Raw genomic sequence first — 48192 nt, forward strand, 5'->3', positions numbered from 1 at the left:
GATTAAGCCGGGCGACTACTTCGCGCTCAACGCGTTCTTGCCTTTCGACGGCGAAGGACGCCGCGAAGCGCTTGAGGTTATTCGCCACGGTGTCGCCGACAAGCTCGGCGTCGTAAGCTGCCTCGAGATTGGCCCTCGCTACCTGCATTCCACGGGCCAGCTGCAAAAAGGCGGCACCAACAACGGCGTATTCCTCATGGTTTCCGCCGACGAATTGAAAGACATCCCGCTGCGCCACGTTGAGCCCGAAAGCCTGGGAATGCTCGCACGCACGCAGGCCGCCGCCGACCTCTCGATTCTTATTGAGCGCGGCCGCCGCTGCATGCACCTGCACCTACCCGACAATTCCGGCGTGACAATTCGTGCCTTGGGCGATGCCGTCATGAAGGTTCTCGACGAAATCGAGCGAGAGCGCGCGGCCGAATAGGCGCACCCCACGAAACGAAACGAGCCCGCAGCTCAATTGAACTGCGGGCTCTTCTTTTTGGGAGGATTATGAGCCAGGCCCCTCTTACGCCTCGGGGAAGAACACTTCGCGCATCTCGGCGTCTGCGGCCGCGTCGGCGGCATTTGCGCGACGATTGCCGACCCATGAGCCAATCACCATGCACAGAAGCGACACGGTGATGCCAATCACGATTTGGTGCAGGCCGAACAGCTTGAAGCCAAGCGACATGCACAGGCAATAGACAGCCGTGCCGCCCACCATCGACGCAATCGCGCCCACCTTGTTCGCTCGCTTGAAGAAGAGCGCACCCACAAGAACCCAGCAAAATGCCGTTTCAAGACCGCCGAACGCGAACATGTTGATCTTCCAAATAACGCTCGGCGGAACCACGGCAAGCACGAATACGATAACGCCCACGCCCAGGGTAATAATCTGGCTCGAGCGCGCCATGACGGCATCGCTTACCTGCTGGCCCCTATCGTCTGCATAATGCAGCCACAAGTCTTTGATAATGGCCGAGGACGAGGCGATGAGCAGCGAAGACACGGTAGAAATCGATGCGGCAACAGGGCCGACAATCGCAACGCCGGCAAGCCATGGCGGCAGGGTTTCCACAATGGTGCGCGGAATAATATTGTCAACGCTTCCACCATACGAGGCCAAGTCCCCCGTAAGCACGCCCGCGGAAAGCACGCCAAGCGTGGTAACGCCAATCATCATGGCGCCGATAATAATGGTGCCGCCAATCATCGCGCCGCGCAGGCTCTTCGTATCTTTGTAGCCCATGCAGCGCACCACCGATTGGGGCAGCGCGAACGTGAAAATGCCGACGAGCAGCCACTGCGTGAAGTACAACGACACGGGCATGGTGCCGCCCGAAAGGGGCTCGAGCATCTGCGGATGGTTCGTGCGAATGGTGCCCATGATGTTTTCCCAGCCGCCGCCCGCAATAAGAATGCCGGCCGCAAGCACCACGATGCCCACGAGCATAGCGATGCCGCACAACGCGTCGGTTACGGCTACGCCGCGGAAACCGCCCACGGTCGTGAAAATAATCACAGCAACGCCGAAAATGGCCAAGCCAACAAAATACGAATACCCCGTCACGGCTTCAAACAGCTTCGCGCCGCCCACGAACTGGGCAACCATAGTTGCCGCAAAGAACAGTACGATAATCAGAGCCGCAGCATTCGCCAACGCATTGCTGCGGAAGCGGGCACGAATCACATCGATCACCGTGACCGCCCCAAGCTTACGCGAAACAAGCGCCATCTTCTTGCCCATAATGCCGTAGAGCAAAAACAGCGTCGTTACCTGCACGGCCGCCATGTACACCCAACCAAAGCCGGTTTGCCACGCCTGGCCGGGGCCGCCCACAAACGAGCTCACCGAGCCATAGGTGGCAATGGTAGTCATGGCCAGTACAAAACCGCCAAGCGTGCGGTTGCCGATGAAGTATTCCTTCACGAATCCGCCTTCGCCCGCAGCACGCGAGCGGCGACGCGCCGCAATCGCGAGCCCGAGAGCAAGTACGAGGAAAATGAGCACGGGAAGCAGGCCCGCAATACTAGTTGTTTGCATCGCGCTCCTCCTCATTCAAATCGAAATCGGCGAATACCCGGCGGCCCAGTACCACAGCCGCCACGATGGCGGCGATCCATGTGCCAAGCGTTCCGCCGAACACCCAAATAGGCGTTCCGAATACTTCCACATCGAACGCGGAAAGGCCGAAGCCTGCCGCTATCCACACCACCACAACAATCACGAGCGCGACCACGGTCGCCTTCGCCTCGCGATTGGCTTGCGCCATTTTCTCGCGATAGGTCCACTGCTTCTTTTCCGGCAGCACAAATAACTCCTCTCCTTCGGGCGCACACGCGCCGCGAACGATAACGCGCATATTGTACGCGCCGCCGACCTGCATAAACGATTTTTCCTTATCCATCGGCATTATGCGGGGGTAAGCGGGGTATTCCAAACGAGCGGCAAGGCTATACTTACACTCAGGAGGTGTGCTATGCACTTGAAGAAAACGAAGCGCGGCGAGCGCGTATACCTTTCGGTTGTGCAGAACTACCGAGAAGGCGGGAAAACGAAGACAAAGACCATCGAGTCGATCGGCTACGTCGACCAATTCACAAGCCAATACGCCGACCCTATCGCCCACTTCCAAGCCTACGTCGCCGAGCTCAACGAACGGGCGAAAAGCGAAAACCCGCCCATCGCTTTCACATTTCCGCGCGACGCGACCATCGATGACACCCATATTGCCCAAGCTCGCTGGGGAAGCGCCATCGCGCTCGCATACCTCGATGCGCTAGGCGTTCGGCGCTTCTTCGAAAATCGCGCGGGACATGTCGGCTTTCCCGCGCATGCGGGCCGCATTTTTGAGATGCTCGCATCCGAACGCATGATTCACGTGGCCCCCAAGCGCGAGACGTGGCAACGCCGCGCCTCATTCCCGCGCACATGCGATTTCACCTTGGCCGATACGTACGCCGCCTTCCAGTGTTTCGCACGCAACGAGCGAGCGTTGGTGGCGCATCTCTCGAAAACCTACCAGGCAATTCGTGAGCCCTACCAGGTCAATTCGGTACTGCTGGTTCTTGCTTCGTTCACCCTGGCCGACACAGGCGATGTGAACGCGACAAACGCTCGACCGGCGGGCGGAATTGATCGCGACGAAGGGCTGTCGATGGGCATTGGCATGCTGCTCGACCGCACGGGCATTCCCATGACCTACCATGTTACAAGTGCCACGCCGAGCGCCGATGAGGTATCGGGGCTCGTCGCGAGCGCGAAAGGCAATTTCGGCGCAAAACGCGTCATCGTGGTTGCGGGCCGCACTCCCCACGCGCGAGAAATCGCCGAGACGCTCGCCGAAAGCGGCGACGGGTTCGTCTTTTTCCGGCCACTCGAAACCGCCGCTTTCGACCTTCAGGCATGGGTCGCCGATGCCTCCGATTACATCACCACGCAATCGGGCAGCTACAAGGTCAAATCGCGCACCGACGAGACGGCGGGCATTCGCGTCAAAGACACGGTGCTCTGGGGCCGCGACTACGCGAAAATCGCCCGCAAACAAGGCCGCGCCGAAGATGAGGCGCGAGATTTGGCCCTCGATGGCTATATTTGCATATCGTCAAGCGAAACGAAGCTCACCGCCGGCACGCTGTTCCATATCTATCGCGAGCTGTGGCGCCTCACCGAGCCATTCCAGCTGCTTGAATCCGATTTCTCGCCTTCGCCCTATCCCGTGGCCCACGCCATACACATGCGCGCGCATTTTCTGATGTGCTACGCCGCATTCTTCGCCTTGCGCCTGCTTCGCAGCGATATGGGATGGAGCAGAAACGCCGCCCAAGTTGCCGATGCGCTTTTGCGCATGGAAGGCAGCCACCTGGCCGAAAATTGGTTTTTGTTCAGCTACCGAAGTCCCATAACCGACGAAATAGAGCGGGCCGCGGGCGTTGATGTGGCGCGCAGGCTGCGAACGGCCGCCGACATTAAGCGCGACATTGCAAAAGCCCGTAAGCATATCGAGCGACAAGAAGGATAGCGCATATGAAAAAAGGCTCGCCAAGGCGAGCCTTTCGAAGTTCATTTTTGCTGCACTCTACAGCCCCAACGCCTTTTTCAGCGAGGAAACGCGGCGGCGAGAAACAGGGATTTTCTCGTCGGTTGCATTCAGCGACAAAAGCAGCGTACCGCCGGGAACGGGCTCGACCTCTTCGACATGCGAAAGGTTCACCAAGTAGCCGCGATGCACACGGAAGAAACCGTGGCCATCGAGGCGCTTTTCGAGCTGAGCGAGCGACACGGTGGAGAAGTAGCGGTCGTTGTCGGTTTGCAGGTACGCGTAATCGTCGCGCGCCATGACGAAACGAATGCTGTCGATGGGGATGAGAATCTTCTTGCCGCCCTTTTCGACAGGAATGCGCTCCGACTGGCTGGCCTTCACATGCAGCGTAATGTACTCGCTCGCGCGATTCACGGCCTGCTGCAGGCGATCGGTTTCGACCGGCTTCACCAAATAATCGACGGCATTCACTTTGAAGCCTTCGAGTGCATGCTCGCTATAGGCGGTAACGAAAATGACCGCCGGAGGATTCTTCAAACGCTGCAGGGCCTCGGCGAACTGAATGCCATTGACCTCAGGCATGCTCACATCGAGGAACAGCACATCCACGGGGTAGCTCTGCATTTTCTCAATAGCCTCGCGCACGCTTGCGGCTTCGGCGAGCACTTCGACCCCACCGACTTCGCCCAGCAAGTAACGCAGCTCGGAACGAGCAGGAGCTTCGTCGTCAACGATAATCGCGTTCAGCACAGCATCCCCCAATAACTGGAAAGTTCGTATAAGGAAGGCGGACTCAAGCGCCCCATGCCAACGGCGTAAAACCGTCGGCGAGCGATGCCCGTATACGAATAGTAGCCCAAATTCGCGATGTTTAAAAGCATGGAAACCCTAGAATGGCACACCTTTAGCCCCACTTCACGCAAGCTATAGATATCGCCAATGAATAATGCCGTTCATCAGGAAATTCATACCTTTCGCCAGCTCAGGAAAACCAGTCGCCGACAAAACGCCATAACGCTAGTCTTCCACCAAGCCGTCTTTCATGAACATGGTCACACGGGTGCCATTGCCTGGCGTCGAATCAACCTCCATGCGCGACTCAGTACCGAAATAACCGCGCAAGCGCTCGTTGATGTTCTTCATTGCGATGCCCAAGCCCTTCGAGGCTTCGGGACGCAAAAGCTTGCGGCGCTGCTCGGCATCCATGCCCACGCCGTTGTCGGAGACGGTGATATACAAGTCATCGCCTTCGCTGTACGCCAAAATATGAATCTCAAGCTTTCCTTCTTGCGGCATGGCGTGGCGCACGGCGTTTTCCACAAGCGGCTGCACCATGAACGCGGGCACCATCACGCTTTCAAGGCCCGGCTCGATATCGATGTCCATGGCAAGGCGGTCTTCGCCGAATCGCGCCACTTCGAACGTAAAGTAGCGCATCGTCTGCTCGACCTCCCGCGACAGCTCAAGCAAATCGTCGGAGTTCTCAAGCGTACGACGGTAAAACACAGCGAACTCGCGCAGCAGCATGCGTGCGCGATCGGGGTCGGTGCGCACGAGCGACGCAATGGTGTTGATGGTATTGAACAGGAAGTGCGGGTTGATTTGACTCTGGAGCGCCTTGAGCTCCATGGTGGTCGCAAGCTTGGTTTGTTGTTCCAGCTCAACGGCGGCAATCTGCGTCGAAAGCAGCTGCCCCAAGCCCTCCGCGAGCGCCACCTGCGTTTCGGTGATGTCGCGCGAACGGCGATAGTAAAACTTCAGCGTGCCAATAATGGCGTCGCCTCGCGTAAGCGGCACGATAATGCCGGCTCGCAGGCCTTTGATGCTATCGGGGAATCCAATCTCTTGCGGTGTGCCCAGCACACGCAGCTTGCCGTCTTCAAGCGTGGCATGCGTAGCCTTTGTGCGAATGGGCGCGCCGCCTGGGCTGATTTCTTCGTCGTCTCCAGCATAACCCAAAATCGATTCACGATCGGTAATCGCCACAGCCTGCGCCCCAATGGCGGGCAGCAGCAAATGGCACACCTTCTGCGCCGTGGGAATGTCGAAACCCTCTTGGAAGCACGCAAGCGTTTGCGACGCGATTTTAAGAATCGTATCGGACTGACGAGCACGCACCGTATCGGGATTAAGGCGCGAATAGATGAGCAGTGCCACGGAAATGGTGAACGAAATACCCGCGACCACGTTCAAATTGCCCACCGTTTCGGGCCAGGCCATCGCGCACGCAAGCACCGCGGCCGAGAGCACGCATATCGCCGCAAGCACGACATCGAGCACGCGCGCATATATGTTTCGAGGTGGTTTGGACATGAGGTTCCTTTCATACGTTGGGCAGCGCCGCCCGCTGGGCGGAATTTCAAGAACGTCTCTTGAAGAAGGAGATCGATCCGAGCCGCCATGCACCACATTCACACGACGCGTCGGCGCGATCGCCTTCCCCTAAATCACGCTTGCTTCATTCACGACCAAAAGCACGGCCATCAGCAGCAAAAATAGCGCAAAGGCAAAACGCAACGCACGCTCGGGCACACGCTTCACCAAGTTGGCGCCGACAATCGCGCCAGGAATAGAACCGATCATCATCGCAACGCCGACCATGTAGTCGATATTGCCCAAAACAGCCTGCTCAATAACGCCGGGAATCGCCAGAATACACACCGCGGTAAGCGACGTGCCCGACGCCAAGCGCATGGGAATTCCGAGCATGCTCACGAATAGCGGCACCATAATGAAACCGCCGCCCACGCCCACATATCCGCTCATGAAGCCGGCAACAACGCCGATGAGCGCCACCTTCGCCACGTATTTGGGGATGAGCTTGATTGCCGGCGCCTCGAGAGGAGCGGCCTGTGCCCCTGCGGCACTCGAGCCGCCCGCCGCCACAGGTACCGTCGCCGTAAGGCTTGCCGCTGTCGCATCGCCCGTCGCTACAGCAGCGCCCACCGCCGCCGTGTCGCTCGTCGTCGACTTCTTCTCGCACGCCTTGCGACTTCCCTTCGCTGCGCCACCCTTTGGCGCTGCCAGCGCCTTTTTCAGCATAGTGAACGACGAGTACATCACGACAACCGCAGCTGCGCCCATAATCGCCCAACCCGGCGACACGTTTGCGGCCCACACGCCAACGGGCGAGAGGCACGCGCCCGTCAGGCCGCACACAATTCCCACCCGCGGCAGGGACGTCTTGTTTTTAGCATGCTTCCACATACCCGAAATCGACGTTGGCACAATGGTGAACAGCGAAGTCGCCGTAGCGGCAATGGGCTCCATGCCAAAAGCCAGGCGGAACAGGGGCACCATAACGGTGCCGCCACCAATACCCAAAAGCCCTGAAAGCACGCCGACGCCCACGCCAACGAGCGCGGCGATGAAGAACGAAACCATGAATGAACTTCCCGTAAACCCTATTCTGCGTTGCCTATATTAAGGCGAATCTCCGTCGTTGCGCCAGGGTCGATTCCGCCGGCGGCTCCCCATGCCGCGCGCTGGGCGCGTTGTGCCTCGGCTTGCCGCACATCGCGGTTCGACGAGCTCAAAAGCACGCTTTGGAGAATCGCGTCGTTCGCCATGCGCTTCATGACCGCAGGCCATATCGACTGGAAGCCGAAATACTTCGAACAGTGGGCTTCGGCATATCGAGATGCCTCGCCCGTGGCCGCTCTTGCCGCGCGACGATACCCGGCGCCATCGGGGCGCCCGAAGCTACGCAGCCACGCCGTGCGCTTAATGCGGCGCGTGATGCCCGGCTCCAAGAAAGGCCCTGGGTACGGCAGCAACGATTGCGGCTTGATCTGCAGCAGGTCGATTTGGGTTCGCCCGTATTCCACCTTGCGATACTCGTAGAGCCAACGGAAGATGTCTTGGCGGAAGCGAAGACCTTCACGCTTGGTTTCGGGCGGAAGGTGATGCATGTACCACGTGTTGTCGAACCAGATATCGCTGCCGTACATGCGCAAATCGAGCATGTAATCCAAATCTTCTCCGCGGGCGATCCACGGGTCGAACGACACGCGACGAAATGCCTCGCGATGAAGCGCCAAACAACCACCGCACACATGGTTCGAGCGAGACAGGCGCGGGCCCTTCATGGCTTTGGAAATCCACTTGTTGAATGCGGTGGCCTGGTCCCAATAGCGGTTGTACCATTTCGTGGATCGGCTCGAGAGGTATTCGCCTTCTTTGTTCAGATAAAAGCCCGACTTCGCAAGAATAGGCACGCCGCTTCGCGTAAGCTTGCCCAGGCCATACATCGCCTTTTCCAGAAACGCGGGATCGTCGATCACCACATCATCGTCGACGAATACCACCGAATCGAAATCGAGTGCGCCCGCAAGAAGAAGCCCCAGGTTGCGCATTGCGCCATAGCCTGCAAGACCCACTTCGTTGCGCAGTCCAATGTTGAGCTGCTCCATGCGCTGGCGCACAAGCGCCATCTCGGGAGCGCCCACCACGGCGATATTCAAATCGGGAAATTGCTCGGCAACGGCGCGAATTTTGCTCGCGGCCTTATTCTCGATAGCGGGTTCGGCAATCACGAGCACAATGATATGCCCAAGCCCGCGCACGCACCGAAGCGATTCGAGGCAACGGGGCAACTCGCCCGAGGCCGACATCGATGTCGTATGGTCATATGTCGTGGTAACAGGACCCGATTCAACGCGCCCACGCGCGGACACGAACGTGGGAATAATCACAACTGGGTTCATGGGCACTCTTTTCCATCGCTCGAGGCAAGGTGCGTGTCCTCGCCTCGGCGAAGCCGTATTTCAGTTACGGTTATTCTACCCCTTTGTTCCGCCCCGCCCCAACGCAACGTATAATGCCCTGGTATTACTTGCGATGCAGCCCATGCGGCCAAGCACGCTCCAACCAAGGAGAACCCATGAAAACCCACCGTCCCTACCCTATGGCATTCATCACGCCCAAAGGCGAACGCGCATGCCGCGCCGGCCACCCTTGGGTCTACGATGCGGAAGTCGAGCGCATCGTAGAAGCGGGCGACCCCAAAGAAGCGGCTCGCACGTGGAAAGAATCGATCGAGTCGGGTGGAATCACCCCGGAAAACGGCGCCCTCGTCGACGTGCTCTCACGCAAAGGCGCATACCTTGGCACAGGTATCTTCTCGCAGCAAAGCAAGATTCGCATTCGCCTGCTTTCAACCAACGCGAACGACGCGTTCGATTCGGCGTTTTGGGAACGCAAGATTCGTTGGGCTTGGAACCATCGTCGCGCCGTGATGGGCGACGACGTTTCCGCCTGCCGCATGATTTTCTCCGAGGCCGATGGCTTTTGCGGCCTTGTTGTCGATCGATTCAACGACGTGCTCGTAACCCAAACGCTCGCCTACGGCATGGAACGCCTGAAGCCCGTCGTGTTCCCCCTGCTTGTGAAGGTGCTCGCTGAAGATGGCGTCGTCATTCGCGGCATCTACGAGCGCAATGACGTGTCGACGCGCAAACTCGAAGGCCTTCAGGAAAGCTGCGGCTGGTTCCCCCTGGAAAACGATTTTGGTGGCTTAGGGGCTCAGCCCGCGCTTTCGGCGGTGCCCGCGCCTCTCGCGCCAAGCGACGAAGCCGCAGCGGCATTCGGCCCCACCACGACCGAAATCATCGAAAACGGCGTGCGCTACCATGTCGATTTCGAAAACGGCCAGAAAACCGGTTTCTTCCTCGACCAGAAATACAACCGCCGCGCCGTGGCCAATATCGCCCGCGGGCGTCGCGTGCTCGACTGCTTTACGCACACGGGTTCGTTCGCCCTAAACGCTGCCGCTGGCGGAGCCGAGCACGTGCATGCCGTCGACATCTCTCAACTCGCGGTCGACATGGCGGAATCGAATGCCCGTCTGAACGGCTTCGAAAATCGCATGAGCTTCCAGGCCGTCAACGTGTTCGATTTGCTGCCCGAAATCGAGGCCCAGAAAAAAGCACCATACGACTTCATCATTCTTGACCCGCCGGCGTTCACGAAGAGCCGCAAGACCATCGATTCGGCTACACGTGGCTACCACGAGATCAACTACCGCGCCATGAAAGCCCTGCCGCGCGGCGGATACTTGGCCACTTGCAGCTGCTCGCACTTCATGGATACCGACCGCTTCCGCAAAATGCTCGTGAGCGCGGCGCACGATGCCGGCGTTCAGCTGCGCCAAATCGAGGAACGCCAGCAATCGCCCGACCATCCCATCGTATGGGGCGTGCCCGAAACCGACTACCTCAAATTCTTCTTGTTCCAGGTTGTGTAAAGGCGGAGCAAGAAGGGACAAACGCGCCCGTTCGCTCATTTGTTCGTTCGTTTTGAAACGATCTGCTCGTCTCGCAACGAGGCTTGAAGCTTCCCCGCAAAGCCTTCAGCCTGCCACTCAGCGCGGCACGCCCCATCGGAGCCGCACATAAAAAGCCCGCTCGATTGAGCGGGCTTTCTGCTATTCAGATTTCTTTTCGCCTTCGGACGTCTCTTCAGGCTTTGCCTTGCGAATGAAGGAATGGCCGAAGCGCTTCTTTTCCGCCTTCGCGGCCTCACGTTCAGCCTCCTTAGCGGCATCGATCTTGTTCTTCGCTGCCGTGGTGGGATGCTTCTTGGCCTCTTTGGGGTGCTTCTTGAGCATCTCCATTTGGTACTCGCGGCGAACCTTGCGCACCTTGGCGAAGTCAAACCACAAAGCGCCGATAATCAACGCGTATGCGGGAATCAGGAAGCACCACGTCATAGTCGGGTTATCGGGCCACCAGGAGCCAGCGCCCATGGCGACCAACGTGCAGACGATAGCGCCGCCGAGCATGCCCCACCAAATGCGCTTGTACTTTTTGTACTGAGCCGTAGGCGGATTGTAATACTTGCGGTCGAGCTCTGCCTGCTTTTGGCGAGCGGCCTTTTGCGCAGCTTTCTTTTCCTGAGGAGTCTTCTGCGTGGACTTCACGTACACGCTCGACGCGGCTTTGGACTTCGGCTTGAGCGACGAGGCAGATTTCTTGGTCTGGCCCTTCGGTCCGTCGGTCTGATAGCGGTCGTTCATCGGGTTTCGTGTGCTCATATGGATACTTTTCTTCTCGAAAACACTTGGTAAATCCAAAGCATAAATAATAAAGAAAGGCCCCATCAAAGGCAAACCTCCAATGGGACCTTTTGGCGTTTCATTGAAAAACGTCGCATTAACGCCAAAATTGGCAGGTGGCTTTATCGCATAAAGGGAGCAAAGAAGACGCGGGCGCACCTCGAGGCATTCCCCATGCGCAGCCTACATGCGCTATCGCACAACTCGTCATGCCAGCAATGTGGCGCATTCAAAATCGTGAAACGGGTGCCATCTAGAAGTTGAACGTGCGGCCCGAAAGCTTCTCGTATGCCTGGATGTACTTCTCGGTGGTCTTCTCGATAACGTCGGCCGGCAAATGCGGCGGATTGCCCTGACGGTCCCAATTGGCGTTGAGCCAGTTGCGCACGAACTGCTTGTCGAAGCTTGCCTGCTCACGGCCCACTTCGTAATCGTCGGCGCTCCAGAAGCGAGAGCTGTCGGGAGTGAGCACCTCGTCACCGAGAATCGTGCGGCCGTCAAGCACGCCGAATTCGAACTTCGTGTCGGCGATGATGATGCCCTGCTTGCGTGCATGCTCCGCAGCGGTCTCGTACACCTTCAGCGACAGGTCGCGAATGTCGGTCGCGGCCTTCTCGCCCACGATTTCAACCGCGCGCTCGAAGCTGATATTCTCGTCGTGGTCGCCGATCTCGGCCTTCGTGGAAGGCGTGAACAGCGTCTGGGGAAGCTTGGCGGAATTCTGCAGGCCGGAAGGAAGCTCGATGCCGCATACGCTGCCCGTTTTCTGGTAATCCTTGAAGCCAGAACCAGTCAGATAGCCGCGTACGATGCACTCGATAGGAATCATCTGAGCTTTCTTCACGATCATGAAGCGGCCGTTGAGGTAGTCGCTCCACTCTTTGAACTGTTCGGGCAAATCGTTTACGTCAGAAGAGACCAGGTGGTTTTCGACAACGCCCTCGAGCAGTTCGAACCAGAAGCAGCTGATCTGGGTAAGAACCTGGCCCTTATGGGGAATTTCGTCTTCCAGAATGTAGTCAAACGCCGAAATGCGGTCGGTCGCGACGAACAGCAGCGTGTCGCCAAGATCGTAAATGTCGCGTACCTTGCCCTGCGCGTCGGGCTTGATGGTAATGGGGTTCACAGCCTAGTTCCTTCCCTTTCGTTTTGCCGCCTGCGCTTTTGCGCCGCGTTCTTTCGAATTGGCCTTTTCCTTTTGCGCCTTGATGCGCTCTTCGTCATAAAGCGGAACGTGGATGGTAAAGCAGGCGCCTTCGCCCTTCTTGCCTTCCACCTGCACCCAACCGCCATGACGGTCGACGATTTCTTTCACAACGGCCAAGCCTACACCCAAACCGCCGCTTTGACGCTGACGGCTTTCCTCGGCACGCCAAAAACGCTTGAACACCATGCGGCGCTCCTCGGGGGAAAGGCCGATGCCCGTATCGCGAACGGCAATCGCGGCCATAACATCGCCGCGCTTTACCGAAACGGTAATCTTGCCCGGCGCCGGCGTATAGCGAACCGCGTTAGAGATGAGGTTCGCGGTCGCCTGGCGCAGCATGTCGCGATCACCGTAAACAATAACGTCGGGCTCTGCGTCATACTCGAGCATAAGACCGGCGTCGTTGACGAACGCCTCATGCGACATAACGAGCGGGCGAATAAGGTCGCCCACGTCGACGACCTCCTCATTCATGGGAGTCGAACGGCTCTCGAGGCGCGAGAGCTTCAAAATGGCGTCGACCAAGCGGGAAAGGCGCTGCACCTCGGCGTCAATCGTGTTCAGGCGCTCTTCATCGGCCTCGAACACGCCATCCATAATGGCCTCGACCGTCGATTGAATCGCCATGAGGGGCGTGCGCAGCTCATGCGCCACGTCAGTGGTAAGGCGGCGCTCAAGTTCCTGGTTGCTCTCAACGCTTTCGGCCATGGCGTCAAACGTTTTAGCAAGCTCGGCAATTTCATCTTTACCATCGAGGTTCACGCGAGCCGAAAGGTTGCCTTCCTTGATTTCCTGCGCCGTTTTCGTGATGCGATTAATAGGGCCCACCAGGCCACGGGCAAACAGGATGCCGATAAGCGACGCAAGCGCGACAGATAGCACAGCGGCAAGGCACATGCCCTGGTAGCTTTGCATGCGGAATTCTTGATCGGCCTTCGAAAGCAGCAAGTCGCTGCCATAGACCCAAATTTGAACGGTGCCGACAACCTGGCCATCGCCAAGCGTGATGGCCGCGGAAGCCATCCTGCCATCGGATGGTGCAAACGAGCCCGTTTCGTCAATGCTGTTCGAAGAGGAATACGAAGAGCCGTTGGGGCGCGACGAGTCGTACACGACGGTTTCGGTCGAAGAGGAAATTACCTGAATGCCCATGCCCGGCTGCAGCATATGCACCGATTCGGCCGGCTCCGCATCGTTAATGGAAAGCGACGGATAGCTCATTTTGTTGCCCTCGCCAATAGCGTCAAGCGTTGCAGAATTGCTTCGCTCGTAGCGGTTCGCAATGTTGGCGGCGGTGGTATCGGCGAGCTGTTGACCATTCTCGCGGGTATAGGCCTGGAAATGCTCTTCCCACACATAGGAAAGAACGCCCATTGCCACCACGACGGTCATGATGGCAACGAGCGAAAAAGTTACGGTTACGCGAGTGGTATACGAGAAGCCAAAGAACCAATCATAAATGCGCTGGCGCGCGGTTCGTTCATCGGTTCGCTGCTTCTTGCCACTTGCTTGCTTAGGTTCTGACGCCATGATTGCTGCGATCTCGCCCTCGTGTTTCTCAATGCCGGCAAGCCGGCGCAAACCGACTTACTGCTTGGTGGGGTCTTCGAAACGATAGCCCACGCCATGCACGGTGTGCAGCCACTTGGGATTACGCGGATTGTCGCCGATTTTGGCGCGCAGGTTCTTCACATGGGAGTCGATGGTGCGCTCATAGCCCTCGAAGTCGTAGCCGAGGACCTTCTCGACGAGTTCCATACGCGAATACACGCGGCCAGGATAGCGGGAAAGCGTGGTGAGCAGCTTGAACTCGCTGGCGGTAAGATCGACTTCCTTGCCTTTGACGAGCACCTTGTGGCCCGAAACGTCAATCGTGAGCTCGCCGAACTCGAGCACCTCGCGCTGAGGCTCGGAATCGGCATGCACGCGGCGAAGCAAGGCGCGAACGCGGGCGACGAGCTCGCGGGGGCTGAAGGGTTTCACCAGATAGTCGTCGGCACCGAGCTCGAGGCCGATGATGCGGTCTTCAACCTCACCCTTCGCGGTGAGCATGATGATAGGCACATCGGAATTGTCGCGAATGGCACGGCACACGCGCTCGCCCGGCACGCGGGGAAGCATGAGGTCGAGCACGACCAGGTCGAAATGATGCTTGGAAAATTCTTCGAGGGCTTCCTGGCCGTCGCCAACGGCAGTCACCCAGTAATTCTCACGTTCGAGATAGGCGGCTACGGCATCGCGGATTGCCTTCTCGTCTTCGACGAGGAGAATGCGTCGCGTTTCGTTGCTCATGATGAATGCTCCCCTGCTGTATTGATTTTGAGGCCGACACGCGACCCCAGCGTACGGCCGCATGCCGCGCGCAATTTTCGATTTGGGTTTATTGTAACGATTCAGGCGCAACCGTGGGCCATTTGCTGGCAAAACGACATAATAAGCCCCTATGGCCCAAAGAAACCAAACACCTCGACATTCCGCACGCGGCGCTTCGCAGCGCAGCAGGCGTCCGCATGCCCAAAATACGCGCACAACCCGCACGTCGCGCGGCGCAACAGCACGTCCGTCGGCGCGCAACCAAGCAACAAGGGCACCTCGCCATGGCATCTCGACGGTTCGCGGCAAAGCGGGACGCAGTGCGCACGGCACCGTGAAGCAGAGCCTCAGCTCTGCGACCTTTACGCCTGGCCCCAATGCGGGCATTGGCACAGGGCGCCCTACCGCAGCGTCCCAAGCGCCTGACGCACGAATCAACATCTCCCTGCCGGCAGGCGAAAGCCTCTCCATTACACGGCGCCAATTGCTCATTGGAGCCCTTGGCATTGGCGCTGTGGTGGTCGCTGGAGCCGCCGCCTCAGCCGTAAGCAACGAAAAGAAGGCCGACAGCGAAGTCGACGCGCTTGCCGTGAATAAGGAATCGGTATTCTCGATTTCCGATTGCACCGTGCTCGATTCCGCTCCGCTCTCGCTCGCCGGCGAGTTCAAAATGCCCTACGGCACGTTGGTGTGGGCAAACAGCGAAACCTATGCGGCATGCCTTCTGCCCACCGAAAACTCAAGCCCGCTCACGCAGGTCGCCGTTCTCTCGCTTTCCAGCGGACAATATACCGTCGTGCTTGACGGCCCGCACAGCAGCGAGCGCGGCTTCGACATTTACGACGTGCGTTGCAACGACCAGGGCATCGTGTGGATTGAATCCAATTGCTATACGGGCGAGTGGCGCGTTTTCCAGGCCACGCTTTCACGCGGCGTTGCGGGCGACGCCAAACAAGTCGACTCAGGCAATGGCGACTGGGACGTGCCATCGATCACCGTTGCGAAGTCGCGAGCGTTTTGGCAGGTAATGCCCTCAACAAGTGGAAACGCCACCTCTGAGCCGTCCGCGCTGAAATCGGCGGCCTTCGGGTCGAGCGACGTGCGCGTCGATTGGCAGAGCAATGGCCGCATGAGCACGTCGCCCTATTCCACGGGCGACGCCATTTGCATTTCGCCGCGCTCGCAAGCCTCCAGCTCGTATTCGCAACTCACGCTCATCGACGCGGAATCAGGAGCCATGCGCGAATCGCTCACGCTGCCCGCTTCAATGCGCCCGCTCGAAGCCGCCTATGTGAATGGACGGTTCTCGTTCACATTCGACTCTATTTACACCTACGGCGAAGGCCTCGCGAGCCTTGGCACGTATGCTCCCGTAAGCAACGACACGGGCGGCCAGTGGTTCTGTTTCGACCGCAACCCGCTATGCGCCCCCGCATGGTGCGGCGGAAACCTCGTCGTGAAATCGACCCGCACGGTCGCAGGCGTGAATTTAAGCACGCGCGAGATGTTCTCGCTCGACTGCCCCGACGATTGCGACAACTACGGCGATTTCCTCGCCAGCCAAGGTGACGTCAACTCCCTCGTCACGTATCTGGGAATGAGCACTAACGAAGACGACGCTTACACCCTCGTGCGCGTGTGGACCGCATAAGACGCGCCCAACCAAACGAGCCAATACCAGCCTAAGGGCGACGCTTCAAGCGCCGCCTTTTTTTCGTGCAATGTTGGCCGTCAAAAACTTAGCAGCAGTCGCATCAATGCGCGGAAGGCGCCGGGGTGGCCGACCGGAAACGCTCGGTTTCTCATTTCCTCTTAAAACGGGGAACCGGAGCTCGGCGCATAGGCCACGAAGCGGCCGGTAGCCGAGCGGGCATTTCCGAGCGGCCGCCCCGGCGCCTTCCGCACGCGAGCTACGATAAGTCTTCCGCGCGGGACAAGACGCCTTCTCCGCATACTGAAAAGGAGCGCCCGGCAGGTCGCCGAACGCTCCTTAGCGATAATCGAACAGGCTTAGAATTCCAGGCCTTCAAGCTTTTTGAAGGCTTCATCCTTGTGCTGCAAGAACGCCCACGGATTGAAAATCTCGTCGAGGGTTTCCTTGGAAAGCTTTGCCTCGGGGTCGGCTTCCAAACGCTCGCGATAAGTGGGGCCGGCAACCGCATTCTGGATGTCGTGCCACACGGCCATGGCATTGCGCTGCACGATGACATAGGCATCTTCGCGCGTAATACCCGTGTTCACCAGGGCAAGCAGCACCTTCGAGGAGAAGATCAGGCCACGCGTGCGGTGAAGGTTGTGCTCCATCTTGTCAGGATACGTCTGCAGGCCATCGAGCATCCACTGCATTTTGCCGAACATATAGTCAAGCGCAATGAAGCTATCGGCCAGAGCAACGCGCTCAGCGCCCGAGTGCGAGATGTCGCGCTCGAACCACAGCGCCACGTCGTCGAGGCCGACCTGGGCGTTCGCCTTCACGATACGAGCCAGGCCGCACACGCGTTCCGCCGTGATGGGGTTGCGCTTGTGAGGCATGGCCGAAGAGCCCTTCTGGCCAGCCTTGAACGGCTCTTCCGCCTCAATGACGTCGCTTTCCTGCATGAGGCGCACCTGCAAAGCGATGCTCTCAAGCGTAGAGGCGCACACAGCAAGCGCACACATGACCTGCGCGTGGCGATCGCGAGCAAGCACCTGCGTAGACAGCGGATCGGGAGTCAGGCCCATTTTCTCGCAGACGTACTGCTCGACGAACGGGTCGATGCTCGAATAGGTGCCCACTGCACCAGAAATGGCGCCCGTTGCGGCAACCTCGCGAGCCTGCTGCAGGCGGGTCTCGGCGCGCTTGAGGGCCCAAGCCCAGCTGCCGAATTTCATGCCGAACACCATGGGCTCAGCATGAATGCCATGGGTACGACCCACGCACAGGGTGTTCTGGAATTCAAACGCACGGCGCTTGCAGGTTTCGCCGAGCTGCTTCACGTCGGCCAAAATAATGTCGAGCGCCTGCGTGATCTGGTACGACAGCGCGGTGTCACCCAGGTCGGAAGAAGTCATGCCATAGTGCACCCAACGGCTGGGCTTTTCTTCGCCTTCGGGAATATCGGCATCGATATATTCAGCCATGTTCGTGAGGAACGCAATAACGTCGTGGTTCGTCACGGCCTCAATCTCGGAAACGCGATCGACGGTAAAGTTCGCATGGTCGCGAATCCACTTTGCGTCTTCCTTGGTGATGCCGCACTGCCCCAGCTCGGCCTGGGCCTCGCATGCGAGCAGCTCGATTTCCTTCCAAATGTTGAACTTGTTCTCAAGCTCCCAAATGGCGCCCATGGCCGGGCGCGTGTAGCGAGAAATCATACTGGTCCTTTCAGGCGAATTGACCAGGCTATTATACGGCCAATGGTACAGCGGGGGCGTAAACTCGCGGAATCGCGATAAAGTCGAAGGGCGAATGCCTTAAGGGCGGGAAAGACAACCGCTCGCGCGCAGAAGGCGCAGGGGCGGCCGTTCCAAAATGCCTGCTCGGCTACCGGCCGCTACGCGGCCTATGCGCCGAGCTCCGGTTTCCCGTTTTAAAGAGAAATGAGAAACCGAGCATTTCCAATCGACCGCCCCGGCGCCTTCTGCGCACTTATGGATAGGAATCACCTCGTATGGATCCCTCGAAGGTGGCCGAGACCGCACCAATCCCCGAGAGCAAACCAAAGCATGCAGACCAATCTAGCCCTACAAAGCGCCGAATACCGCGCGAACATCGTCGACGATATCGTGCTCGGCGACCACGACGGCCTTATCGCCCGGATAGAGCACCATGTCGTCGGTCGCCACTTCAGCCTCGCCGTATTCGCGGCGGTCAACGGCAATGAGCAGGCTGCCTTCGGGCAGGTCGATAACGTCGACGGGCACGCCGTCGTCCATCTTGAAGTGGCGAAGCTTCTGCGGAATCGCGATCTCGAGCAGCGCGATGTCTCCGCGCGAAAGCGCCGACACAACACCCACGCCGCCCATCAGGGCTTCTTCTTCAATCATGTTCGCGATAAGCATGGTTGACGACACGCTCTCAATGCCGACCTCGCGAAAGATTCGACGATTCTTGGGGTTGTTCACGCGGGCAATGCAACGATTCACGTTGAATACGCGCGTCGCGATTTCGCACGCCACAAGGTTGTCGTCGTCGCGGCCTGTTACGGCAACGAAGACGTCGGCCTTACGAATGCCTGCGTCTTCCTGGAAGTCGGAGTCGCAGCCATCGCCGTTAATGATGAGGTATTCGCCCTGAAGCTCGACGGAAAGATGGTCGGCGGTATCGCGGTCGCTTTCGAGCACCGCGACCTCATGGCCTTTGCCCAACAAGACGCTCGCCAGGTATTCGCCGACTTTGCCGCCGCCCATGATAACGATATACACCGCAGCCTACCTTTGCATCATGTAAACCGAAAACGAATTCAGCAGGTCATGGCGAATGCATGCCAACACGCTGTCGCCATGGTAGAGCACGCTGTCGCGCGTGGGAATGGAACTCATGGAGCCGTCGCGACGCTCAAACGCGATAATGCGAATGCCATGATTGCGTTCAAGGTCGCCCACCTTCACGCGACCGCGGGGCGTCATAGACAGGTCGATGGAGAAGCGAAGCACCTCAAAGTCGCCGAACGTATCGAGATGGCTTCCGTGGCCCGACATGATTTTCGAGAAGATTTCCTCAGCAACGAGCGAGGTTCCGCACACATAGTCGAGGCCCAACTGCATATAGGCTCGCTCGCGCGCGGGGTTGTAAAGTCGCGCGATAACATGAGGCACGTGGAAAATACGGCGAGCGACCTCGATCACCATGAGGTTCGAGTTGTCCGACTGCGTAACAGCAGCCACAACGTCGGCCTCCTCCACGCCCGCGCGCACAAGAACATCCTCGTCGAAGCCTACGCCCTGCAAGGTGTTGCCATTGAAATTGCGATCGAGATTCGAGAACGCCGCGGCATTGCGGTCAACGACACACACGTTGCCGTCGCCCTGGGAAAGCAGCGTTGCAAGCTGAGAGCCAACACGCCCGCAGCCAACGATGATGATATTCGCCATACTCCTGCCTTTCGGCCTACGCCGAGGTCAACGGCGCGTTAGAGGAATTTGTAGTAAACAGGCTTGACGCCCCAGTCGCCGATTTGGCTTGCACCGAGGGCTTTCCAGCAGCCCGGCGCCAAATCGAGGGCTCGCCCATATTTCTCGAAGCCGCCTGTATCGGTCACCGTTGCGACAATGATGGTTTCGCCATAGCGAATGGCAACCGCGTGCCCAAGCAGATTCGACTGCGACTGGGGAACGGCCACCGTGAGCTCGTTTTCAGAAAGCAGGCGGCCCGACGCGGTGGCATCGGTGCAGAAGTTGCCCGAACCGTCGTCGTTGTCAGAGCGGCTGTACGCCGAAGCCATACCGTACGACCAGCCGTCAGACTCATCAGGGAGAATGCGCGGTGCAGTGGGCAGCGGATTGGTGGTACCCAAGGCCAACGCGGCCTCGGCGGTAGACGAATTCAGGGCGTCATATGCGGCAAGTGCGATAACCGGATCGGGGTCTTTCACCGTGATGGTGCGCGACGCGGTTTTCGTAAGCGAATTTGAATCGCTAATGCGCTCCTGCGCGTTGGAATCGCCTTCGAAAGAAGCGAATGCTTCATCGTCGGAAACGGTATTGCGTGCCTCGCCAATGCCAAGCGTGGAGTTGTCCACATCATGGGATGCCACGGCGGGCTCAAGGGTGATGACCGTGAACCCCGCAGCAACAAGGGCGACAACCGCCACGGCGATGAACGCCGCTGCGAACGCGTGCCTATTGCCGCGTTTTTCAGCGATACGAGCCACTCGGCCTCCAATGTTCAAGATGCGCGCCGCCCAAACCTCATGCGACGAATCGCGGCAGAAAGCACATACGTGCTGACCAGCGAAACGCATCTGCCAATACAAGAAAACTATTCTATTATATCGCGAAACCGAGAGGGCTCAAAATCCACGCCGCGAATGGCGCCCGCGGCTTCACACCTGCGGCACAAAAAGAGCAATAACCAGGTACGCCACCGTGGCCATTGGGGGAAATGCGGCGAGCAGAATAACCGCAATAATGCGAACCACCGTAGCGTCGACGCCAAAGTAATACGCGATTCCGCCGCATACGCCGAAGATGCGCTTGTCGGCGCGCGAGCGGCGAAACGCCTCATGGTTGCCAGGCTGCGCAAAGCCCGACAGCTTTCCAGATTTAGTCGCCCACAGCAAATACCCGCCGGCAGCAAGCAAGCCGCAGGGCCACACGACGTTCCACAAATGACGAATGAAGTTGATCAAACTCGAAATAGCCGCGGCCGGAACAAGCACATTCACAAGATTCCATGCACCAATAAGAATGAGCACCACGCCAATAACGACGGCGACCTGCGGAGCATTGCCACGTTTTCCTGAAGAATTTTGAGCCATGACGATACGTCTCCTAGAACATGCCGCGCGGTGTAAAGGGCGACGGCGATATCTCGATTACCTCAAGCGGAGCCGGAGGCGCAAAACCAAACGTCGCTGCGGCCAAGAGCACGGCGAAGCACGCAGCAGCCGCGAAATAGAACAAATCGTCCTGCATGGCTTTTCCAATGAGTACAAGACCGATGACGACAAAAAGGCCAGGCCATAGCTTAGAAATGCCATACAGAAGCGTCTCAAAACCAACCACCCCAACCGAGACGGCCAAAAGCGTCAGCCCGCAGAACATGAGCATGAGGCCTAACGAGAAACGGCGCAGGCGCGCCATGCTGCGAGAGGGCGTGATCATGAGAGCTGCGCCCGTGAGGCAAACGGCGATAGGCAAAAACTGCCACCACTCGACCTTCGGCGCAATAATCGTGAGGGAAAACGCCGTAATCACCGCAAGCGCCGCGGTGCCAATCCACATGCCCGCACGCGACCAACCATGAGGGCCAATGCTACAAGGGGAATCGTCTTCAGAAAAGCACGGGCGCGGCGAGCCGTCGGCCGCATACGCGTCACACGGCAGGGTCTCGGGGGAAATCGCCACATGCTTGGGCAACACGAGCCACAGCGTGGCATATACCAGGGTAAAGAGCCCGAACGTAACAAGAACGAGCAGCACGGCGAGAATGCGAACGGCGGCGGGGTCCATATCGAGCCCCTCAGCAATACCGGAACACACGCCGGCAATGGCCGTATCGTCGGTGCGATAAATTTTCCTCGTTGCCGCCAACGTGTCCTTCCTTCTCACCACGCGCGGCACGTGGCCGCGCTCTTAGGCCTGCTCTGTCTTCGTCACCAAAAGCTCCGAAATGCGACGGCGACGCACCTTGCGCACCTTGAACGTAAAGCCGTCCTTCGCGAATTCATCGCCAAGCTGAGGAACGCAATCGAATTCATCCATAAGCCAGCCGGCCACGGTTTCGTAATCGTCGCTCACCTTCACGGGGAAGCCCGCCTCGGCCGCGTCGTCTGTGGGGCACGAACCCTTCACGCACCACGAGCCCGCGCCAAGCGCTTTGATGTCAGCATCTTCGAAGTCGGTTTCGTCGACGATTTCGCCGACGATCTCTTCGACGATGTCTTCGATGGTTATTAAACCAGCGGTGCCACCGTATTCGTCAACGACTATCACCATCTGTTGACGATTCGTTTGCATCTCGTTGAGCAGCGGCAGCAAGCTCTTGCTTTCGGGCACGAAACCCACCTCGGCCACGTAATCGGACGCAAGGTCGTCTTCTTTATCTTCGAGCAAAGGGTCGATGAGGTCTTTATAACGAACGATGCCGATGATGTCGTCGTCATCGTCGCGGAACACGGGCAGGCGTGAGTAGCCTGTGCCGCGCATGCGGTCGATAGCCTGGCGCACCGTTTCGTCGGAGCCCACCATAATCATGTCGACGCGCGGAGTCATAACTTCTTCCGCCGTAGCGTCTCCGAGGTCCATGACCTCATGAATCATGCGCTTTTCTTCGTCGTCGAGCTCTTCGTTGTCGGCGACCATTGTGCGAATCTCGTCTTCGGAGACCTCTTGGCGACGCTTGTCGCCGAAAAACATCGAAAGGAAGCCTTTCGATGAGGTCTTTTCTTCAAAAGAAGGGGTCGAACTCGTAGGGCCTGCGTCCATAAAGGCACGTCACCGCTTTCTCAAATCACCGCAGCCATGCGGGTGTGCTTACAGCACGAACAACAATATCGAGAAAAACTGCAGGACGCTGCCAGCGAGCACCCACAGATGGAACACCATATGCATGAAGGGAATTTTCTTCAGCACATAAAACACGCAGCCAATGCTGTAGCAAACGCCGCCGGCGACGAGCAGCCAAAGGCCGGTTGGCGCGAGGTTTTCGACAAGCGCCGGCAAGAATCCCACTACGCACCAGCCCATGATCAAATAAATCACGACCGACACCCAGCGAGGACGGAATGTCCAGAACGCCTCGGCAGCCATGCCGATAATCGCGAGCGCCCACACGAACGCGCACAGGTACACGCCGCCCGATTCGGAAAGCGTAACCAAGCAATAGGGGGTATAGCTTCCCGCAATGAACAGGTAAATCGCAGCGTGATCGATGACCTTGAACACGCGCTTCGCGCCATCGATGGCAAGAGCGTGGTAAAGCGTTGAGGCCAAGTATTCCATGAGCATAGAGATGGAATAGATGAGCGCCGCGGCCAAAAGCACGCCTGCGCCATCGCCGACAGCGCGCACAATGCTAATGGGAATCGCCGCGATGGCCAAAGCCGCGCCTACACCGTGCGTAATGGAATTGCCGATTTCTTCGCCCACGGAATATTCGCGCACCTTCTTGTGGCGGCGCATGGTGTCGTGGGCGGAGGATGTTAATAAAGTAGTCATGAGCGCAATTCTAGCATGCCAACCGCCATGGGCGGCCCCCTTGCCATATTTGGGCACAAACGAGCGGCGATAGGACAGGGCAACCAATGGATATACCCGGAACAGGACAGCCCGTGCAGTGACTTTTTACGACGCCTGGGCGAATTTGCCCGAAAAAACGGCTATGATTCCAATGCGGGCGGTGCCACCGAGGGAGGGGTTGTGGCGCCGCCTTTTTGCGTATGGCGCCAACTATGCCGCGCTAGAACAGCCCCATTTGCTGCGGTTCGTACTCGTATTCGCATAAAAGTTCGCCGACCGTGATCTCAACCTCGTACGATTCCCATTCCTTCACAGGCGCGGCAAACACATTTCCGCCCTGCTCGAGCATCAAAATGCCGCCCACCATGCCCACGCAGCGACCAGCGACCATATCGCTCGGCGAATCGTCGGGCAGCTGCACGATGTCGGGCGCCGCTTCCACATCACCGAAGTAGTATTTCGTGAGGTCAAGCACGCCGCCCTCAGGCTCAACGCCATGGGCGCGAGCCGCTTCGTACACCGTTTCAATGGCGGCATCGGCCTTGAACGGATCGCTAAGCAGGCGAACCTTCGTGCCCAATCGCATGGTTTCGTAAATGCCTTCCTGCGCGCACAAGTGGGCCTCGAGCGCACGGGCTTCATCGGCGTTTGCGAAACGCTTCAAAATGCCCGCGACGCGCGCGCCCTGCTCGAGCAGGCGCTCGATGCCGCGCGTTTCCGACGAAATGCCCACTTTCAAATGCTGCGGCGAGAAATACGCCATGTACACGAAGTGCGGCGTGAGGTTGTAGGCGCGCTGCTGGGCCGAAATGCTGTCGGCGTTGTAGAAAGCCGGATTGAAGCCCGTCTCTTCGCGGCAGGCCGGGCACATGTCGTCTTTGTACTGGGAAAACGGCATGAGCTCCACGCTGTTTTCGCACGCCTTCGATTGGTAGGTTTTCAAATCGAACGGCCCAATGCAGAAACGCTTTTGCGTATGGCGGAGCGTGAAGGTGCGGCCCAGAACGGGCAGGCGCATCTGCTTTTTTCCATACACGTCATTGACCAGCAGATATGGGCCATCGGCGGCATAGCCGAGCCCAGAAAACACGAGCGTTGCATTCGGCATGAAACGAGGCATGCGGGCGAGTCCTTTCACAAATGGCGGCACCGACGCGCCGCGAAACTTTCGGCGTTCGATAATAGCGCAAACGCCGCACAGGCGAGACTTCGCATTCGCGGCGAAACCGAAGGGGCACATGCCCGCTCGTCCGCAAAAGCGAAAGCCCACCATCCAGAAAGAAGGCCCAAAGGCTACGCTTTATGGCACACAAGGAAGAATAGCGACGCCATGCACGATAAGAAGGCGCGGGGGACGTGGGGCTTTACGCGCCCTTCGCCATAATGAGATTCGCCAGCACGCCAATAACCGAATCGGCTGCGCCAAGCGCCGGGATATAGGTGAAATTCGGCGCCTCGGTGCCCGCTTCGCGCGCTGCCGAGACGAACTCCTCACGAGCCTCAGTGCCCACTTCATACGAAGTCTCGATGCAGTCGACCGAGAATATGGGGCACACCACAGCAACGTCGTGCGCACCCTCGGCCGCCAAACGACGCAGCTCAGGCTCGAGGAAAGGCCCGAGCCATTTGCGCGAATCGAAGCGCGATTGGTAGGTGAGCACCACGTCTTCGGGAGCAATGCCCAACTTGGACGCCAGCCCCTCGGCCGTAGCCTTGGTCGATTCGGGATAGGTGTCGCCCGCCGCTTGAAAGCTCACGGGGATGGAATGGAAGGAAACCACGAGCTTTTTACCCGGCTCATACGACCACGCATCGCGCACCGATTGCGCAAGCGCATCGAGATAGCCCGGCGCATTCCAATAGTGCGAAATTGTGCGCACTTCCGGTCGCGTTCGCTTGGGACGCTCGGCCATAGCCTCGCCGAAAGCGCGCTCGAATTCCTCCAAGCACGTGCCCGCACACGCCTTCGTCTCTTGCGGGTAGAGCGGCACGACCACAATTCGAGAAACGCCCGCGTCAAGCAGCGCCTCAATGGCCGATTTCGTCGACGGGTTTCCGTAGCGCATGCCCAGCTCAACCGCGACGGGTTCGCCCATAAGCTCCGTCAGGCGGGCGCGAAGCTTGTCGCGCTGCACAAGCGACGTGAGCAAAAACGGGCTGCCCTCTTCGGTCCAAAACTGCTGATAGTGCGCGGCGGTTTTCTTCGGACGATTCGGCAAAATGCAGAAATTGAGCACCGGCTTCCAGATAAGCCGCGGCACATTGATGAGGTTGCGGTCGGAAAGGAATTGCTTCAAGTAGGGACGAATGGCTTCGGGCGTCGGAGCATCGGGGGTTCCCGTGTTAAGAATCAAAACGCCCAGCACAACAAACATCCTTCCATGCAATGCGAGCAGCGAAAAGCCGCACGCCCCCTTTATAGCGAACTGAACTTTATCACCAGACAAAAAGTGGCCGGCCCCGCACGGAGCCAGCCACATGAGCCGCAGGAAAATGACGGCGTATGACGTAATAGCCGGCGGAACCTAACGCCTACCGAATTTTCCTTCTCTGCGCTTCCTTTCAGTATTACATTGGATTTAAGAGGGGGCTCCCATGCTGAACATCATTGCCGTAGTTTTGCTCTTGTCGGCGCTAAGCGAGTCCCAATAAGCTTTAGGATTAGGGAGGTAACAGCAGTGGCCAATGCTAACTCGCTCGAAATAAACAATTGCCTCATCTGCCATTATTTCATTTTTCCTCACCTGCGCAATGACCCTCCTTTCGTGCCAGAGCAGCATCGAAACCGACGGTCAGCCTGCCGTTGACCAAGCGGCAACCGAGCGCATCAAATCGGGCTATTACGACCACCGCGTTGCATCGCAGATGACCAGTGAACGATTCGACCAACTAATCACAGATGGGCTCGACTACGCAGAAGGGTCCTACCCCGAAGCGAATATCCTTATTGCAAACAACACTGTTGTTGAGGGGCTCGCCGCTGACGCGGCGAGCGAACTCGCATCGCACGGCTTCGCAAGCGCAACCGCGCAGAACAACGAGAACGCACCCAGCACGTCAGATGCAACCTGGATTCACTACTATGATGACCAATATGAGCAAGCCGCTGCGCAAATCGCTGCAATTTTGAACTTGGACAACACCGCCGTCAGCGGCCCGCACGACCACCGCAGCGAAAATTCCTCCGAAGAATACGACGTCATCGTGAACCTCGGTTACGACGTCACGAATTAGTTCGATACGCCAGGTCGCGAATCTCCACAAAAAGCAAGCCCCGCAAAACGGTTTTACCAAGAGCCTGCATCAAAATTGTAAAGCTATTGTATATACGACAGCTTTACAATAACTTGATTCTAGCTATAATGGAGCCACATACAAAAGAGGTGAATTATGGCGACAGCAACGATTAACATCCGCATAGACGAAGCCACGAAACGCGACATGGAAGCCGTCTGCAAAGACTTGGGCATGAGCATGACCACGGCCTTTACTATCTTCGCAAAAAAGGTGGGGCGCGAACGTCGCATTCCCTTCGAAGTGTCGGTCGATCCGTTCTACAACGAAGAGAACCTCGCCCATCTTCGCCGCTCAATCGCAGCATTGAATACCGGCCACGGCGTTGCGCACGAATTGACCGACGATGAATAAGGTCTGGTCGCCAGAAGCCTGGGACGATTACGTTTGGTGGCAGACCCAAGACCGAAAAACTCTCAAGAGAATCAATGCTCTGGTTAAAGACATCGAGCGCAACGGCGCCTCAGAGGGAACGGGCAAGCCCGAACCTCTTCGAGGAGACTTATCGGGCTTCTGGTCACGTCGTATCGATGAACAAAACAGGCTCGTGTATCGCGTATTGGGACCAAATATAGAAATCGCCTCTTGCAAATCGCATTACGGAGATCACTAAACCGCTGCGCGTTCCGATCGGGACGCCCGCCCCGTGAGCGAAAGGCATCCCGCTATTCAATTCGGGCGGGCCTTTGGGGAACGCCGGCCGCCGTAGCGCAGGTCATGGCGATACCGGCAACCAATGCGGGAGCGAGCTGCGCCACGTCGGGGAAATCGGCGCCACCAAGATGCGTCGCCGCAATAACGCCGAGCACCAAAATCGTCGTTGCCGCAAGCATGCCGCAGGCCGCAAGGCCACGGTTACCGCGAGCACACAGAAGCGAGCCTACCACAGCAGCGACCAGCCACGACACCGCCATGGCCCACACGTTCGGGCTTGCGACGAGCGACAACGCCGCATCCTCCATAGCGCTCGCGCCCGGCATAGCCCCGAACGCGAACATATTCCAACCCGTCAAATCGAGCGAGCCCGCGCATGCCAGGCAAAACGCCGAAACCACGGCAAACGCTGTAGCCGCAAAAGCATGCTTCACGTTCAGGAAATACCCCGCGAGCAGCGGCACCACCGGCGCGAAGCCGAATGCGCCCGCCAGAACAGCCGTTGTGCCCACATTCGCGCACGCATGATGTCGCGCGCCACCGAGCGCAAGCCACGCTACGCCCGCAAGCGCGAGCGCGAGCGCCAAAAACGGCGACCCAGAAAGCGCGAGCGCCACCACGAGCGCGCCCACCGCAAACGCCGCGCCAGCTCCAGGCCACGCAAGCGCCGCCGCAACGGCAACGCCCACCACGCCCCAAAACGCCGGCTCCATGCGCCCGGCAATCGTCATGCACGCGGGAATGTTCGCAGCTGCCTCGAACGCGGCAAACCCGCATACGACAGCCGCCCATAAACGCGCGACCAGCGCTTTCGTGCGCGGTGCTATGCGGTCAACCATGCTCAAGCCCGCATGCGATCCGCCGAGTCCCGGCAAGAAGGCCGACGCCGCGCCGCGCTCTTCGTCGCAATCGGCGCCATCGTCGCACGCCTCGCCCACCAACACCGCAAGCTCACGCGCGCCTCGCCGCGCGTCACCCATATGCGGCAGCATAGCGTCGGCGAACAACTCGACCGAATCGAATCGGTCGTCGCGGTCGATTGCAAGCGCACCAAACAGCGCCTCGTCGACCTCCTCGTTCAAATCGCCGCGCACCATAGACGGCACAAACACTTCCGCCTGCTCAATGGCACGTTCGGCAGCATCGAGGCCAGGCGCCCGAAATGGATTTTCGCCCACGAGCATTTCATAGGTAAGCGCGGCAAGCGCCCACTCATCGGTACGCGCGTCGCACGCTTCAAGACGCATTTGCTCGAGCGGCATATACCCAATGGTTCCACCCGCCGCTCTGCCATACCCCGCCGCATGCGACAACTGCGACAGACCAAAATCGGCCACTTTGACCTGGCCTTGCCGGTTAATCAAGACGTTATCGGGCTTGATATCGAGGTGAAGCACCTGGTTTTCATGCGCCGTTTCGAGCGCGCCGGCCACGGCCTCGAACACACACGTCGCCACATCGAGCGACAGCGCACCCTCCTCGCGCATGAGCTCGGTGAGCGTGATGCCATCCATGTATTCCATGATCAAATACGCCTGGGCGCCCGATGCGTCGAAGTCGTACACACCCACAATGTGCGAATCGGACAGCATGGCAGCCGTGCGTGCCTCATCGAGCCCGGGAATCTCGCGCGGCGAGCGCGCATCAGCGGGCGACGCGTAGCCGTCAAGGCGCAGGCACTTAATAGCCACGCGTCGCTGAATACGCGTATCCCACGCCGCAAGCACCGTCGCGAAACCGCCCGCGCCCGCTTCCTCGAGCGGCCTATATCTGTTCAAGATGAGATTTTGCACGCCACATGGCCTTTCTGTTTTAATGGTTGGCTATTATATCTTTTTTAAGCTCACGTACTAAAACCGCAGAAAGGCTTGAGTCGCCCATGGGATTCTTCTCGAAATTCGAAGGCAAAATGGAAGATACCTTCGAGGGTGCAGCGGGGAAAATGAACAACGCCGCCATCTCGCCCGTCCAAATAATGAAGAAGGCTGAAAAGCAAATGCGCCGCGAGAAAATGGTGAGTGCGGGCCGCGAATTCGCCCCCACGCTCTACACCGTGCTCGTGAACGCCGACGACGACCAGCGTCTCTTCGGCTTTTATCCCACGCTTGCGGGCGAAACCGAAACGCGCCTCGAATCGGCAGCGTCTTCCGAAGGTCTGGCCCTGGATTGCAAGCCGCTCGTGCGCTTCATCGTGGACGAGAGCCTGAAGCACGGAAAATTCGACGTGATCGCCGAAGTGGTGAGCGCACCCATCATCGCACAGCTGCGCGATGAGGAAATGCAGCGCTACGGCATGGCTCCCACCGGTGGCCGAGGCTACGCGCAGCAACCCCAGCAGCAACCCGCATACCGTCAGCAACCGCAAGCGCAGCCCCAACAACCCGCCTACGCGCAGCCCAATCGAAATGCGACTTTCGGTCAGGCGCCCAGATACGGCGCCGCAGCAGGCGCGGCATACGGCGCAGCCCAGCAACCCGTCGCAAAGCCGCCGCTGCCCCAGGTCAACGAAGACGAAATCGATTACGACGCCAACTACGGCGAATACACGTTCAACAGCGAGAACTTCAGCGACCCCCATGCGCCGGTCAACGTACCGCCCGTGATTGAGCCCGAAGCTCCCGCCTACGCCAACCAGCAGCACGTCGCGCAGCCGGCTGCCGCCGGAACCCAGGCCGCCCAATCGTTCGCGCAGAGCATTCCGCAGCCTCCCGCGCCCGAACCGGTCATTTTGCCTGAGCAGGCCCCCGCGTTCCCCGGCGCATTCCCCGCGACCTACCCCGCAGGCGGAGCTGGCGCATTCCCCGATGTCGCCCACGTCGCCGAAGCCGCAGGTGGCACGCCCGGCATGCCGGGCAATGCCGCTTATGCGGGCGTTCCTGGAACCGTCGCGTTCACTGCGGGTGCCGCACAGGCAAACCAAATCCCCAATGCCAATGCCGTTCGCGCGCGTCTCATCGACGTCGCATCGAATCGCTCCTACGACCTTGCCACCAACCGCGTGCTCCTCGGCCGCGAAACGGGCAACGACATCGTCGTGAACGACCTGAATGCTTCGCGCCAGCACGCGCAAATCGAATTCGAACCGCAGGGCGTCTGGGTCATTACCGACCTTGGCTCCACCAACGGCACGCTCGTCAACGGTGCGCCCGTCACGCGACGCGGCCTGTCCGACGGCGACCGCATCACGCTCGGCATCACCGATTTCATCTTCTCACTGCGTTAGGAGCCCTTCCGTGATCGACATCGTCCTTTTAGTTGGCCGTCTTCTGTTCGTCGCGCTTTTGTATCTCTTCCTGTTCGCCATCATGAAAACGGGAATTGGCCTGGTGAAAGGCCAGCGCAAACGCGAAAAGGCCTGGGAGGTGTCGGTAGAACGCGGGCCCAAAGAACTGCGCGGCGTGAAAATGCCCGTACGCGGCCCCGTTATCGTGGGTCGCTCGCCTGGCGCCGACATCGTGATTGGCGCGAGCTACGTTTCCGCGCGCCACGCGCGTTTTTCCATCATGGGCCAAAACCTGTTCGTTGAAGACTTGGGTTCAACGAACGGCACTGCCGTAAACGGCCAGCGCATCGCTGAACCTGTCGCGCTCAAGAGCGGCGATGTGGTCAATATCGGCGACGTCACCATGCGAGTGAGGTACGAATAATGGCCGCCGCAAAGAAGGCCCAGCGCCGCGGCCGCCACGCCAAGGTCGATTTCCCCGAATACGGTTCTCGTACCGACGTCGGCCTGGTTCGCGACCATAATGAAGACAGCCTGACCGTGGCCCCACCCGTATTCGCCGTCGCCGACGGCATGGGCGGCCATGCGGCAGGTGAGGTCGCCAGCGAAATCGCCATCCAAACGCTTGTCGAAAACGCACCCGACACCGCCGACGGCGATGCGCTCGCGCGCGCCGTGGTCGAAGCGAATCGCGCGGTTATTCGCGCCGCGGTCGACGGGCGCGGCAAACAAGGCATGGGAACCACCATGACCGCCGCCGTGGTCGACGGAGTTCGCCTCGTAGTGGCGCAGGTTGGCGATTCGCGCGCCTACCTGCTGCATCGCGGCAACCTTCAGCGCATCACGCGCGACCATTCGCTCGTGGCCGACATGGTTGAAGCGGGCGAAATCACCGAAGAACAGGCCCGCGTGCATCCCCAGCGCAGCGTCATCACCCGAGCGCTTGGCAGCGATCCGCGAACCCTTCCCGATATTTACGAGATGACGCTCGAAGGCGGCGACAGGCTGCTTTTGTGTTCGGACGGCCTTTCGTCGATGATTGAAGACGATGACATCCAAAGCGTGCTTGTGCGTCGTTGCGACCCGCAGCTTTGCGCAAACATCCTGGTAAATGAGGCAATTAAGGCAGGCGGCTTCGACAACGTGACCGCCGTCGTAATCGATGTGAAAGGCGACGAAGAGACCCGCGTGAAAAAAGCGCGGTTCCGCAGCCGAACGGGCGCCATTATCGGCGCGCTTGCGCTTCTTGCCGTGCTCGCTGCAACCGCCTTCGGCTCGTATGCCTATTTGAACCACGTGGCGTTTCTTACCGTCGATTCGAATAACGAGATTGTCGTGAACCGCGGCCTGCCGGGCGAGGTATTCGGCATCCAAACCTACACGCTCGACCATAAAACCGGCGTGAAAACGAGCGATTTGGACCTTCCGCAAAACACCATCGATAGGCTCACCGAAAACGGCGGCATGCGCGTCGATTCCGTGGCCGACGCCGATTCGCTCGTGAGCACGTGGAAATCGCAAGCGACTTCCGAAAAAACGCAGGACGACGCCAATGAGGGAAAGGGTGGTGACAAATAATGAGCCGTCGCAATACCGAACTGCTGCTTTTGTGCTTGGCGGCGCCGTTCGTTGTGCTGCTGTTCGCCATGGTGCTCGTTCAGCAAGGCACGTCGCTTTCTCTCGAATCGCTCACCGCGCCCCTCGGCCTGTTCGCCGCGTTTGTGGTGGCGCACATCGCCACCCGCTTCCTTGCGAAAAACGCCGATCCGGCCATTTTGCCCATCACATTCGGCCTTTCCGGCATCGGCATCGCATTCGTCACGCGCCTCGCGCCCGATTTGGCGGTAAGCCAGATCATCTGGCTGTTCGTTGGCATCGCGTGCATGGTGATCACTCTGGCGGTCGTGCGCAACATCGACCGTCTCTCACAATACAAATATACGTTCATGGTGCTGGGCATCATTTTGCTGCTCTCCCCCATGATTCCCGGCCTCGGCCAGGAAATCCTCGGCAGCCGCATTTGGCTGAAGCTTGGTCCCTTCAGCTTCCAGCCAGGCGAAATCGCGAAAATCTGCATCGTCATCTTCTTGGCGTCGTATTTGGCGCAAAACCGCGAGATGCTCTCCATTTTCACCGTGCGCGTTGGCCGCTTCCGCGTTCCCGACCTGGGAACGCTTGCGCCACTGCTCGTGATGTGGGCGATTTCGTTCATCATCGTCGTGTTCGAGAAAGATTTGGGAAGCGCACTTGTATGCTTCGTGCTGTTCCTGGTCATGCTTTATATCGCGAGCGGAAAGAAGCTCTATTTAGTGGTGGGCTTCGGCCTTGCCGCCATTGGCTGCGTGTTTTTGTACCAGTTCTTCGGCCACGTGCAAATTCGCGTGAACACCTGGCTCGACCCGTTCTCTGACGCATCGGGCAATGGCTATCAGCTGTGCCAAACGCTCTATTCCCTGGCCGATGGCGGCATGGTGGGCGTAGGCATCGGCAACGGCCTCGCCGAAAACATCCCCGTCGTTGAGTCCGACTTCATCTTCGCCGCCATCGCCGAAGAAACGGGCTTGCTCGGCGGAGCCGCCGTGTTGCTTTTGTATTTGAGTCTGTGCATTCGCGGTTTCGCGACCGCGGCTCGCGCGAAAAGCGACGTGTCGGCCATGATGGCCGTAGGCTGCACCGTGACCATCGTGCTTCAGGCGTTCATCATCGTGGGCGGCGTTACGCGACTCATTCCGCTTACAGGCCTTACCCTGCCTTTCATTAGCCAAGGCGGATCTTCCCTGCTCGCAAGCTTCATTGGCATTGGCCTTTTGCTGCGATGCGGCGACGAGGGCACCGGCATCAACTCGGAAGTTCGCGACGGAACGAGCCGCATGGCCCCCATTGGCGCGCACGGCTCGCACGGCCGCCCCGCAGAAACGGGCGTGCTCGGCCGCGTTGCCCTGGGCAAACGTCTCACCAATACCGCGCTCGCGTTCGCGCTCATGTTCGCGGCGCTTGTAGCGAACCTCACCTACGTTATGGTGTTTATGGCCGACGAGTATCAGAGCTACCCCGGCAACAACCACACGCTCTATAAGGAAGCGCGCACCGAACGCGGCTCCATCTCCACATACGATGGCGTCGTGTTGGCCGACAGCGTGCAGGCGGACGATGGCGGATACACGCGCGAATATCCGCAGGGTTCGCTCGCAGCTCACCTGGTGGGATACTACTCGCAGGTTTACGGCGCATCGGGCATCGAGGCCTCGCAGAACAACGCGCTGAAAGGCGATTCGAGCTTCGCAAGCTGGACCGACGTAGTGAACAGCATGGCGGGAATCGAGACGCCCGGCAACGACGTGCGCCTCACGATCAATTCCGAGATTCAGAAAACCGCCGAATCGGTGCTCGAGGGCTACAAGGGCGCCGTCGTGGTCATGAACCCGAAAACGGGCGCGGTGCTCGCCTGCGCGAGCTCGCCCACCTACGACATCAACGACGTCGACGACATATTGGCCCAGGCCGCAAGCGGAACCGACGCCACGAATGGTGCGCTCATCAACCGCGCCACGAGCGCCGTGTATGCGCCGGGCTCCACATTCAAGCTCGTCACGCTTACTGCGCTTATCGAGGGCAACCTCGCCACGCCTTCCACCACCATCGACGCGCCTGCGCAAATGACCATCGGCAACGCATCGGTCACCAACGCCGACGACATTGGCTATGGCACCATCACGCTCGCCCAGGCTCTCGCCGTTTCGTCGAATACGGCATTCGGCCAGTTCGGTGAGGAAGTCGGCAGCGACCTGCTCGTGAAAACCGCGCAGAAGTTCGGCTTCGGCAGCGCCATTGACACCGACATCCCCACCACGGCAAGCCTCATGCCCGACCCCGACGAGATGACCACGTGGGAAACCGCGTGGGCGGCATGCGGCCAGCCGGTAGGCGAGCACGCAAGCCCCGCAGGCCCGCAGGCCACCGTGCTGCAAATGGCGATGGTCGCCTCGGCGATTGCCAACGACGGCGTGCTCGAGAAGCCATACTTCGTTGAAGGCGTCTACAACGCCCAAGGCGAGCGCTCCTTCAGCGCAACTCCGAAGAGCCTCGGCAGCGTCATGTCGAGCTCTTCAGCGAAAACCATCACCGAAATGATGGAAGGCGTCGTGAACAACGGCACCGGCGCGGGAGCAAAAATCCAAGGCGTGCAGGTCGCCGGCAAAACCGGCACGGCCGAGACGAACAAGGAATACAACGACAGCTGGTTCGTGGGCTTCGCACCGTCCGACAACCCCTCGGTCGCCGTCGCTGTGCTCATCGAAGAAGGCGTGCACGGCACCGACGAATCGGGCCTGGCGAGCGTGCGTGCGCAGAAGGTGTTAACTTCGGCACTTCAGGCGCAAGGCCTGCTGTAGTTGGAATAAAATAAGGTATTTAACGAAAGAAAGCGCTCGGCAATCGAACCAGGAAAACGCACCAGCCGAAAAGCGCTTAACCATAGGTCCATCCGCGGCGGCGGAAGGTGAGGAGAGAAACGTGATAGGCAGAGTATTCAACGGCCGATACCGCATCACCGAGCGCATCGGCATTGGCGGCATGGCCGAGGTCTACAAGGCCCAGGACCAAACGCTCGGCCGCATTGTCGCGGTGAAGGTGATGCTGCCGCAATACGCAGCCGACCCCGAATTCGCGGCGCGCTTCAAGCAGGAAGCCGCATCGGCGGCCAACCTGCAGAGCCCCTACATCGTGAACGTGTACGACTGGGGCCACGATGACGGCACGTACTTCATTGTCATGGAATACGTGCGTGGCACCGATTTGAAGAGCGCCATTCTGCAGCGTGGCGCCATCAATCAGCGCAAGGTCGCCGAAATCGGCAGCCAAGTGTGCCAAGCGCTTTCCGTCGCGCATAACCAAGACATCATCCACCGCGACGTGAAGCCGCAAAACATCATGGTCCAGCCCGACGGCAACGTGAAGGTCATGGACTTCGGCATCGCGCGCGCGAAAAACTCCGTGAAATCGCAAACGAGCAGCGTGCTTGGCACGGCGCACTACATTTCGCCTGAGCAGGCCCAGGGCAAAGAGCTCACCGGCGCCTCTGACATGTACTCGCTCGGCTGCGTGCTCTATGAAGCCGCCACGGGCCAACTTCCCTTCGACGGCCCCGATGCCGTAAGCGTCGCCATGAAGCAAGTTCAGGAAGAGCCCCTGCCCCCTTCGCAGGTCAAGCCCGACATTTCGCCCGACCTCGAAGCCATTATCTTGAAGGCGATGGACAAAAACCCCTACAACCGCTTCCAAACGGCGCGCGACATGAAGCAGGCGCTCGACGACTTCCTCATGGGACGCCCCGTAAACATCGCCGGTGCGGCGGGCGGCTTCGCAAGCGCTCCCACGTCGGTCATGGGCAGCGTGCCCGGCATGGCAAGCGAAGCGGGCGGCACCGCCGTTATGCAGCCCATCGGCAGCGACACGGGAATGAAAACGAACTCATACCGCGGCGGCAACGATATCGATATGGGCAAGGCGAAGAGCAAGAAACGCGGCCCCCTTATCGCCGTCGCGGCCATCGCGGCAATCGCCCTTATCGCCGCGCTCGCATTCGCGATAACGGGAGGTCTCGGCGGGGGCGACAAAGTTCCCAACGTGATTGGCCAAACCCAGGAGGCCGCCGTTCAAACCATTGAAAAAGCCGGCTACACCGTAGGCACCGTCACCGAAGACTACGACGCCGAAACCGTAGCGGGTCGCGTGTGCAAGCAAGACCCCGAAGCCGACAGCGACCTCGAGAAGGGCGGTAAGATCAACATCGTCATTTCGAAGGGCGTAAAGAAGGGCTCCATTCCCGACCTCTCGGGCATGACATCCGAACAGGCCGAAAAGGCGTTGAAAGACGCTGGCCTGAAGGCCCAATACGCCGGCAACGAGGCATCCGACGCCGATAAAGACACCGTGAGCAGGCAAGACCCTGCCGCAGGCAAGGAAGTCGACGAGGGCACCACGGTCAAATATTGGATTTCCACGGGCCCCGAAGACACGTCGGTGCCTAACGTAGTCGGGTCCGACCAGGCAAGCGCAAAAGCCCAGCTGGAAAGCGCCGGGTTCACCGTGCAGGTCGAAACGGGCGACTACAGCGATAAATACGGCGAAGGCATCGTCATGTCGCAAAACCCCAACGGCGGCAAGCTTGAAAAAGGCGGCACCGTGACCATCACCGTATCGCAGGGCCAAGACCCTGAAAAGAACAAGGTCACCGTTCCGTCGGTCACGGGCATGAGCCAGAGCGAAGCGATCAACACGCTGCTCTCGTGCAACCTCGCCTATGCGCTTGATACGGCATCCGCTGGTTCGGGAACCCCGGGAACGGTCGCCAAGCAAAGCGTCACCGCCGGCAAGAAGGTCGACAGCGGCACCGTGGTCACCATTTACGTCGTGCCCGAATCGTCGAACTCCACGGGTGATAACTCGAACAATTCCGGCAACACCCCCAACACCGGAAGCACGACGAACTAGCGGCCGCTCGCAATTTCAGGAAGCGCTCCTCAACCGAGGGGCGCTTCTTTTTTAATCGCAATCGTGTTCCCGACGATGGAGCGAACGCCATTCGGCAAGTGCCCTTAGATTCGCGTTCGCGAGCACCCCATTTGAAATACCTAACTTCACGTGATACGCAACCCTCGATTCGCCTCAAAAGCCCCGCTACAATGGCAGGCATGGCACACATCACGAACAATCCTCCAACCTCTGCAACGACACTTCCCCAATGGGGATATAAGACCATGCTCCTCGGCGCCGCCGCCATTTGGGGCCTCAGCACTTGCATCATCAAGGACACTGTCGCAGTGTTTCCCCCTGCCTGGCTTATGGGCATTCGGTTTTTCCTCGCAGGCATTCTCTTGCTCATCGTTTTCCGCAAGCGCGTCGCACAATGCCTTAATCGAGAGATGCTCGTTGCCGGCGCAATAATCGGCCTCGTTCTCGCGCCGGCATATCTGCTCAACACATCGGGCCTTCAATTCACCTCGGCATCAAAGGGAACGTTTCTTACGGGCACGTATTCCATCATGGTGCCCTTCATCGCGTGGGCGATTTCAAAGCAACGCCCCACACGTTACAACATCGCCGCGGCATTGCTCGCCCTAGCTGGCATTGGCTTCATCTCGTTTTCCGGAGCAGGCGAAGTCTCGCTCACCTTCGGAATCGGCGAAGCAATCATGCTCGCCTCGGCCTTTTTCCTAGGTTTGCATATGGCGGTATCGGCGCGCCTCTCGGATGGGCGCGATGCGCTCGCGCTTTCCGCGATCCAATTCATCGTCGCCGGCCTCATTGGCATGGCGAGGGGAGCAGCAACGGAAGGCACACCGAACTTAACCACGTTTGCCGACCCTTCGGTGTTCGCAGGTATGGTGTATCTTGTGGTGTTCGCTTCGTGCGGCGCGCTCTGCTTCCAGAATATTGGCATCAAACACGTTCCCGCAGCACCCGCCGCCTTGCTGCTGTCGACCGAAAGCCTGTTCGGCGTGACATTCGCCGTGCTCTTCTTCGGCGATACGCTTACCATCACAGCGATCATCGGCTTCGCGCTTATCGCTTTCGGCATCGCGGTAAGCGAAACCTTCCCCCTAAAGAAAGGAAGTTCGCAGTAATTCACGGCAGAAAACGTCGCCATGGGGCCTCATTGCATATGAAGCCGCGCGCATTGGCAGGAATCGCACCAAAGGGGCTCCTCTTTCGTCGAAAACCAAAGGCAAAACAAGCTTGTATAAAACAAAATGCCTGCTCACGCTATTCCGCACCATCATTTTAGTGCCCAAGGCTCCTGCAAAAGGGCCCCCTGGGTGCGATTCCTGCCAAATCAACGTCGCAACTCGTACAATAGGCAAAGAAAACGAAGCGTCGCCTCAGCAAGAATCACGAAAGAATTCCGATGAAAAAAGAACTCCCCGCTCTGTTCTACAAGTTGCTCATTATTGCAGCCACCATTATTTGGGGCTTCAGCTTCGTTGTCGTAAAAGATGCCGTCGATGCCGTACCGCCCGCGTGGCTTATGGGCATGCGCTTCGTCGCCACCGCGGCAATTCTTGCCGTGGTGTTCCATAAAACGCTGCGTGCGAACTTCGATACGAGCCACCTTTTTGCAGGCGTCGTGCTTGGCGTGCTCTCGTTTTTGGGCTTCTGGATTCAAACTATCGGCATCACCGATACAACACCCGGCCGCAACGCGTTTCTTACCGCGACGTATTGCGTCATGGTGCCCTTCCTTTACTGGATTGTGGCGAAGCGTCGTCCCACGGTGTTCAACCTGGTAGCCGCCGTCATGTGCATTGCGGGCGTCGGGTTCGTTTCGCTCGGCGGCGATTTCACGTTCACTATGCGCTGGGGCGATGCGATGACCCTGCTCTCAGCCGTGTTCTTCGCGCTGCATATGGTTATGGTGCCCGTTTTCGCCAACCGTCGAGACATCATGACCATCACCATCGTGCAAATCGGCACAAGCGGCCTGTGCGGCATCGCAATTGGAGCGCTCAGCGAGCCTACGCCTGCTTTCTCCTCGCTTGGCATCGATTTCTGGGTACAGCTCGGCTACCTGGTGATTTTCGCATCATGTTTGGCCATGGTGTTCCAGAATGTGGCACAAGCGAAAATCCCCCCGGCGCAAGCGTCGCTTTTGCTCTCGCTTGAAAGCGTGTTTGGCGTGGCATTTTCCGTGTTGCTTTATGGCGAAGAGCTCACCTGGATGCTGCTTGCTGGCTTCGCGCTCATCTTCTGCGCCATCGTGATAAGCGAAATATTTCCCAGGCCGAAAAAGAAGTGACCTGTCTGCGCTCAATTCAGCCTATCGCCCTCGTGTAATTTTCACCGAGGCATACGCAACGGGCAGGCCAATAGGCGCCCAGGGCTTTTTCAGCTCAATATCAATTTCTTGAACCAGCGGAAATCTATCCAACACGGCATCGGCCACAGCCTGCGCCGCGCGCTCAATCAGCTTGAACGTCGATGCGCGCAACGTCGCATCGACCAGATGGCACACCGCGCCATAATCGACGGAATCGTCCAGGGCATCGCTTTTGCATGCCGCCGAAAAATCGCCGCGCAACACGAGGTTCACGATGAATTTCTGCCCCAGCGCATTTTCCTCTGGAAACACGCCATGGTTCGCGAATACCTCTAAATCGACGATGCGAATTTCATCCATCGTATCCCCTGTTCAACCTAAATTTTAATACCAACGTTCATTTTTTCGGGCAGCCAATCGCATCGCTCGCGCGCTACGCACGCGTAACACGGGCGAGAAACCTTGTCGGCCTCATAGAGCAGCTTGCCTAACGGCGAGGCATCATCGGCGAAGCAGCGGTGCTGTGCCACCGCAGCAACGATGGCCGTTTTTTCAAGCGCCGAGAAACCATCGATATCCATCAAGATATTCGTCGCAACACGAGCTCCCGCAACCTCATGGGGCTCACCGTGCTCATACTGCTCGGCCTTGCCCAAATCGTGAAGCAAGGCTGCTGCATAGACCGTTTCTTTTCGGAAAGGCATTTTGCGCTCAAGCACGCGAATATACGCGATGCGTGCCACGTCGAGCAGGTGGTCAATCCCGTGGCAACAAAACTCGCGGCTCAATTCGGCACGATGGATGCGCTTCATATGATCGACGAAATCGGGATGGCGGCGAATTGCATCGACCGCAGGCATGACCTGGTCATTTCCGCAAATACCGCGCAACTCGAGCTCCTGCTCGCGCGCAATCATCGATGCGGTCTTCGGCGATGCCGCTCCAAGAGGCGACGCACCCGTCGGCAAAACCTCGACGGCAGAAACTCCGCCGCCCGTTGCGGGCACAGAAGTCGCAGGAATATGAGGGTCGACCGCAAGGGGGTTAACCGGCCCCTCGAAGCCTTCAAGTTTCGCGCCGTCAGACGGGCTTGCCGCCGACAAGACCGGAGCGTCGCCCTGCATTTCGTGCACAACGCGCCCCGTTCCGGCCTCGCGTTCGGTCACTTTGAATCGTTCGGTTTTATCGGGCTTCGCCATACTCGCCTCCCCGGTCCTACATTCGGTCAATCAAAATAATAAGCCTCGCAAAAAAGCAAGGCTCATCGATAGTTTATGCACTCGGACTATTTCCCAATCAAGCGGAAGAATTCATCGACCAGCGCTTGATCACCTTCGAAGACACCACGCTTTGCAAGCGTTGCGGTCGAAGCGCCCGGCTTGCTCACACCGCGCATCGACATGCACATGTGCTCGCCCTCGACCATGACAATAGCGCCCTTCGCGCCCAAATCGTCCATAAGCGCATCGGCGATTTGCGAAGTCAATCGCTCCTGCAGCTGCAAGCGTCGAGAGAACACCTCAACCGTGCGCGCGAGCTTCGAGAGCCCCGTCACGCGACCGTTGGGGATATAGGCGAGATGCACCTTGCCATAAAACGGAAGCAAGTGGTGCTCGCACAGCGAGTAGAACTGAATATCGCGCTCGACGACCATATCGTCGGAGTCGATGGAAAACGTTGTAGACAAATGCTCCGATGCCGACTCGTCCATGCCTCGACATATTTCAGCATACATGCGCCCCACGCGCTGAGGCGTCTCGAGCAGCCCTTCGCGCTCAACATCTTCCCCCATGCCCTCGAGCAAAAGGCGAACAGCCTGTTGGATTTTCTCCTGGTCGACCACGTTCGGTTCCCGTCTTTCCGCAAACAACAAAAACGCGCCCGAAGGCGCGTCGGTTCATGGGGGATATTATAAAGCTGCAAACAGCGAAAGCGCCCTTGGCTCTAAGTTTCTTCAAACGAGCGGGCGACAGCGAGCCGCAACTTCAAATGAAGCCAATCAGCTCACCGCCACCCGCTTCCATCGGGCGAATCGATTCTTACTGCGCCTTATACGGAACCATAGTCTCCTCATCGCCGTTCGCTTCCTCAAGACGCTTGAAGAAGTCCTTGGTCTCGCGAACAACCACGCCCGAAAGCACAATCAGGGCAATCATGTTCGGAATGGCCATGCACGCGTTGAAGATGTCGGCAATGGTCCACACAGCGGCAACGGTCATGTACGGACCAGCAAACACGCAGGCGATGTACGCCCAGCGATACGCCTTCACGGCCTTCTTCGAACCGTTGCTGAAATACTCGAGGCAACGCTCTCCATAGTAGTCCCAACCAAGAATAGTGGTGAAACCGAACAAAGCCAAGCAAATCATAAGCACGAAGCTCACGGCTTCGCCGGGAATGAACGGCAAGCCAGTCTGGAATGCAGCAGTGGTAACAGCCGCTCCCTCAAGGCCCGGAATCTGATACGCGCCCGTCATCACGAGAGCCAAACCAGTCATGGAGCACACGACAATCGTGTCCAGGAAGGTACCCGTCATGGACACGAGACCCTGACGCACGGGCTCTTTGGTTTGAGCGGCGGCAGCAGCAATAGGAGCAGAACCAAGACCGGCCTCATTAGAGAAAATGCCACGCGCGATACCCTTTTGCATAGCAATGATAATCGCACCCAGAGCGCCACCGGCAGCGGCACGCAGGCCAAACGCGCTCTCGACAATCGTGACCAGCGCATCGGGCAGGGCGGTGATGTTCACCACGATGAGCACCAGAGAGAAGCCCACATAGACGACAACCATGATGGGAATGACCTTCTGAGCAACGCTCGAAATACGCTTCAGACCACCAATGACAACCAGGCCAACGAAAATGGCGACGACGAGCGATCCGATAACCGTAGCGAGCGAATATTCCATGCCGAACAGGCTCACGGTATGCGCCATATTCGGATCAAAGAAGCCGGTGATAGCCGAGTTGATAGAGTTCACCTGAGTGAAGGTACCAATGCCGAACAGGCCAACGCACATTCCGAAGAACGCGAAGATCTTTGCGAGCCAGCGCCAGGAAATCTGGGGCAAACGCTGCTTCATGCCGCGCTCGATGTAGTAGAACGGGCCGCCGAGCACGTGGCCGTCTTCGTCGATGCTGCGATACTTCACAGCGAGCAGGCCCTCGGAATACTTCGTTGCCATTCCGAACAACGCGGCGAGCCACATCCAGAACATCGCACCCGGGCCGCCGGCAACAATAGCCGTCGCAACGCCCACGATGTTGCCCGTGCCGATGGTGGCCGAAAGCGCCGTGCACAGCGCGCCGAAGCTCGATACCTCGCCATGGGCGTCTTCGCCCTTTTCGTTCTTCATCATGTAGCGAAGCGCGCGGGGCAACTTAGCAAACTGCAGGCCGCGCAGGCGCACGGTCAGAAGAATGCCGCCGGCCAAAATGAGAACCATCAGCGGCACGCCCCAAATAAAATCGTCGATGGCGACCAAAATGCTGTTCACCGTGGCGAAAAACTGTTCCACAACTCTTCCTTTCTTCATTCCGCATCGCGAAACGTCCGACTATCTAACGCCGCGCGCGACACGCTTTCGGAAAGCGAAGGAGCCTTGGAATATAAGGAGAAATGAAAAAACAGAAGAAGAGCTGTTGCGGGGATGCGCATGCACGAATACCTGCAACAAGCTGCGAAGCTGCTCTGTCCTTTTGCCTGAGAGTTTCACGCCGCGCGATCATGGGTTTCGCGGCGCTTGCCCCTTCGGCACCCAAATGATTGGGATTCTCCAGAGGCCCCTAACGCGTCCAGTCTCGGCCGGGAAAGCTTCGATTCAAGACGTATCGACGGGGTGGCGCTATGCACTTGTGGCCTTGGAGGATTGAGAAGAGCGACAAGAGAGAGGAAAAAGGCTAACCTCAATCCCTCAAGGTGCTGACGGAGACTATATCACTATCGCACGCTACAGTGGAACAATTTTTTCAAAAAGGTTTCAAGGGAGCATAGAAGGTTGACAAGCACGACCGCCCAATTGAAAGCACCCGCCTATGAATGACCGAAATCGCACATGCGAAGCCCTTTCCGCTTCCCTGCAGCCGGCACGCACCGATGTCGTATACTCGGCATATCGACTTTCGAAACGCAGCCAAGGAGCAGCCATGGCCTACAACAACTTCTCTTCCGAGTTCATCGATCGGTGGAATGCCGATACCGATAAAGGCATTTCCAACCCCTATCGTTGCAAGAACGAAGACGTTGTACGGCGCAACCCCAAGCGAGACATGTCACAACGGCTGCACCGCCCCCCGTTCTGTCGAGACATCGATAAGATCCTCAACGTTCCGCCCTATAACCGGTATGCGGGCAAAACCCAGGTGTTCAGCTTCGTGCGCAATGACGACATCTCACGACGCGGCCTGCACGTGCAACTCGTCGCCCGCACCGCGCGCACCATCGCACGCATGCTGCGCCTGAACGAAGACCTCACGGAAGCCATTGCCCTCGGTCACGATTTGGGACACACGCCCTTCGGACATGCGGGCGAGCATATCTTGAACGACCTTTACCATGCCGACACAGGGCGCTATTTCAACCATAACGTCCACAGCGCACGGGTGCTCGACCATCTGTACGCTCGCAACGTAAGCCTACAAACGCTTGACGGCGTATTGTGCCACAACGGCGAAAGCAGCCAGAAAACGTTCTATTTGGGCACCACGCATTCCTTCGACGATTTCGATGCCCATATGGAAGCGTGCTATACCGACGAATCAGCCATCGGGCACTTGCGTCCAGCAACGCTCGAGGGCTGCGTGGTGCGCATTTCCGACATGATTGCGTATGTGGGCAAAGATCGCCAAGACGCCATGGGCGTCGGCGCGCTCGAATCGGACAAACACTTCACCGCCGGCCCCATGGGGGTCATGAATGCGGAAATCATCAACAATCTCACCGTCGATATCGTCGAACATAGTTACCTTCGCGACCATATCGAGATGAGCGATGACGCCTTCGCAGCGCTCAAAACCGCAAAAGCCGAAAACTACGAACGCATCTATTTGGCCGGTGATCAGGGCGATATTTACGAAGAAGAAATTCGCCCCATGTTTGAGGAGCTCTACGAGCAGCTGCTTCGCGACCTGAAGACGAACAACGAAAGCTCCCCGCTCTTCAAGCATCACATCGAAAAAATCGAACACCAGCGCCGCCTTTACGACGACGAGGCGCCCTACCGAAAAGAAGAGCCGCACCAAATCGTCGTCGACTATCTCGCCGCAATGACCGACGAGTATTTCCTAGCCGCCCATAAATTCATCTGCCCCCACAGCAGCCGCCACGTAGATTTCCGCAGCTACTTCGACGGAATCGACTACCGGCAGGCATAAAAACCCTCTATGAGATTCGCCCGTCATGCGTTTCCGATAGATTCCGCACGAGCCGAACAGTACCGAATGTGCTGTTCGTGCGAGCCAGGACCTGACCGAAGCGGGAACGCATGACGGGCGAATCTCGACAGACTGCATAAAAAGAGGCCGGGCGAACCCGGCCTCTTCCGAATCAAGCTCTTACGCCGCAGCGTCTTTCTTGTTCATGATCTTGGCGATCGCGACGAAGCCGACGCACGCCAGCACAATGGTGACGGCCAACGGAATCCAAGGGCTGCCCATGATGCCCGCAAGGACATAACCGATAGCGCCCGACACGAACACAATGGATGCGTACGGAATCTGCGTCGACACGTGTGCCATATGATTGCACTCGGCTCCGGCAGACGAAAGAATCGTCGTATCGGAAATCGGCGAGATATGGTCGCCATACACCGCGCCGCCGAGAGTCGCACCGATGGCAACCAAGAACAGCGGGTCGCTCGGGTCAAACACGCCGACTACGATGGGCAGAATGAGAGCAATGGTGCCCCAGCTCGTACCCATAGAAAAGCCGATGAATGCCGCAACCAGGAAAATGGCGAACGGCAGCAGAGTAAGGCTAATGCCCAATCCATTCAGGAAACCGCTGACGAACGGTCCCGTGCCGATCATGTAGCGGCACACGCCGCCGAGCGACCAGGCGAGCACGAGAATCATAATGGCCCCAACCATGGAGCGCACGCCTTCGGCAACGCCTTCCATATAGCCCTGGAGCGTGCACAAGCCGCGAGGCAGGTACATGGCAGCAGCCACGACCAGCGCCACAAACGAGCCAATACACAAGCCAGCAACGGGATTCTCGCCAACGGCAGCCGCAAATTCGACGCCTTCGAAGAAACCGCCGATATAGAGCATGCCCCAAATGGAGAACACAATCAAAACAAGAATAGGCACAATTAGGTCGAACACTTTGCCCTTATTGGACACTTCCATTCCCTTGAACTGAGCTTCAGCCTTATTCGCCTCAAACGCTTCAGCGAGCTCGGTCTCTTCCGCAATAACGGTTGCAGGCAAATCGCGGGCGGTCTGCGGGTTATTCTTCGCGGCGATTTTAGCAGCGGTGCGCTCGGCGGCAACGCTCAGGCGCGTATCGCCCTCGACCTCGTCGGGATGGGTAATTACTTTGCCCGGGTTGGCGACAGCAACTTCCTCGGCCTCGGCGGAACCATACTTCACAGCAGCCTCTTCGGCCTTCTTCATGGGACCAAAATCCAATCCAATGAAAGCGACGAAGAACACAAACACGATAGTCGCGAGCGCGTAGAAGTTATACGGAATCGACTGCACGAACAGATTGAAGCCGTCATCGCCCAGATAGCCGCCAACGGCAACCGCCCACGAAGACACCGGGGCGATAATGCACACGGGTGCCGCGCTCGAGTCGATAAGCCATGCCAGCTTTTCGTGGCTCATACGGAAACGGTCAGTGATAGGACGCATGACCGCGCCAACCGTAAGGCAGTTGAAATAGTCGTCCACAAAAATGAGAATGCCCAAAACGGCAGTCATCACGCGGGCGAGGCGAGCGCTCTTCACATGCTGCGAAACCCATGCACCGTACGCACGGGAGCCGCCGGCAATAGCAATAAGCACGACAAGCGCACCCAACAACGCCAAGAACAGCAGCAGCGCGCCGTTGTTGGCAATTTGCTCACCCATCATTTGGGGAACCAGGCAGAACGCATCAACGAGCGACCCGAATCCAACGCCATCGATGGTGAAGGTATAAATCACCATGCCAACAAAAACGCCAATCGTGAGGGAAGAATACACCTCCTTCGTAAGAAGCGCCAATCCGAGCGCCAGAAGCGGGGGCACAATAGACCATATGCCCGTGTCAATGAGCGCAAAACCTTCCATTATCCACTCCTTCATAAGTGGACGCGCTTTCACCTCTTCCCAAAATGCCCGGCAAACGGAGCATCGGCGAAAGCGCACCCGCTCAACATATGTAGAGAAGAGTATACCCCGCCTTGACCAGGCGAGGTATAGAAGAAGCTCATAACATGGGAACGGTTGAATAATCGGGCGGGATGCTCGACCCCTATCGTGAACAGGACCTTATATTTTCACCGATGTCTATCAATACCGCAAAATGCGGCCCCCTAGCAAATCGATTGACGGCAACGAACTACTCCAAACCAAGGTCAAGCAACGTATTGGCGTTGCGATACAAAATATCGCGCAATTCACTATCAGTCAGGCCAATGTGAGCGAGCCTCGTCAAAAAGTCCGCAGTATCCTCCCAGGGAGAATCGGTGCCAAACAAAATGCGCGTCGTGCCATATTCCCGTACAATGCGCAGGAAATCGTCGTTGGCAATGTGACCGATCTGGAAAGCCGTGTCCATATACCCGGGCCATTCAGGATGCAGCTCGGGCGGATGCGTGAAGTCGGGCACGCTGCCGCCCAAATGAGCCAAAACCGTTCGCTCGTACGGGAATTTATTAAAGAAGCGATCGATTTCAACGGGCGAACAATCCCAATCAGGGCCAACCGTCGGGTAATCAATGCCCGAGCCCGTATGAAACAGGATGACCATATTCTCTTCGATGGCAGCCTCATATATAGGAAACATTTTAGGGTCGCTCATTTTGAAATGCTGATTCACCGGATGCAACTTCATGCCCTTAAAGCCCAATTTCGCGCACCGATGAATCTCGGCGACAGGGTCATCCATATCGCGCACCACGCTCATGAACGGAACGATATCAGGATCATCGGTATAATCCTGCAGCCAATCATTGAATTGCGGCACCTGACGAGGATTCGTAGGCACGGGAAGAATCACCGATTTCGTAACGCCAAGCTCGCGTTTTCGCTCCCGAACGCCATCGAGCGTACCGGGGTTAAACGCCGTAGCACCGAAGTTGTCTCCGAAATAAGCACGCATACGAGGCGCAAAGCTATCGACCCATGCGTGAGTGTGGACATCGACAATTGGGCAATCGGGAAGAACCCCCGACCCCGACCCTTCACTCGGTCGAGTATGACGAAAATGCCAAATAGGCCAACCATTTGCCTCGGGGTGGTCAGCATCATGGAGATGCTTCTCGTCCTCCAGAATCACTTTTGCAGGCGTCCATCCCTGGTCGGGATAAAGACGCCCATGAACCTCATGCACTTTCCAGGTCATAGTCATCCCCTATCGACTCACTAAGGGAAAATAGTATCCAATTTGTGTTTCGTCAAGAGGATTTGAGCAAAAAGAGCATCGGAAATTGAGCAGCCTGAGCATCGGAAGTGCGCACGCTTTCTGAGCGGCTAGCCCTCCTGCATGAGGGCATGGCGGACGCGGTAGGACTC

Annotated in this window: 42 protein-coding genes and 1 riboswitch (1 of these 43 cut by a window edge); of the genes, 15 read left to right on the forward strand and 27 right to left on the reverse strand. The window is 58.3% G+C overall.

Annotated features, from left to right (window positions below; all coding sequences use genetic code 11):
* Positions 1–427 carry the 3' portion of a glucose-6-phosphate isomerase gene (locus DMP05_RS05695; RefSeq protein ID WP_123219549.1) on the forward strand. It extends 1298 nt beyond the left edge of the window, so the window shows 427 of its 1725 coding nt (coding positions 1299–1725); its start codon lies beyond the left edge, outside the window; the stop codon is at positions 425–427.
* A gap of 84 nt (positions 428–511) precedes the next feature.
* Here the strand turns inward: DMP05_RS05695 and panF are convergent, their stop codons facing one another.
* Together panF and DMP05_RS05705 are read right to left on the reverse strand one after the other, a co-directional pair.
* Positions 512–2029: a sodium/pantothenate symporter gene (gene panF, locus DMP05_RS05700; protein WP_123219550.1), complete on the reverse strand. Its 1518-nt coding sequence runs from the start codon at positions 2027–2029 to the stop codon at positions 512–514.
* Positions 2016–2297 (reverse strand): YhdT family protein, encoded by a 282-nt coding sequence (locus DMP05_RS05705; protein ID WP_244595066.1) that lies wholly within the window; start codon positions 2295–2297, stop codon positions 2016–2018. The genes panF and DMP05_RS05705 overlap by 14 nt, the downstream gene beginning before the upstream one ends.
* A 168-nt stretch (positions 2298–2465) precedes the next feature.
* Between DMP05_RS05705 and DMP05_RS05710 the strand changes: the two genes are divergently transcribed.
* Positions 2466–4007 carry a hypothetical protein gene (locus tag DMP05_RS05710; protein WP_123219551.1) on the forward strand — a complete coding sequence of 514 codons (1542 nt, stop codon included), beginning with the start codon at positions 2466–2468 and terminating at the stop codon, positions 4005–4007.
* A gap of 57 nt (positions 4008–4064) precedes the next feature.
* Here DMP05_RS05710 and DMP05_RS05715 read toward each other — a convergent pair whose 3' ends face one another.
* The 4 genes from DMP05_RS05715 to DMP05_RS05730 form a co-directional block, all read right to left on the reverse strand.
* On the reverse strand, positions 4065–4778 hold the full coding sequence (locus DMP05_RS05715) for a LytR/AlgR family response regulator transcription factor (RefSeq protein ID WP_123219552.1): 714 nt from the start codon (positions 4776–4778) through the stop codon (positions 4065–4067).
* A 267-nt stretch (positions 4779–5045) separates the two neighbouring features.
* Positions 5046–6341: a histidine kinase gene (locus DMP05_RS05720; protein WP_123219553.1), complete on the reverse strand. Its 1296-nt coding sequence runs from the start codon at positions 6339–6341 to the stop codon at positions 5046–5048.
* Positions 6342–6470: 129 nt separating this feature from the next.
* On the reverse strand, positions 6471–7412 hold the full coding sequence (locus DMP05_RS05725; RefSeq protein ID WP_123219554.1) for a sulfite exporter TauE/SafE family protein: 942 nt from the start codon (positions 7410–7412) through the stop codon (positions 6471–6473).
* A gap of 20 nt (positions 7413–7432) precedes the next feature.
* Entirely contained in the window at positions 7433–8734 is a 1302-nt protein-coding gene (locus DMP05_RS05730; protein WP_123219555.1) for a glycosyltransferase family 2 protein, read from the reverse strand.
* A 176-nt stretch (positions 8735–8910) separates the two neighbouring features.
* On the opposite strand from DMP05_RS05730, the gene DMP05_RS05735 reads away from it, so the two are divergent.
* The gene (locus tag DMP05_RS05735) at positions 8911–10272 is read left to right on the forward strand and encodes a class I SAM-dependent rRNA methyltransferase (protein WP_123219556.1); all 1362 of its coding nucleotides are present in this window, start codon (positions 8911–8913) and stop codon (positions 10270–10272) included.
* A 180-nt stretch (positions 10273–10452) separates the two neighbouring features.
* Here the strand turns inward: DMP05_RS05735 and DMP05_RS05740 are convergent, their stop codons facing one another.
* From DMP05_RS05740 to DMP05_RS05755, 4 genes are all read right to left on the reverse strand, one after another.
* Positions 10453–11061: a hypothetical protein gene (locus DMP05_RS05740; protein ID WP_123219557.1), complete on the reverse strand. Its 609-nt coding sequence runs from the start codon at positions 11059–11061 to the stop codon at positions 10453–10455.
* Positions 11062–11335: 274 nt separating this feature from the next.
* On the reverse strand, positions 11336–12208 hold the full coding sequence (locus tag DMP05_RS05745; protein WP_114615289.1) for a phosphoribosylaminoimidazolesuccinocarboxamide synthase: 873 nt from the start codon (positions 12206–12208) through the stop codon (positions 11336–11338).
* Positions 12209–12211: 3 nt separating this feature from the next.
* Positions 12212–13819, reverse strand: a complete 1608-nt coding sequence (locus DMP05_RS05750; RefSeq protein ID WP_123219581.1) for a sensor histidine kinase — start codon at positions 13817–13819, stop codon at positions 12212–12214.
* Positions 13820–13876: 57 nt separating this feature from the next.
* Complete coding sequence (locus DMP05_RS05755; RefSeq protein ID WP_114615287.1) at positions 13877–14581, reverse strand: response regulator transcription factor; 705 nt, start codon at positions 14579–14581, stop codon at positions 13877–13879.
* Positions 14582–14936: 355 nt separating this feature from the next.
* Here DMP05_RS05755 and DMP05_RS05760 point away from each other — a divergent pair, with 355 nt between their 5' ends.
* Positions 14937–16253, forward strand: a complete 1317-nt coding sequence (locus DMP05_RS05760; RefSeq protein ID WP_148039696.1) for a hypothetical protein — start codon at positions 14937–14939, stop codon at positions 16251–16253.
* Between the two features lie 359 nt (positions 16254–16612).
* On the opposite strand, the gene purB is transcribed toward DMP05_RS05760, so the two are convergent.
* The 10 genes from purB to hemH form a co-directional block, all read right to left on the reverse strand.
* Positions 16613–17956, reverse strand: coding sequence for an adenylosuccinate lyase (gene purB / locus DMP05_RS05765; protein ID WP_123219558.1), 1344 nt, complete (start codon positions 17954–17956; stop codon positions 16613–16615).
* Between the two features lie 369 nt (positions 17957–18325).
* Positions 18326–19006: a potassium channel family protein gene (locus DMP05_RS05770; protein WP_114615284.1), complete on the reverse strand. Its 681-nt coding sequence runs from the start codon at positions 19004–19006 to the stop codon at positions 18326–18328.
* Positions 19007–19012: 6 nt separating this feature from the next.
* On the reverse strand, positions 19013–19675 hold the full coding sequence (locus DMP05_RS05775; protein ID WP_114615283.1) for a potassium channel family protein: 663 nt from the start codon (positions 19673–19675) through the stop codon (positions 19013–19015).
* Between the two features lie 38 nt (positions 19676–19713).
* Entirely contained in the window at positions 19714–20454 is a 741-nt protein-coding gene (locus DMP05_RS05780; protein ID WP_244595067.1) for an RlpA-like double-psi beta-barrel domain-containing protein, read from the reverse strand.
* 171 nt (positions 20455–20625) lie between these two features.
* Complete coding sequence (locus DMP05_RS05785; protein WP_114615282.1) at positions 20626–21060, reverse strand: PspC domain-containing protein; 435 nt, start codon at positions 21058–21060, stop codon at positions 20626–20628.
* Between the two features lie 13 nt (positions 21061–21073).
* Positions 21074–21835: a PspC domain-containing protein gene (locus DMP05_RS05790; protein ID WP_123219559.1), complete on the reverse strand. Its 762-nt coding sequence runs from the start codon at positions 21833–21835 to the stop codon at positions 21074–21076.
* A gap of 42 nt (positions 21836–21877) precedes the next feature.
* A complete protein-coding gene (locus DMP05_RS05795; protein WP_244595068.1) occupies positions 21878–22660 on the reverse strand; it encodes a hemolysin family protein in 783 nt (260 codons plus the stop codon).
* A gap of 117 nt (positions 22661–22777) precedes the next feature.
* Entirely contained in the window at positions 22778–23461 is a 684-nt protein-coding gene (trhA, locus tag DMP05_RS05800; RefSeq protein ID WP_123219561.1) for a PAQR family membrane homeostasis protein TrhA, read from the reverse strand.
* A 241-nt stretch (positions 23462–23702) separates the two neighbouring features.
* Positions 23703–24602: a DUF2797 domain-containing protein gene (locus DMP05_RS05805; RefSeq protein ID WP_123219583.1), complete on the reverse strand. Its 900-nt coding sequence runs from the start codon at positions 24600–24602 to the stop codon at positions 23703–23705.
* 244 nt (positions 24603–24846) lie between these two features.
* Positions 24847–25857: a ferrochelatase gene (gene hemH, locus DMP05_RS05810; protein WP_221182961.1), complete on the reverse strand. Its 1011-nt coding sequence runs from the start codon at positions 25855–25857 to the stop codon at positions 24847–24849.
* Positions 25858–26233: 376 nt separating this feature from the next.
* On the opposite strand from hemH, the gene DMP05_RS05815 reads away from it, so the two are divergent.
* The 3 genes from DMP05_RS05815 (at position 26234) to DMP05_RS05825 (ending at position 27389) form a co-directional block, all read left to right on the forward strand.
* Positions 26234–26716, forward strand: a complete 483-nt coding sequence (locus tag DMP05_RS05815) for a LytR C-terminal domain-containing protein (protein WP_123219562.1) — start codon at positions 26234–26236, stop codon at positions 26714–26716.
* A 156-nt stretch (positions 26717–26872) separates the two neighbouring features.
* Complete coding sequence (locus tag DMP05_RS05820; RefSeq protein WP_123219563.1) at positions 26873–27130, forward strand: type II toxin-antitoxin system RelB/DinJ family antitoxin; 258 nt, start codon at positions 26873–26875, stop codon at positions 27128–27130.
* On the forward strand, positions 27123–27389 hold the full coding sequence (locus DMP05_RS05825) for a Txe/YoeB family addiction module toxin (protein ID WP_123219564.1): 267 nt from the start codon (positions 27123–27125) through the stop codon (positions 27387–27389). Before DMP05_RS05820 ends, DMP05_RS05825 begins: the two co-directional genes overlap by 8 nt.
* Positions 27390–27441: 52 nt before the next feature.
* Here the strand turns inward: DMP05_RS05825 and DMP05_RS05830 are convergent, their stop codons facing one another.
* On the reverse strand, positions 27442–29223 hold the full coding sequence (locus DMP05_RS05830; protein WP_123219565.1) for a serine/threonine-protein kinase: 1782 nt from the start codon (positions 29221–29223) through the stop codon (positions 27442–27444).
* Positions 29224–29309: 86 nt separating this feature from the next.
* Here DMP05_RS05830 and DMP05_RS05835 point away from each other — a divergent pair, with 86 nt between their 5' ends.
* From DMP05_RS05835 to DMP05_RS05865, 7 genes are all read left to right on the forward strand, one after another.
* Positions 29310–30653: an FHA domain-containing protein gene (locus tag DMP05_RS05835; protein ID WP_123219566.1), complete on the forward strand. Its 1344-nt coding sequence runs from the start codon at positions 29310–29312 to the stop codon at positions 30651–30653.
* 10 nt (positions 30654–30663) lie between these two features.
* Positions 30664–31077, forward strand: coding sequence for an FHA domain-containing protein (locus DMP05_RS05840; RefSeq protein ID WP_123219567.1), 414 nt, complete (start codon positions 30664–30666; stop codon positions 31075–31077).
* Positions 31077–32231 carry a Stp1/IreP family PP2C-type Ser/Thr phosphatase gene (locus DMP05_RS05845; RefSeq protein WP_123219568.1) on the forward strand — a complete coding sequence of 385 codons (1155 nt, stop codon included), beginning with the start codon at positions 31077–31079 and terminating at the stop codon, positions 32229–32231. Before DMP05_RS05840 ends, DMP05_RS05845 begins: the two co-directional genes overlap by 1 nt.
* Positions 32231–35044 (forward strand): FtsW/RodA/SpoVE family cell cycle protein, encoded by a 2814-nt coding sequence (locus DMP05_RS05850; protein WP_123219569.1) that lies wholly within the window; start codon positions 32231–32233, stop codon positions 35042–35044. Before DMP05_RS05845 ends, DMP05_RS05850 begins: the two co-directional genes overlap by 1 nt.
* Before the next feature lie 121 nt (positions 35045–35165).
* Positions 35166–37145: a Stk1 family PASTA domain-containing Ser/Thr kinase gene (pknB, locus tag DMP05_RS05855; protein ID WP_123219570.1), complete on the forward strand. Its 1980-nt coding sequence runs from the start codon at positions 35166–35168 to the stop codon at positions 37143–37145.
* Positions 37146–37336: 191 nt separating this feature from the next.
* Positions 37337–38278 carry a DMT family transporter gene (locus DMP05_RS05860; protein WP_244595069.1) on the forward strand — a complete coding sequence of 314 codons (942 nt, stop codon included), beginning with the start codon at positions 37337–37339 and terminating at the stop codon, positions 38276–38278.
* 281 nt (positions 38279–38559) lie between these two features.
* Positions 38560–39447 carry a DMT family transporter gene (locus DMP05_RS05865; RefSeq protein WP_123219571.1) on the forward strand — a complete coding sequence of 296 codons (888 nt, stop codon included), beginning with the start codon at positions 38560–38562 and terminating at the stop codon, positions 39445–39447.
* Between the two features lie 21 nt (positions 39448–39468).
* Here the strand turns inward: DMP05_RS05865 and folB are convergent, their stop codons facing one another.
* From folB to DMP05_RS05885, 4 genes are all read right to left on the reverse strand, one after another.
* Positions 39469–39828, reverse strand: a complete 360-nt coding sequence (folB, locus tag DMP05_RS05870) for a dihydroneopterin aldolase (RefSeq protein WP_123219572.1) — start codon at positions 39826–39828, stop codon at positions 39469–39471.
* A gap of 17 nt (positions 39829–39845) precedes the next feature.
* Entirely contained in the window at positions 39846–40667 is an 822-nt protein-coding gene (locus tag DMP05_RS10145; protein WP_244595070.1) for an HD domain-containing protein, read from the reverse strand.
* An 86-nt stretch (positions 40668–40753) separates the two neighbouring features.
* Entirely contained in the window at positions 40754–41311 is a 558-nt protein-coding gene (folE, locus tag DMP05_RS05880) for a GTP cyclohydrolase I FolE (RefSeq protein WP_123219573.1), read from the reverse strand.
* Between the two features lie 196 nt (positions 41312–41507).
* Complete coding sequence (locus DMP05_RS05885; protein ID WP_280176482.1) at positions 41508–42989, reverse strand: alanine/glycine:cation symporter family protein; 1482 nt, start codon at positions 42987–42989, stop codon at positions 41508–41510.
* 163 nt (positions 42990–43152) lie between these two features.
* Positions 43153–43261: riboswitch (glycine riboswitch) on the reverse strand.
* A 356-nt stretch (positions 43262–43617) separates the two neighbouring features.
* Between DMP05_RS05885 and DMP05_RS05890 the strand changes: the two genes are divergently transcribed.
* Positions 43618–44844 (forward strand): deoxyguanosinetriphosphate triphosphohydrolase family protein, encoded by a 1227-nt coding sequence (locus DMP05_RS05890; protein WP_123219587.1) that lies wholly within the window; start codon positions 43618–43620, stop codon positions 44842–44844.
* Positions 44845–45024: 180 nt separating this feature from the next.
* Here the strand turns inward: DMP05_RS05890 and DMP05_RS05895 are convergent, their stop codons facing one another.
* Both DMP05_RS05895 and DMP05_RS05900 read right to left on the reverse strand, forming a co-directional pair.
* Complete coding sequence (locus tag DMP05_RS05895; RefSeq protein WP_123219575.1) at positions 45025–46746, reverse strand: Na+/H+ antiporter NhaC family protein; 1722 nt, start codon at positions 46744–46746, stop codon at positions 45025–45027.
* A gap of 271 nt (positions 46747–47017) precedes the next feature.
* On the reverse strand, positions 47018–48022 hold the full coding sequence (locus DMP05_RS05900) for an amidohydrolase family protein (RefSeq protein WP_161957483.1): 1005 nt from the start codon (positions 48020–48022) through the stop codon (positions 47018–47020).
* Between the last annotated feature and the right edge of the window lie 170 nt (positions 48023–48192).

Origin of the sequence: Slackia isoflavoniconvertens (genome assembly GCF_003725955.1) — a bacterium.
Taxonomy (GTDB): domain Bacteria; phylum Actinomycetota; class Coriobacteriia; order Coriobacteriales; family Eggerthellaceae; genus Slackia; species Slackia isoflavoniconvertens.

Bases quoted from the DNA above. Each gene is read 5' to 3' on its own strand.
- DMP05_RS05895 (WP_123219575.1), bottom strand. From the start codon at position 46,746: ATGGAAGGTTTTGCGCTCATTGACACGGGCATATGGTCTATTGTGCCC.
- DMP05_RS05755 (WP_114615287.1), bottom strand. From the start codon at position 14,581: ATGAGCAACGAAACGCGACGCATTCTCCTCGTCGAAGACGAGAAGGCA.
- DMP05_RS05735 (WP_123219556.1), top strand. From the start codon at position 8,911: ATGAAAACCCACCGTCCCTACCCTATGGCATTCATCACGCCCAAAGGC.
- DMP05_RS05890 (WP_123219587.1), top strand. From the start codon at position 43,618: ATGGCCTACAACAACTTCTCTTCCGAGTTCATCGATCGGTGGAATGCC.
- DMP05_RS05795 (WP_244595068.1), bottom strand. From the start codon at position 22,660: ATGTTTTTCGGCGACAAGCGTCGCCAAGAGGTCTCCGAAGACGAGATT.
- DMP05_RS10145 (WP_244595070.1), bottom strand. From the start codon at position 40,667: ATGGCGAAGCCCGATAAAACCGAACGATTCAAAGTGACCGAACGCGAG.
- DMP05_RS05860 (WP_244595069.1), top strand. From the start codon at position 37,337: ATGGCAGGCATGGCACACATCACGAACAATCCTCCAACCTCTGCAACG.
- DMP05_RS05775 (WP_114615283.1), bottom strand. From the start codon at position 19,675: ATGGCGAATATCATCATCGTTGGCTGCGGGCGTGTTGGCTCTCAGCTT.
- panF (WP_123219550.1), bottom strand. From the start codon at position 2,029: ATGCAAACAACTAGTATTGCGGGCCTGCTTCCCGTGCTCATTTTCCTC.
- DMP05_RS05740 (WP_123219557.1), bottom strand. From the start codon at position 11,061: ATGAGCACACGAAACCCGATGAACGACCGCTATCAGACCGACGGACCG.
- DMP05_RS05750 (WP_123219581.1), bottom strand. From the start codon at position 13,819: ATGGCGTCAGAACCTAAGCAAGCAAGTGGCAAGAAGCAGCGAACCGAT.
- DMP05_RS05725 (WP_123219554.1), bottom strand. From the start codon at position 7,412: ATGGTTTCGTTCTTCATCGCCGCGCTCGTTGGCGTGGGCGTCGGCGTG.
- DMP05_RS05710 (WP_123219551.1), top strand. From the start codon at position 2,466: ATGCACTTGAAGAAAACGAAGCGCGGCGAGCGCGTATACCTTTCGGTT.
- DMP05_RS05820 (WP_123219563.1), top strand. From the start codon at position 26,873: ATGGCGACAGCAACGATTAACATCCGCATAGACGAAGCCACGAAACGC.
- DMP05_RS05825 (WP_123219564.1), top strand. From the start codon at position 27,123: ATGAATAAGGTCTGGTCGCCAGAAGCCTGGGACGATTACGTTTGGTGG.
- purB (WP_123219558.1), bottom strand. From the start codon at position 17,956: ATGATTTCTCGCTACACGCGCCCGGCCATGGGCGCCATTTGGGAGCTT.
- DMP05_RS05865 (WP_123219571.1), top strand. From the start codon at position 38,560: ATGAAAAAAGAACTCCCCGCTCTGTTCTACAAGTTGCTCATTATTGCA.
- DMP05_RS05815 (WP_123219562.1), top strand. From the start codon at position 26,234: ATGACCCTCCTTTCGTGCCAGAGCAGCATCGAAACCGACGGTCAGCCT.
- trhA (WP_123219561.1), bottom strand. From the start codon at position 23,461: ATGACTACTTTATTAACATCCTCCGCCCACGACACCATGCGCCGCCAC.
- DMP05_RS05900 (WP_161957483.1), bottom strand. From the start codon at position 48,022: ATGACCTGGAAAGTGCATGAGGTTCATGGGCGTCTTTATCCCGACCAG.
- folB (WP_123219572.1), bottom strand. From the start codon at position 39,828: ATGGATGAAATTCGCATCGTCGATTTAGAGGTATTCGCGAACCATGGC.
- DMP05_RS05805 (WP_123219583.1), bottom strand. From the start codon at position 24,602: ATGCCTCGTTTCATGCCGAATGCAACGCTCGTGTTTTCTGGGCTCGGC.
- DMP05_RS05730 (WP_123219555.1), bottom strand. From the start codon at position 8,734: ATGAACCCAGTTGTGATTATTCCCACGTTCGTGTCCGCGCGTGGGCGC.
- DMP05_RS05835 (WP_123219566.1), top strand. From the start codon at position 29,310: ATGGGATTCTTCTCGAAATTCGAAGGCAAAATGGAAGATACCTTCGAG.
- DMP05_RS05720 (WP_123219553.1), bottom strand. From the start codon at position 6,341: ATGTCCAAACCACCTCGAAACATATATGCGCGCGTGCTCGATGTCGTG.
- DMP05_RS05850 (WP_123219569.1), top strand. From the start codon at position 32,231: ATGAGCCGTCGCAATACCGAACTGCTGCTTTTGTGCTTGGCGGCGCCG.
- DMP05_RS05785 (WP_114615282.1), bottom strand. From the start codon at position 21,060: ATGGCTCAAAATTCTTCAGGAAAACGTGGCAATGCTCCGCAGGTCGCC.
- hemH (WP_221182961.1), bottom strand. From the start codon at position 25,857: ATGTTTGTTGTGCTGGGCGTTTTGATTCTTAACACGGGAACCCCCGAT.
- DMP05_RS05845 (WP_123219568.1), top strand. From the start codon at position 31,077: ATGGCCGCCGCAAAGAAGGCCCAGCGCCGCGGCCGCCACGCCAAGGTC.